Source organism: Shewanella kaireitica, assembly GCF_023284045.1.
GTDB classification, from domain to species: Bacteria; Pseudomonadota; Gammaproteobacteria; order Enterobacterales; family Shewanellaceae; genus Shewanella; species Shewanella kaireitica.
The window spans coordinates 115,343-173,013 of sequence record NZ_JAKIKQ010000002.1 but is presented as its reverse complement, the minus strand read 5'-3'; the positions used below and the strand labels follow the sequence as shown (position 1 = coordinate 173,013).

54 protein-coding genes (2 of these 54 running past the window's edge) are annotated in these 57,671 nt (G+C 43.5%); 32 read left to right on the top strand and 22 right to left on the bottom strand.

The features are described from left to right. From L2730_RS03360 to L2730_RS03305, 12 genes are all read left to right on the top strand, one after another. Window positions 1-194, top strand: the 3' portion of a protein-coding gene (locus L2730_RS03360) for an MAPEG family protein (protein WP_248973302.1). The gene continues 190 nt to the left of window position 1, outside the view; only the last 194 of its 384 coding nucleotides appear in the window; its start codon lies off the left edge, out of view; its stop codon occupies window positions 192-194. 288 nt (window positions 195-482) lie between these two features. After that, window positions 483-1,745 (top strand): efflux RND transporter periplasmic adaptor subunit, encoded by a 1,263-nt coding sequence (locus L2730_RS03355; protein WP_248973301.1) that lies wholly within the window; start codon window positions 483-485, stop codon window positions 1,743-1,745. A 29-nt stretch (window positions 1,746-1,774) separates the two neighbouring features. After that, window positions 1,775-2,020, top strand: a complete 246-nt coding sequence (locus L2730_RS03350) for a hypothetical protein (RefSeq protein WP_248973300.1) — start codon at window positions 1,775-1,777, stop codon at window positions 2,018-2,020. A gap of 55 nt (window positions 2,021-2,075) precedes the next feature. Continuing rightward, window positions 2,076-2,837, top strand: coding sequence for an ABC transporter ATP-binding protein (locus L2730_RS03345; protein ID WP_248973299.1), 762 nt, complete (start codon window positions 2,076-2,078; stop codon window positions 2,835-2,837). Between the two features lie 18 nt (window positions 2,838-2,855). Then, window positions 2,856-4,157, top strand: a complete 1,302-nt coding sequence (locus L2730_RS03340) for an ABC transporter permease (protein ID WP_248973298.1) — start codon at window positions 2,856-2,858, stop codon at window positions 4,155-4,157. Window positions 4,158-4,173: 16 nt separating this feature from the next. Continuing rightward, the gene (locus L2730_RS03335; protein ID WP_248973297.1) at window positions 4,174-5,385 is read left to right on the top strand and encodes an ABC transporter permease; all 1,212 of its coding nucleotides are present in this window, start codon (window positions 4,174-4,176) and stop codon (window positions 5,383-5,385) included. Between the two features lie 159 nt (window positions 5,386-5,544). After that, complete coding sequence (locus L2730_RS03330) at window positions 5,545-6,957, top strand: sigma-54-dependent transcriptional regulator (protein WP_248973296.1); 1,413 nt, start codon at window positions 5,545-5,547, stop codon at window positions 6,955-6,957. Then, the gene (locus L2730_RS03325) at window positions 6,941-8,341 is read left to right on the top strand and encodes a sensor histidine kinase (RefSeq protein ID WP_248973295.1); all 1,401 of its coding nucleotides are present in this window, start codon (window positions 6,941-6,943) and stop codon (window positions 8,339-8,341) included. The genes L2730_RS03330 and L2730_RS03325 overlap by 17 nt, the downstream gene beginning before the upstream one ends. 248 nt (window positions 8,342-8,589) lie before the next feature. Further along, window positions 8,590-9,816: an efflux RND transporter periplasmic adaptor subunit gene (locus L2730_RS03320; RefSeq protein WP_248973294.1), complete on the top strand. Its 1,227-nt coding sequence runs from the start codon at window positions 8,590-8,592 to the stop codon at window positions 9,814-9,816. Beyond that, window positions 9,816-12,950: an efflux RND transporter permease subunit gene (locus tag L2730_RS03315; RefSeq protein WP_248973293.1), complete on the top strand. Its 3,135-nt coding sequence runs from the start codon at window positions 9,816-9,818 to the stop codon at window positions 12,948-12,950. The genes L2730_RS03320 and L2730_RS03315 overlap by 1 nt, the downstream gene beginning before the upstream one ends. A gap of 82 nt (window positions 12,951-13,032) precedes the next feature. After that, on the top strand, window positions 13,033-14,442 hold the full coding sequence (locus L2730_RS03310; RefSeq protein ID WP_248973589.1) for an efflux transporter outer membrane subunit: 1,410 nt from the start codon (window positions 13,033-13,035) through the stop codon (window positions 14,440-14,442). 71 nt (window positions 14,443-14,513) lie between these two features. Beyond that, window positions 14,514-14,744: a hypothetical protein gene (locus tag L2730_RS03305; RefSeq protein ID WP_346347808.1), complete on the top strand. Its 231-nt coding sequence runs from the start codon at window positions 14,514-14,516 to the stop codon at window positions 14,742-14,744. 424 nt (window positions 14,745-15,168) lie between these two features. Here the strand turns inward: L2730_RS03305 and L2730_RS03300 are convergent, their stop codons facing one another. The 3 genes from L2730_RS03300 to L2730_RS03290 all read right to left on the bottom strand — a co-directional run bounded on the left by L2730_RS03300 (window position 15,169) and on the right by L2730_RS03290 (window position 17,526). Continuing rightward, window positions 15,169-15,381, bottom strand: a complete 213-nt coding sequence (locus L2730_RS03300; RefSeq protein WP_248973587.1) for a DUF1272 domain-containing protein — start codon at window positions 15,379-15,381, stop codon at window positions 15,169-15,171. A gap of 123 nt (window positions 15,382-15,504) precedes the next feature. Further along, on the bottom strand, window positions 15,505-16,077 hold the full coding sequence (locus tag L2730_RS03295) for a TetR/AcrR family transcriptional regulator (RefSeq protein ID WP_248973292.1): 573 nt from the start codon (window positions 16,075-16,077) through the stop codon (window positions 15,505-15,507). A 21-nt stretch (window positions 16,078-16,098) separates the two neighbouring features. Beyond that, the gene (locus tag L2730_RS03290) at window positions 16,099-17,526 is read right to left on the bottom strand and encodes a coniferyl aldehyde dehydrogenase (protein WP_248973291.1); all 1,428 of its coding nucleotides are present in this window, start codon (window positions 17,524-17,526) and stop codon (window positions 16,099-16,101) included. A gap of 171 nt (window positions 17,527-17,697) precedes the next feature. Here L2730_RS03290 and L2730_RS03285 point away from each other — a divergent pair, with 171 nt between their 5' ends. The 3 genes from L2730_RS03285 to L2730_RS03275 all read left to right on the top strand — a co-directional run bounded on the left by L2730_RS03285 (window position 17,698) and on the right by L2730_RS03275 (window position 19,201). Further along, window positions 17,698-18,078, top strand: a complete 381-nt coding sequence (locus L2730_RS03285; protein WP_248973290.1) for a SpoIIAA family protein — start codon at window positions 17,698-17,700, stop codon at window positions 18,076-18,078. Between the two features lie 197 nt (window positions 18,079-18,275). Beyond that, window positions 18,276-18,707: a universal stress protein gene (locus tag L2730_RS03280; RefSeq protein ID WP_220736067.1), complete on the top strand. Its 432-nt coding sequence runs from the start codon at window positions 18,276-18,278 to the stop codon at window positions 18,705-18,707. Between the two features lie 50 nt (window positions 18,708-18,757). Beyond that, window positions 18,758-19,201, top strand: coding sequence for a universal stress protein (locus tag L2730_RS03275; RefSeq protein ID WP_248973289.1), 444 nt, complete (start codon window positions 18,758-18,760; stop codon window positions 19,199-19,201). Window positions 19,202-19,248: 47 nt separating this feature from the next. On the opposite strand, the gene L2730_RS03270 is transcribed toward L2730_RS03275, so the two are convergent. The 3 genes from L2730_RS03270 to L2730_RS03260 are packed head-to-tail and all read right to left on the bottom strand — an operon-like array spanning window position 19,249 to window position 22,158. Continuing rightward, window positions 19,249-19,815, bottom strand: a complete 567-nt coding sequence (locus tag L2730_RS03270) for a DUF924 family protein (protein WP_248973288.1) — start codon at window positions 19,813-19,815, stop codon at window positions 19,249-19,251. 2 nt (window positions 19,816-19,817) lie between these two features. Beyond that, complete coding sequence (locus L2730_RS03265) at window positions 19,818-21,323, bottom strand: PH domain-containing protein (RefSeq protein WP_248973287.1); 1,506 nt, start codon at window positions 21,321-21,323, stop codon at window positions 19,818-19,820. Further along, on the bottom strand, window positions 21,313-22,158 hold the full coding sequence (locus tag L2730_RS03260) for a PH domain-containing protein (protein ID WP_248973286.1): 846 nt from the start codon (window positions 22,156-22,158) through the stop codon (window positions 21,313-21,315). Before L2730_RS03260 ends, L2730_RS03265 begins: the two co-directional genes overlap by 11 nt. A 161-nt stretch (window positions 22,159-22,319) precedes the next feature. On the opposite strand from L2730_RS03260, the gene L2730_RS03255 reads away from it, so the two are divergent. Further along, entirely contained in the window at window positions 22,320-22,616 is a 297-nt protein-coding gene (locus tag L2730_RS03255) for a winged helix-turn-helix domain-containing protein (protein ID WP_248973285.1), read from the top strand. A gap of 161 nt (window positions 22,617-22,777) precedes the next feature. On the opposite strand, the gene L2730_RS03250 is transcribed toward L2730_RS03255, so the two are convergent. Next, complete coding sequence (locus L2730_RS03250) at window positions 22,778-23,569, bottom strand: MBL fold metallo-hydrolase (protein WP_248973284.1); 792 nt, start codon at window positions 23,567-23,569, stop codon at window positions 22,778-22,780. Between the two features lie 110 nt (window positions 23,570-23,679). Here L2730_RS03250 and L2730_RS03245 point away from each other — a divergent pair, with 110 nt between their 5' ends. The 4 genes from L2730_RS03245 to torR all read left to right on the top strand — a co-directional run bounded on the left by L2730_RS03245 (window position 23,680) and on the right by torR (window position 27,470). Continuing rightward, window positions 23,680-24,639: a GlxA family transcriptional regulator gene (locus L2730_RS03245; RefSeq protein WP_248973283.1), complete on the top strand. Its 960-nt coding sequence runs from the start codon at window positions 23,680-23,682 to the stop codon at window positions 24,637-24,639. 130 nt (window positions 24,640-24,769) lie between these two features. Next, a complete protein-coding gene (locus tag L2730_RS03240) occupies window positions 24,770-25,603 on the top strand; it encodes an ion transporter (protein ID WP_248973282.1) in 834 nt (277 codons plus the stop codon). A gap of 116 nt (window positions 25,604-25,719) precedes the next feature. Continuing rightward, the gene (locus L2730_RS03235) at window positions 25,720-26,466 is read left to right on the top strand and encodes a TorF family putative porin (protein ID WP_428848428.1); all 747 of its coding nucleotides are present in this window, start codon (window positions 25,720-25,722) and stop codon (window positions 26,464-26,466) included. Window positions 26,467-26,759: 293 nt separating this feature from the next. After that, a complete protein-coding gene (gene torR, locus L2730_RS03230; protein WP_248973281.1) occupies window positions 26,760-27,470 on the top strand; it encodes a two-component system response regulator TorR in 711 nt (236 codons plus the stop codon). A gap of 36 nt (window positions 27,471-27,506) precedes the next feature. On the opposite strand, the gene torT is transcribed toward torR, so the two are convergent. After that, the gene (torT, locus tag L2730_RS03225) at window positions 27,507-28,571 is read right to left on the bottom strand and encodes a TMAO reductase system periplasmic protein TorT (protein WP_248973280.1); all 1,065 of its coding nucleotides are present in this window, start codon (window positions 28,569-28,571) and stop codon (window positions 27,507-27,509) included. Window positions 28,572-28,718: 147 nt separating this feature from the next. Here torT and torS point away from each other — a divergent pair, with 147 nt between their 5' ends. Beyond that, complete coding sequence (gene torS / locus L2730_RS03220; RefSeq protein ID WP_248973279.1) at window positions 28,719-31,733, top strand: TMAO reductase system sensor histidine kinase/response regulator TorS; 3,015 nt, start codon at window positions 28,719-28,721, stop codon at window positions 31,731-31,733. A 100-nt stretch (window positions 31,734-31,833) separates the two neighbouring features. On the opposite strand, the gene L2730_RS22030 is transcribed toward torS, so the two are convergent. Beyond that, entirely contained in the window at window positions 31,834-32,034 is a 201-nt protein-coding gene (locus L2730_RS22030; protein WP_346347809.1) for a VOC family protein, read from the bottom strand. A 1,215-nt stretch (window positions 32,035-33,249) separates the two neighbouring features. Between L2730_RS22030 and cspE the strand changes: the two genes are divergently transcribed. From cspE to norW, 3 genes are all read left to right on the top strand, one after another. Further along, entirely contained in the window at window positions 33,250-33,462 is a 213-nt protein-coding gene (cspE, locus tag L2730_RS03215) for a transcription antiterminator/RNA stability regulator CspE (RefSeq protein ID WP_020911253.1), read from the top strand. 354 nt (window positions 33,463-33,816) lie between these two features. Continuing rightward, window positions 33,817-35,304, top strand: a complete 1,488-nt coding sequence (gene norV, locus L2730_RS03210) for an anaerobic nitric oxide reductase flavorubredoxin (protein WP_248973278.1) — start codon at window positions 33,817-33,819, stop codon at window positions 35,302-35,304. A 38-nt stretch (window positions 35,305-35,342) separates the two neighbouring features. Further along, window positions 35,343-36,521, top strand: a complete 1,179-nt coding sequence (norW, locus tag L2730_RS03205) for an NADH:flavorubredoxin reductase NorW (protein WP_248973277.1) — start codon at window positions 35,343-35,345, stop codon at window positions 36,519-36,521. 64 nt (window positions 36,522-36,585) lie between these two features. Here norW and L2730_RS03200 read toward each other — a convergent pair whose 3' ends face one another. The 3 genes from L2730_RS03200 to gloA all read right to left on the bottom strand — a co-directional run bounded on the left by L2730_RS03200 (window position 36,586) and on the right by gloA (window position 39,048). Then, a complete protein-coding gene (locus tag L2730_RS03200; protein WP_248973276.1) occupies window positions 36,586-37,446 on the bottom strand; it encodes a DMT family transporter in 861 nt (286 codons plus the stop codon). Window positions 37,447-37,562: 116 nt separating this feature from the next. Next, complete coding sequence (locus L2730_RS03195; RefSeq protein WP_248973275.1) at window positions 37,563-38,657, bottom strand: alkene reductase; 1,095 nt, start codon at window positions 38,655-38,657, stop codon at window positions 37,563-37,565. 4 nt (window positions 38,658-38,661) lie between these two features. Further along, window positions 38,662-39,048 carry a lactoylglutathione lyase gene (gene gloA, locus L2730_RS03190; protein ID WP_248973274.1) on the bottom strand — a complete coding sequence of 129 codons (387 nt, stop codon included), beginning with the start codon at window positions 39,046-39,048 and terminating at the stop codon, window positions 38,662-38,664. A 281-nt stretch (window positions 39,049-39,329) separates the two neighbouring features. On the opposite strand from gloA, the gene L2730_RS03185 reads away from it, so the two are divergent. After that, window positions 39,330-40,133, top strand: coding sequence for an SDR family NAD(P)-dependent oxidoreductase (locus L2730_RS03185; RefSeq protein WP_248973585.1), 804 nt, complete (start codon window positions 39,330-39,332; stop codon window positions 40,131-40,133). A 333-nt stretch (window positions 40,134-40,466) separates the two neighbouring features. On the opposite strand, the gene L2730_RS03180 is transcribed toward L2730_RS03185, so the two are convergent. Next, entirely contained in the window at window positions 40,467-40,655 is a 189-nt protein-coding gene (locus L2730_RS03180) for a hypothetical protein (RefSeq protein WP_248973273.1), read from the bottom strand. A gap of 433 nt (window positions 40,656-41,088) precedes the next feature. Here L2730_RS03180 and L2730_RS03175 point away from each other — a divergent pair, with 433 nt between their 5' ends. After that, the gene (locus L2730_RS03175) at window positions 41,089-41,325 is read left to right on the top strand and encodes a hypothetical protein (RefSeq protein ID WP_248973272.1); all 237 of its coding nucleotides are present in this window, start codon (window positions 41,089-41,091) and stop codon (window positions 41,323-41,325) included. Between the two features lie 63 nt (window positions 41,326-41,388). Here the strand turns inward: L2730_RS03175 and yghU are convergent, their stop codons facing one another. Then, complete coding sequence (yghU, locus tag L2730_RS03170) at window positions 41,389-42,246, bottom strand: glutathione-dependent disulfide-bond oxidoreductase (protein ID WP_248973271.1); 858 nt, start codon at window positions 42,244-42,246, stop codon at window positions 41,389-41,391. 213 nt (window positions 42,247-42,459) lie between these two features. Further along, window positions 42,460-43,470 carry an HAD family hydrolase gene (locus tag L2730_RS03165; protein ID WP_248973270.1) on the bottom strand — a complete coding sequence of 337 codons (1,011 nt, stop codon included), beginning with the start codon at window positions 43,468-43,470 and terminating at the stop codon, window positions 42,460-42,462. Between the two features lie 264 nt (window positions 43,471-43,734). Here L2730_RS03165 and L2730_RS03160 point away from each other — a divergent pair, with 264 nt between their 5' ends. Beyond that, a complete protein-coding gene (locus L2730_RS03160; protein ID WP_248973269.1) occupies window positions 43,735-43,983 on the top strand; it encodes a hypothetical protein in 249 nt (82 codons plus the stop codon). A 90-nt stretch (window positions 43,984-44,073) separates the two neighbouring features. Here L2730_RS03160 and L2730_RS03155 read toward each other — a convergent pair whose 3' ends face one another. The 6 genes from L2730_RS03155 to L2730_RS03130 form a co-directional block, all read right to left on the bottom strand. After that, complete coding sequence (locus L2730_RS03155) at window positions 44,074-46,143, bottom strand: M13 family metallopeptidase (protein WP_248973268.1); 2,070 nt, start codon at window positions 46,141-46,143, stop codon at window positions 44,074-44,076. Between the two features lie 225 nt (window positions 46,144-46,368). Continuing rightward, on the bottom strand, window positions 46,369-47,433 hold the full coding sequence (locus L2730_RS03150) for a PepSY-associated TM helix domain-containing protein (protein WP_248973267.1): 1,065 nt from the start codon (window positions 47,431-47,433) through the stop codon (window positions 46,369-46,371). A 371-nt stretch (window positions 47,434-47,804) separates the two neighbouring features. After that, the gene (locus L2730_RS03145) at window positions 47,805-48,461 is read right to left on the bottom strand and encodes a nitroreductase family protein (RefSeq protein WP_248973266.1); all 657 of its coding nucleotides are present in this window, start codon (window positions 48,459-48,461) and stop codon (window positions 47,805-47,807) included. Window positions 48,462-48,528: 67 nt separating this feature from the next. Further along, complete coding sequence (locus L2730_RS03140) at window positions 48,529-48,819, bottom strand: putative quinol monooxygenase (protein WP_248973265.1); 291 nt, start codon at window positions 48,817-48,819, stop codon at window positions 48,529-48,531. Window positions 48,820-49,440: 621 nt separating this feature from the next. Next, window positions 49,441-50,331, bottom strand: coding sequence for a prohibitin family protein (locus L2730_RS03135; RefSeq protein WP_248973264.1), 891 nt, complete (start codon window positions 50,329-50,331; stop codon window positions 49,441-49,443). Window positions 50,332-50,515: 184 nt separating this feature from the next. Beyond that, window positions 50,516-50,755 carry an HP1242/YdcH family protein gene (locus tag L2730_RS03130; RefSeq protein WP_248973263.1) on the bottom strand — a complete coding sequence of 80 codons (240 nt, stop codon included), beginning with the start codon at window positions 50,753-50,755 and terminating at the stop codon, window positions 50,516-50,518. A 220-nt stretch (window positions 50,756-50,975) separates the two neighbouring features. Here L2730_RS03130 and L2730_RS03125 point away from each other — a divergent pair, with 220 nt between their 5' ends. From L2730_RS03125 to L2730_RS03110, 4 genes are all read left to right on the top strand, one after another. Then, a complete protein-coding gene (locus L2730_RS03125; RefSeq protein WP_248973262.1) occupies window positions 50,976-51,881 on the top strand; it encodes an AraC family transcriptional regulator in 906 nt (301 codons plus the stop codon). A gap of 95 nt (window positions 51,882-51,976) precedes the next feature. Then, window positions 51,977-52,840 (top strand): nuclear transport factor 2 family protein, encoded by an 864-nt coding sequence (locus L2730_RS03120; protein WP_248973261.1) that lies wholly within the window; start codon window positions 51,977-51,979, stop codon window positions 52,838-52,840. A 314-nt stretch (window positions 52,841-53,154) separates the two neighbouring features. After that, on the top strand, window positions 53,155-54,345 hold the full coding sequence (locus tag L2730_RS03115; RefSeq protein ID WP_248973260.1) for an alginate export family protein: 1,191 nt from the start codon (window positions 53,155-53,157) through the stop codon (window positions 54,343-54,345). A gap of 229 nt (window positions 54,346-54,574) precedes the next feature. After that, on the top strand, window positions 54,575-55,615 hold the full coding sequence (locus L2730_RS03110; protein WP_248973259.1) for a hypothetical protein: 1,041 nt from the start codon (window positions 54,575-54,577) through the stop codon (window positions 55,613-55,615). 19 nt (window positions 55,616-55,634) lie between these two features. Here the strand turns inward: L2730_RS03110 and L2730_RS03105 are convergent, their stop codons facing one another. Next, window positions 55,635-56,045, bottom strand: a complete 411-nt coding sequence (locus tag L2730_RS03105) for a hypothetical protein (protein ID WP_248973258.1) — start codon at window positions 56,043-56,045, stop codon at window positions 55,635-55,637. Window positions 56,046-56,631: 586 nt separating this feature from the next. Between L2730_RS03105 and L2730_RS03100 the strand changes: the two genes are divergently transcribed. Then, a protein-coding gene (locus tag L2730_RS03100) for a carbon starvation CstA family protein (RefSeq protein ID WP_248973257.1) crosses the window boundary here: on the top strand, window positions 56,632-57,671 show its 5' portion. The gene runs 430 nt beyond the window's last position; only the first 1,040 of its 1,470 coding nucleotides appear in the window; it begins with the start codon at window positions 56,632-56,634; its stop codon lies off the right edge, out of view.

The following is a 57,671-nucleotide window of genomic DNA, read 5'->3' as shown; positions in this document are numbered from 1 at the left end:
TTTTCGGTATCGCTGCGCTTACTGTGCTGGCAACTAATAATGTCAATGTGGTGGTTGAGGTAGCAGCTATTGTTCATGTTGCTGCTCGAGTGGCTTATCAGATCCTTTATTTGAAAGATAAAGGAACATTACGGAGTTTATCTTGGTTTATTGCCATCATTGCAAGCTTTACTATTTTTTGCCAAGCGTTTTAAATACAGGCGTTAGGAAACACAGGGGGATCTAGGTTCTAAAACCTAGTCCCTAAAGCTCCTATCATTTCGACATCAGTGACCAGACACGGACACTTTCCTTATATCGGACAATCAAATTGATGAGCGGACACTTTTAGTGGCTGTCCGCGGACACTTCTGACAGTCTATGAATCAATGATTTGATTTTTATTATTGTTTTTATTGCATTTTTTATTGTTGGCACGTTGATTGTATTAATAAGACCATTGGAACAGGTTTTACAGTCAGCGGACACAGTAGGGATTGCAGATGATTCAGGACACCAGCGCACAAGACACCATAAAGCAAGTTAGCAAAGCAAGTAAGGCTAAACGCCCTTTGATGCTAGGTATTGCAGCGTTATTGGTTTCTGGCCTAGTTTGGTCAAGCATAGGTAGCGATTCCGTTGCCACTTCAATTAAACGCTCTGAGCTGCGTTTCGCCACATTAGAGCGCGGTACGCTTATTCGTGATATTCCCACTACAGGTAAGATTGTTGCGGCAAACGCGCCGGTTCTTTATAGCCCGGAGCAGGGCAGCGTCACTTTAATTGCAAATCCTGGTGATCGTGTTGAGCAAGGTGATGTCGTTGCGACGATTGAGAGTCATAAATTGACCAATAGCCTAAAGCAGCAAGAGGCAGTGTTTGAGGGGATGAAAAGCTCTCTTGAGCGTGCTCGTCTTGATGCTCGCAGACAGCAACTTAAAGCGCAGCAAACCTTGGATATGGCAAAAGTAGACTTAGAAGCCGCCGACCGCGAAAGCCGTCGTGGTGACCAACTCATCCAATCGAAGTTAATTAGCAAGATAGATTTTGAAAAGAGTAAGGATGACTTACACAAGGCTAAACTGCTATTTGCCCACGCAGGGCAAGAAGCTCAGCTGATGAAAGATACCTTAACTTTTGAGCTAAAAAACACTGCGCTAGAGGTTGATCGTCAAGCGTTAGTCGTTAAAGAGCTTGAGCGCCAAGTGGCCGCGCTTAATATTATCGCGCCAGTGGGCGGGATTATCGGTAACTGGTTAACAGAGCAAAAAGCGCGGATCGGCCAGAGCCAACCTATTTTAACTGTGGTGGATTTAAGTGCTTTTGAAGCGGAATTAGCAGTGCCTGAATCTTACGCCGATGAATTAGGTCTGGGTATGGCGGTTGAGTTGAGTTTTGGTTCAATCACCTTGATGGGAGAGCTTTCCTCAATCTCACCAGAGGTACGTAACCGTGAAGTGACCGCAAGGGTACGATTCGAACAGAGTGATAGCTTGCACCTACGTCAAAATCAGCGCTTATCAGCCAGAGTATTACTCGAACATCGCCCTAACGTGCTGATGGTAAAACGCGGTGCATTTGTGACTAGTGGCGGTGGTCAAGAGGTGTATACCATGAACGGTGATATTGCCACTCAAACACCTATCCAATTAGGTGCTCGCAGCATGAGTCACATTGAAGTGATCCAAGGTGGCCAGGTTGGTGATGTCTGGGTGACCTCGAGTATAGAGCCCTTTAAGAAAGCTGAGCAAGTCCTTGTACGCTAGCCGTCAAAGCATCAGTAACGGAGAGTCAAATGAATAAATTCAAAAGCCCACAGCTAGTAACAGCGCTAGCGTTGTTTATGTTAGTGGTCGCTGTCCAAGTTTCAACAGATAGCGCAGGAGAGTGGATGTTTATCGGTCTTGATTTAATTGAACTGACCAATGACGCGACATTGAGCTTACCTAGTATTTCAGATGTTGCACTTGATATGAGTGACAATATCCAACAAATAGTGCTGACAATAATAAATCGTCTAGCTGAACAATTGCTTAAGTAACCTCTGGTTCACTACAGAGTTTAAGTCACCCCATTTAATTAAAGGAATAGTCGCCATGTTATCAATGAAGAACATCAACAAGGTATTTAAAACGGACTTAGTCGAAACGCACGCTTTACGTGATTTCAACTTGGATGTCGAGGAGGGCGAATTTGTCGCGGTTACCGGACCATCGGGTTCGGGAAAAACCACTTTTTTGAATATTGCAGGCTTACTTGAAGGCTTTACTCATGGGGACTTTTTCCTTGATGGTGTCAACATCTCAAACTTGAGTGACAATAAGAGCGCTGCAATTCGTAACGAGAAAATTGGTTTCATCTTTCAGGGATTTAACTTAATCCCTGATCTTAATCTAGCTGAGAATGTTGAAGTGCCTTTGCGTTATCGTGGTTTTAATGCCAAAGAGCGCAAAATACGTGTTGAGCGAGCGTTAGAGCAGGTTGGTTTAGCCGCAAGAATGAAGCATCTTCCGACACAACTTTCAGGTGGACAGCAGCAGCGCGTGGCCATTGCTAGAGCGCTGGCAGGTGAACCACGTTTCTTATTGGCGGATGAGCCAACTGGTAACTTGGACAGCTTGATGGCGCGCCAAGTGATGGAGTTGTTGGAAGACATAAATAAGGCTGGTACCACCATTATCATGGTGACTCACGATGCAGAGCTTGCCCGTCGAGCGCAGCGTAATATTCAAATTGTCGACGGTCAAGTCTGTGATTTCACCATGTACCAAGGCGAGCAAGGTAGCGTGGCACAAGGGCAATCGGTAGCAGACGTAGCGGCGGCAGAAGTTGTTACTGTTGCTTCATCAGTTGCATAACAGTAGGAGAAAATAACTATGTTTTTTTACTACTTAGATCTTGCATGGCGCAGCATTAAGAAAACGCCATTTCTGTCGCTGTTGATGGTACTGGCAATCTCCATTGGAATTGGGATCACCATTACCACCCTTAATATCTATAAAATGGCTTCAGTAAATCCTGCTGGTGAACGCTCATCATCGCTATTTGCTGTGCAGTTGATGAGTCAAGATCCTGATACATGGGAAAATCTGAGTAAGCAGATCACCTATCAAGATGCGTTTAACTTACTCGATAGTGAGGTGCCTGTGCGACAAGCGGCTATGTTTCGCACTGGTCTTGCGGTGCAAACCGACGATGTGAATTTTTCCCCTATTTTGGAAGGCGTACGTGTCACTGGTGGGGATTTCTTTGGTTTGTTTAAGGTACCTTTTCTTTACGGTGGGCCTTGGAGTAAACAAGTTGATAAAGAGGGCGGCTACAAGGTCGTTATCAATGAAGATATTAATAACAAAGCCTTTGGTGGCGGTAATAATGTCGGTAAGACCCTGCTGCTTAACCGCAAACCTTATCAAGTGGTCGGGATCACAAAAACTTGGCATCCTAGCCCCAAATATTACGATGTAAATAACGGTGCTTTTAATGATTCAGAGCAGATTTACGTTCCTTTCTCATTAGCGCCAATTGAAGAGTTTGAAAGCTGGGGCAATAACAATAGTTGGCGCCATGAAGACATTAGGACTTATCAAGATCGCCTCAACTCTGAAATGCACTGGGTTCACTACTGGGCCGAGCTCACTAATCCTGCCATGCAGCAAGAGTATAAAGAGTGGTTAGTTCGATATGTTGAGCAGCAAAAAGCACTTGGACGATTTAAGCGTCCAGATGCAAAGGGAGAAGTATCCGATGTAGCGACTTGGCTGGCTTACAACAAAGTGGTGCCAGAGGACAACAAAGTCTTGGTTGGACTGAGTGTTTTGTTCCTTATTGTCTGTCTAGTGAATATGTTAGGGCTGTTGCTGGCCAAGTTTCTCAAACGTGCACCTGAGGTCGGTGTCAGGCGAGCCATTGGCGCGAGTCGTCTGCAAATATTTTCTCAGCATTTGGTTGAGGTTGGCTTAATTGGCTTTTGTGGTGGCGCGTTAGGTTTATTGTGGGCATGGGGAGCATTATCTTTACTCTCGAGCCGTTTCGACCTTGAAGGTTCACTTTCACAGCTTGACTCAAGCATGTGGTTTATTGCGCCAATCATTGCTGTTTCAGCGGCCATTATCGCCGGGATTTATCCTGCATGGCGGATTTGCAGCACAAATCCAAGTATTTACCTGAAGAGCCAGTAGGGAAAAGGAATTAATCATGTTTCAAGTTAAACCTATAATCAGCATGTTGATGCGTAATAAAAGTGGCCCTTTATTGCTGTTAATTCAAATTATTTTATCAGTGGCTATTGTGGCAAACGCCAGTTTCATCATTAGTGAACGCATTGGCATGATGAGCCGAGAATCGGGCATTGTTGAAGCTGAAGTTTTTGATTTTACTATCTATAACTTTGATGAAAATATCGAAGCGGAGACGCAACCGTTGCAAGATCTCGACATCATTCGACAACTCGATGGTGTAAAGGGCGCGACGCTAACCAGTATGACGCCGCTGAGTGGCGGTGGTTGGTCATCTAATTTTTCTTATGGCAGCAGTGAGGAGGATAGCAAGAGTGCTCCAAACGCAGCAATTTATTATAGTGATGAACAGTTTATCCCAACTCTAGGGCTGAATTTAATCGAAGGGCGTAATTTTTACCCTGACGAGATTAATGCAGGCGGACCTGAACTCGCAAGCCTAGCCATTGTGTCAGCGCAATTTGCTAAAGATACTTTTGGTGATGAATCAGCATTGGGTAGGGTGATGTATCGAGGCAATATTGGTCAACAACCGATGACAATTATTGGTGTCGTTGAAAAGCTGCAAAGCGCCTGGGTTGATAATGATAATTTAGAGCTCAGCATTATTCTCAATGTAAAGCTAACTTCATCTTTTAACCGCCTTTTAGTTCGAGCCGATGAAAACGCGATAGTGGGTCTTAAAGAGGCTATTCCTGCCGCACTGCACAAAGAAAACCCTAACCGTGTAGTTCGAGGTTTTACTACCATCAGTGAGCATCGTACCAGCATTTATCGTAACCATGAACTGATGGCGTCAGTGCTGTCGCTGATGGTGGTATTGTTGCTACTTATTACTTCGCTTGGTCTTGCTGGAATGGTGATGTTTAATATTGAGCGCCGCACTAAACAGATAGGCACCCGTCGAGCATTAGGGGCTAAAAAGCGCGATATTGTGAGTTTCTTCTTAGTTGAAAACTACCTGTTATGTCTAATTGGCGGTGGTTTAGGTGGCCTTATTGCTGTGCAGCTTGGCCAACAGTTGATGACGCTTTATAGTTTGCCAAAACTTGAGCTTATCTATCCCATTATTACGGTTGCCGGTCTTCTAGTGCTCACGACCGTCGCGGTGATTTTACCGGCTCGTAAAGCGGCTAAAATCTCACCGGCAATTGCAACCAGAAGTGTATAGTAATTAACAGTAAAAGCGGCTTGCAAGCGAATTGTAAGCCGTTCTATATAGCCTAGTGGAACACGATAAACTATTGATTAAAAAGTTAATCGCTTTATCTCTGTTTCGCTTTGCGTTAGTTTTAGGCAAGCCTTATAAACAGATTATAAAAAAGAGACTATGGAAACAATTCTCATCGTTGATGATAACCAAGCAGTGTGCAGTGCTCTATCGCTGATGCTGGAGTTGCATGGCTATCAAACACTGACTTGCTTGTCACCAGAAGTGGCAGTGGAGTTAGTGCAACTGCATGATATTGCACTTGTTGTACAAGATATGAATTTCACCCAAGATACGACTTCGGGTGAGGAGGGCGTATCGCTGTTCTATGCCTTAAGAGCGCAGCAACCTCAGCTCCCGATTGTTTTGCTAACGGCTTGGACTCAACTAGAGGTGGCTGTTGAGCTAGTTAAAGAGGGCGCTGCCGATTATATGGGCAAGCCTTGGGATGATGCCAAGCTACTTACCAGCATAGGTAATTTGATCTCAATTCATACCTTAACCAAGGCCAACGCAAAACTTGCACGAGTCGATAACCAGCGAATGGCTGCGATAAAAGATGCTGATCTTTGTGGCATTGTATTTAACAGCGGTGCCATGCAGCGTTGTGTTGATTTAGCACTGCAGATAGCCCGCAGTGACGTATCGGTGCTGGTTACCGGCCCCAATGGTGCAGGCAAAGATAAGTTGGCTGATATCATTCACGCTAACTCCAATCTAAAACATAAGCCATTTATTAAGGTCAATATTGGCGCCTTGCCGATGGAGTTATTAGAGGCTGAATTATTTGGCGCCGAGGCGGGAGCCTTCACAGGCGCGGCCAAGACCCGTATTGGCCGCTTTGAGGCCGCAGATGGCGGCACGCTATTTTTAGATGAAATTGGCAACCTGCCACTATCTGGTCAAGTTAAGTTACTGCGGGTATTGCAAACGGGTGAATTTGAGCGTCTTGGTAGCCATCAAACTCGTAAGGTAAATGTTAGGGTAATTAGTGCAACTAACGCTGATTTGATTCATGAAATTCAAGCAAGCCGCTTTCGAGAAGATCTGTTTTATCGGCTCAATGTGATTGAACTGGCGCTGCCTGCGCTTAGTGAGCGAAAAGATGATGTTATCCCGCTGGTGAACCACTTTGTCGGTACCGAATTCTCATTGAGTAAACATACACAGCAATCACTAGAGGCGCATCACTGGCCAGGTAATGTACGCGAGCTTGAAAACGCCTGTAAACGTGCGGTGATTCTAGCCCAGAGTCATAACTTGATTGCTGATGATTTTGGCCTGATTGACTTAGACGTTACAGCGAGTCTACAAACGGATGTTCAGACTAGTTCCGCGCAAGCGATAAGCAAGTTCCAACCCACACCGGTAGAGGCAAGCTATCAAGATGCTAACTCATCGATTGATGAGAAAGCCAATATTCAAGCAGCGTTAGATAACCATAAAGGGGTGATTGCACGAGTAGCAAAATCACTGGGCTTAAGCAGACAAGCACTCTATCGACGCATGGAAAAATATGGCATTGAAAAATAAACCAAGTAGCCGCATAAGTGGTATTTCTCTACGTACTAAGTTGGTTATTGGTAGTGGGTTGGCAACGGCGGTTGGGGTTATGCTATCGCTGAGTTTATTATTATGGTTTGCAGAACCGGCAGTATCACAAACGATTGTTAAACAATTTAGTTTGCTGTTGCTAATTATTTTTGGTCTATCTATCTGTATTGCTATTGCAGTGAGTTACTTATTTACTCGCCATTTAGCCACAAGTTTAATGGCACTTGAAGTTGGCTTGTTGAATTTTAAAGATAATGACTTTAGCGTTAGCTTACCTGTAGGAGGAGATAAACAGTTACAAGCGTTAGCCGTACTGTTTAATGAGTCAGCTGAAGCATTGAGGAAAGAGCGCCAATATATTTATCAACGTGAGCTGCTGCTGGATAAAGTCATTCAAAGTTCACCCAATGTGATGTTGCTGCTAGATGATGAGCAACGGGTTATTTACGCCAACGATGCTGCAAGGCACCTGTTTAACCAAGGGCTTAGAATTGAAGGTATTGAGCTAAACGAACTTATTGCACAGGTTGCTGATGAGTTAAGCGCTGCACTTGCAAACCCTAAAGATGGTTTGTTCTCGTTAAGTGCCAAGGACTGTGATTCAAACGGCGATGGAGAGCCTGAAACATGGCACCTTTCCCGGGGGCAATTCCTGTTAAATGGTCAGTTCCATCACCTTATTTTACTTAAGCAGATGACACGGGAGCTCAACCGTCAAGAAGTGGCGGTGTGGAAGAAGGTGATCCGCATTATTAGCCACGAGCTGAACAATTCAGTGGCGCCAATCGCATCGATGGTGAACTCAGGGCGAATGCTCACCAAAGATCTTGATGATCCTAAGTTAAAGCTTATTTTTGATACTATCGAAGATAGAACCAGTCACTTAAGTCAGTTTATCTTTGATTACGCACGCTTCGCCAAGCTACCCGTGCCCAAAAAGAGTCAGGTCGATTGGCATAAATTAACTGAACAACTGCAGCAACACTACAGATTCTTCCTTGAAAATGAGTTGCCAAGTTCCACGATAGAGTTCGACTTGATCCAGATGGAGCAGGTGTTACTGAACCTGTTAAAAAATGCCCATGAATCAGGCGCTGCAGCTGACAGCATTAGCTTGTCGATTGTTGATTCCAGTTTGTCGGATGGTACTGAAGGCGTTTACATTGAAGTTAACGATAAAGGTTCAGGTATGCCCGCTGAAGTCCTTAGGCAAGCATTGCTGCCCTTTTACTCTACCAAACAGTCTGGAACAGGACTTGGTTTGCCTTTATGCCGTGAGATTATAGAGGCGCATGACGGACACATCAGTTTGCAAAACCGCGATGAACGAGGGCTATGTGTGAGACTTTGGTTACCTAAGTAATCGATGCTGTTTCTATATTAGTGTTTATGATTAGCGCTGTTTTCTAGCATTAGTGGATTAATGCTGCACCCATAGCGAATATACTTTTTACCTGCTAAAGCTATTAAAATCGCCTTAGCTATTGCTGTTGCCTACTCATAGAACCTACACTGAAGCCACATATAAAAAAAATAACTGTTTCAAATTCAGTTACATTTCATTGAGTTTGCAAGCATCTAAGCGCGAGCAACAGATTCCGGGATGAACCTATGCCAAACTACCTTAACTGCACCGCATTTAAATTCGCACTGTTGTTTTCATCTGTGGCACTTATTACTGCTTGCGAAAAAGAGCCAGTTAAAATCACTCCTAAATTGGTCGTTGTTGAAAAGGTCGCTACTGCAACTGTGCCCTTGTATGGCAACTATGTTGGCGTCACTAAAGCCTCATTGGATGTTGAGGTGAGAGCCCGGGTAGACGGTTTTGTTGAAAACAAGAGCTTTATTGAAGGTAGCGCCGTTAAAGCGGGTGCGCTGTTGTATCGTATCGATAACCGTCCCTATGTAGCGGTGGTTAATCGCTTAAGCGCTAATGTTGAGTCCCAGCAATCGGCACTTGAAAAAGCACAGCGAGATGTCGAGCGTTTAAAGCCATTGTATGAGCAGGATGCGGCCAGTCAGTTAGATTTCGATAATGCGCTGTCTATTCTTTCCCAAGCTAAATCGAGTGTCGCAGCCAGCAAAGCACAGCTTGAAGAGGCAGAGCTTGAACTTAGTTATACCGAGATTAAGTCACCAATTAGTGGCTTAGTGAGTCGCTCTGAAGTGGATATCGGCGCGCTTGTGGGCAGCAGTGGTCAATCACTATTAACCCGAGTTAAGCAAGTTGACCCGATCTACGTCACTTTCAACATGTCGGCGCTGGACTACCTTAATGCTCGTCGCCGTATGACCAGTTATAAAGAGCAGCAAGCTGCAGAATCAGAGGGCAAAGCGGTAGAAGGCTTCGTTACCATCACTTTACCCGATAATAGTGAATATCGATATTTGGGTGATGTTGGCTTTACTGATCCATCGGTAAATCCTGAAACGGGAACCTTTCAGGTAAGGGCGGAACTCCCTAACCCAGATAAAGAGCTACTTCCTGGTCAATATACCAATGTAAGGATTAAACTCAGTGAAGTTGATGATGCGATAGTGATCCCTAACAAAGCCACTCAAGTCGAGCAGGGTGGGGTTTATGTAATGGTGGTACTGCCTAACAATAAAGTTGAGCGTCGCTTTATTGTGGTTAAACACCAAATTGAGATGGGCGTGGTGGTTCAAAGCGGATTAAAAGCTGGCGAGCAAGTGATTGTTGAAGGTATGCATCGTGTGCGCCATGGGCAGCTTGCTGAGCCATTAACTGCAGAGCAGTACTATCAAAAAGAGGATCTGAAACAAAAAGAGCAAGCATTGAAACAGCAAGAGCTTGAGCAGGAACAGGAGGACAACTAATGGCACAGTATTTTGTTAATCGTCCGGTTTTTGCCAGTGTCATCTCGATAGTCATTGTTCTGTTAGGGCTGATCGCCATGTTTCAATTGCCCATTGATCAATACCCCTATATCACCCCGCCGCAGGTAAAAATATCTGCATCTTACCCTGGGGCTACATCAACAACTGCAGCTGAATCAGTCGCTACACCATTAGAGCAGGAGCTTAATGGACTGCCAAATATGATCTACATGAGCTCAAAAAGCACTAACTCAGGTAGCTCCAATATCACCATTACTTTTGATGTTGGGACGAATCCTGATCTTGCTGCGGTAGATGCTCAAAACTCTACCCAACAGGCAACGGGCAGTTTACCTATTGATGTGCAAACCGAAGGAGTGTCAGTTTCTAAAGAGGCCTCGGTTGAGCTACTAAAGTTGGCACTCACTTCTGAAGATGAGCGCTATGATGAAATTTACTTAAGTAACTATGCCACCATCAATATTGAATCGGCGTTAAAGCGTATTCCTGGGGTTGGCCGTGTCCGCAATACCGGCTCGCGCAGTTATTCCATGCGAGTGTGGCTTAACCCCGACACGATGACGGGTTATGGATTAACAACGACAGATGTTATTGATGCTATTAAGGCTCAAAATAAGGAGTCTCCCGCTGGCAGTATTGGTTCGCAGCCTAATGCAGATACACTAAGCATGACACTGCCTATCACGGCTGCAGGGCGGATGAGTAGTGTGCCGCAATTTAATGAAATTATTGTGCGAGCCAACTCCGATGGTTCAATCATACGACTGCGTGATATTGCCAATATTGAGCTGGGTTCATCAGCGTACACTTTGCAATCTCAGCTTAATGGCAATAATGCCACTATTTTGCAAGTGTACTTATTGCCTGGTGCCAACGCGCTAGAAGTAACCAAAAAAGTTAAAGCAGAGATGGCAAAGCTGTCACAAAAATTCCCCCAAGGAATGAATTGGGAAGTCTTTTTTGATGCCTCTGTGTTTATCGAAAACTCCATTGAAGAGGTCGTGAAAACGCTCATAGAAGCGTTGATACTGGTTATCTTAGTGGTGTTTTTGTTTCTGCAAAACCTTCGTGCCACCTTAATTCCAGCCATTGCTGTACCCGTTTCATTAATCGGTACGCTTGCAGCAATGCTTGCTTTTGGCTTTACCATTAACACCGTCAGTTTATTAGCATTGGTGTTAGCCATTGGTATCGTTGTTGATGATGCGATTGTGGTGGTAGAAAATGTTGAAAGGTTAATGCACGAAAAGGGCTTAAGCCCTGCTGAGGCAACTAAAGTGGCGATGAAAGAGCTTTCTGGCGCCCTTATTGCAACCAGTTTAGTGCTTGCGGCGGTATTTGTACCTGTCTCTTTCTTATCTGGCATCACCGGTATCATGTACCGAGAATTTGCTGTGGCTATTACTGTTGCAGTGCTCATCTCTACCGTTGTCGCTCTGACTCTTTCTCCGGCATTGTGCGCCTTATTGCTTAAGCCAGGCGACAAAGCGACCTCCGGGTTCTTTAAATGGATGAATGATCATTTAGATACTGCTACAGCCAAGTATGTTGGTTTGGTAGTGTTAACCAATAAGCATGCTAAGCGCAGTTACTTGATGTTTGCACTGATGGTGGGCGGCGTGTATCTGATAATGAGCTCTTTACCGTCGAGCTTTATGCCTGATGAAGATCAGGGCCGGTTCTTTATCGATATGTCATTGCCAAATGGCGCAACAGTGAATCGCTCGCAAGATGTACTCAAAAAAGCCGAGGCGATAGTGTTGGCTCACCCTGCCATTGAATATTCCTTTACACTCGCTGGCGAAAATAGACGTTCAGGCTCTAACCAAGCTAACGGACAATTTGAGGTTATTCTTAAACCTTGGTCTATGCGTGCAGACAGTGACGCTACAGTACAAAATGTGATGGATGATATTAGGCATGAGCTACATGATGTACTAGAGGCTGAGTTTAAAATCTACTTACCTTCAGCAGTGCCAGGTTTGGGTAATGGCTCTGGGGTGGAAATGGAACTGCAAGATACATCAGGCAGTAACTTTAAGGGCTTGATGGAAACGGCTGATGATCTGGTGGAGACACTGAAGCTACAACCTGAGATCGCTACCGCTGGACTGTCTTTACAGACCGCAATCCCACAACTGCATTTGAGCGTTGATGAAGCTAAAGCGATGGCAATTGGAGTTAAGGTGTCTGATATCTATGGCACGATCAAAACCTTTACTGATTCATCGACGGTGAATGATTTTAATCTCTTCGGTCGGGTCTACCGAGTAAAAGTACAAGCTGATGAGCAGTTCCGGCAATACCCTGATCAGATTGAGGACTACCACGTTCGCTCTGCATCGGGAGCCATGGTGCCTATTGGTGTGTTAGCTAAGTATGACTACTCCGTCGGGCCCGCTGCAGTGACTCATTATAATATGTTCACTAGTGCGTCGATTAATGCATCGCCAGCAAAAGGTTACGCTTCAGGTGATGTGATTAAAGCAATCGAGCGAGTTGCTAAACCTATGCTCCCTGATGAATTTAGTTACGAGTGGACGGGGATCACCTATCAAGAGGTGCAATCTGCTAACCAAACCGCGATAGCAGTGACACTGGCTATGCTGTTTGTATTTCTATTTTTGGCTGCGCTCTATGAGAGTTGGACTTTACCCATCGCAGTACTGCTGATTGCACCGATTGCGATGTTAGGTGCCTCATTGGGCACGCTTATCAGTGGTATGGAAAGTAATCTCTTTTTCCAAGTTGCCTTTATCGCACTTATCGGTATGGCGGCTAAGAACTCAATTTTGATTGTTGAGTTTGCCAACCAGTTACATCAAGAGGGTAAGAGCCGTTTGGACTCTGCGCTGGAAGCTGCCAATATGCGCTTTAGACCCATTTTAATGACCTCTTTGGCATTCATTTTGGGCGTATTGCCATTAGTGCTGTCGGTAGGCCCTGGCGCCGTAAGTCGGCAAAGTATCTCCATTCCAATTTTATGCGGGATGATCTTCGCAACCACCATTGGCATAGTGTTGGTGCCGCTATTTTTCGTGACGACGGCTGGCTGGGTTCGCAGTAAGATTAGCGGTAAATCTGCTACCGCGGAGGTGTCTACTCATGCCTAAACCAGTACATTCTCGGCAGAAAAAGGTTATCAACTCAGGCTCACATAGGTCTTACTTAAAAAACCTTAAGCTCAAATTTAGCATGGCATCAAGCATGTTATTGCTTTCTGCTTGCGCTATGGGGCCAGACTATCAAAGGCCTGAGCTGGATATACCGCAACAATATCTTGATGAGTTACAGCAAGCAGACGGGCAGAATGTCGGGCTTAAACACTGGCGTGAGTTTTACCTCGACCCAGAGTTACAGCGTCTAATTGAACATGCCCTTGATCAAAACCTTGATTTGGAGGGCGTTCGTTCAAGATTATTGGCTGCTAGGGCTGGAGTCACAGTCACTGATGCTGAGTTATATCCAGTGGTTGGACTAAACGCCAGTGGTGAGCGGGCACTTGATAGTGCATTAACCAGTACCGATCCTGTAGAAGAAGATACTTTTTATATTGCTGGTACGGTTTCATGGGAGCTGGATCTTTGGGGGGCGAATCGTCGCCGCAGTGAAGCTGAATTGGCTAATTTTATCTCATCTCAAGAGGCACTGAATCTAGCCACTATCAGTCTCATTAGTGATGTGGCTGGTCGTTACTATGAATGGCTTGATATTGAGCAGCGTTACCAAATTTCACTTAATACCGCTGCACTGCGTAAAAAGGAGCGAGATCTTGCCAGGTTGCGTAAGCAAAATGGCGTGATATCTGGCTTGCAAGTCAGACAAGCTGAAGTGGAGTATCAAAGTGCCAAAGTCACATTGCCCGATCTCGATTATGAGCGCAGTGAGAAGGCCAATCAATTACGGATCCTATTAGGGGAGTTTAAGTACCCACTAACGCCTAAAACAGAAGCGCAGTTAAAAGCTGAAGGCCCACTGTTCCCTGACTCATTTGCAGTTGGCATACCTTCGCAAATGCTATCGCAACGTCCTGATGTTAAAACCGCAGAGCAAGCTCTTATTACTGCCAACGCCAATGTTGGAGTCGCTAAGACCGCTTTTTTCCCAAAATTCACCATCAGTGGTAGCTATGGTTCAGAGTCTTCAAATCTGAGTGATATTTTTGATAGTGAAGGGGTAACGTGGTCACTACTCGGTGGTATAACTGCGCCAATATTCAACTCTGGTAAGATTTCGGCGCAATATGATATTGCGCAAGAGGAAGCAAAACAGGCGATGCTCAAATACAGGAGTACTGTGCTTGCGGCCTATTTTGAAGTTAACGATGCAATGAATAGTTTTAGGCGTTCAGAATTAGCCATTGAAGCACAGCAAGAGTTGGTTGAAGCATCAACAGAATATACGCGCTTAGCCATGCTGCGCTACCGCAATGGCGTGTCTAGTTCATTAGATTTGATGGATGCCCAGCGGAATTTGTTCAGTGCTGAGCTGACGTTAAGCCTGGTAAAACGTGACCGACTGCTGTCAATGATTACTCTGTACCGTGCATTAGGCGGTGGGGTGTTAACCAGTGAAGAGATGCAAACTGAACTTGAGAAAGAGTAACTATACTGCAAGATTTTAAAAGTGCTATTTTTAGTTAGTCGTTCTTTTTAGTGAACAATCTTCAAGGAGGAATGATGAGTTTGAGTGCAGGAAAATACGATATGGTTCGATTTGTGTTGCTGGTTGGCGTGCTCGGTTGGGGAGTTTCCACCGCAGTGATCGTGCAGTTAATTCAGATGATTATGGGAGACATGTCGTTTTTTGATGGGCTTATATCCTCATTGATCATTTTTCCTATAGCAGGGATTCTATTTGGATATAGCATGTGGCGAGTCAAGCTTGCTAAGTCTTTTGAAGGCTAAATATTTGTTTGCTTTATTGCGCCTATTGCCCTCTCTTGCGAGTAACTTTCAAGCTAAACAGGATTTAGACAGGAGCCTTTATGTTTTATCGTTCTCGATTATCGAAGCCCTTTTTATTGGTAATTTACATCACTTTTGCCACTGTGGGGATTTTTCAGGCAGGCTACCTTATCGGTTTGGCTGCGTACTCAGAGGATTTTAGTTTCAGTGCTATTAACTCAATACAGATTAGCCTACTTGGATTGGGAAGTTGGGGGATATTTGAATTGGTAAGAAGGCTAAAGAAGATGACTCTAGAACCTCAGTAAAAGTCGCAAGTAAATATGCTTTAGCCGATAACTCCCATGCTGATAAAATCCTCTTAAACACAATAAAGGCCAGCATTTGCTGACCTTTCATTATTTTACAGTTAAAAATTACTTAGCTAACTGAAAAGGGTATTTTTGAGCTCCGCTGCTGGGATCTTAAATGGCTCAATTAACCTAGGTGGCCTAAGTACTAACGCACCTTGGCAGTTGTTACAGGTGAAATGCATTTTTTCACTGCAGCTTTTGCAATAGGTGCACTCGAAAGAGCAGATATAAGCGACCTCTTTTCTCGCTAGCTTGGTCTTGCAGCACTCGCACTCTGTTTTCATTCTTAACATAAATTCACTCCCTTGAATAACTAAGCTACTTCTACTTCTACTTCTACATCTAAAATTAAAACACTGGTAACAAGGTTTTTCTCTTCCATGAGCTTGTTACTGTTATAGCCACAATTAGGCTTTCATTGCGTTCCAAAACATCGAAAAGCTTGCCTGCTTGTGTGTTTCATCTTGCCACTTATCTGGGTGGTCTAAGAAGTACCTTGTCGCGGCCAAATACTGACCGTGGCAACCTTCTAGCATCAATGATAGCGGATAATTTGCGAGAACGCCTGTTTTTTGACCAAGGGTGATCAGTTCGCCCATAAAGCTCAATATTCCTGTCATTGCTTGCTGCCTGACTTCTGCTGCAATTGAAGGTGACATTGAATATTGCTGAAAGAACTCCTGCTTTAACGGGTTGGCAATCGCCCAATCGATAGCAACATTCCACAGGTATTCAGCGTCTAACTGCAGATCTCCCCTGTTGCTCGGTTTCGATTGTATTTCAGTTGCAAGCTCTTGCTTTATATTGAGAAAGAGATAGTTCATCAATTCATTTTTTGAAGCGAAATGATGAAATAGCGTCCCTGTTGCCACTCCTGCAGTTTTGGCGATAGAGGCCGTTGATGTGGCATAAAAGCCCTGGCTGACAAAGAGTGTCAGCGCAGTGTCTAGTATGGCTTGTTTTTTATCTATTTTACTCATCAGTGAGATTATCCTAATGCTTTAGCGCAGGAAAAACTTTGTCAGCAATTGTTGCAACGCGCCGCCATAAGGAGGGTGGACTAGTTTTCCAGTATTAAAGAACTTGCCACGCTTGAGAATCGTTTTAGCATGACTGAAGGTCAAGAAGCCCTCTTTACCGTGGTAGTGTCCCATTCCTGATGGACCGATACCACCAAACGGTGCGTCATCCGCGGCAACATGAAATACGGTTTCATTAATACAAACGCCGCCAGAGTGAGTGTGGTTCATGACTTTCTGCTGAGTCGTCTTATCAAAGCTCATTAAGTAGAGTGCTAATGGACGCGGGCGTTGATTAACGTAATCGATGGCTTCATCTAAGTCGTCGTAAGGGATAACGGGCAGTAATGGACCAAATATCTCATCTTGCAGCAATAGCATATCGTCGGTGGCGCCAGTAATAACTTGGGTGGGGACTTTACGTTTTTCAGTATTAATCGCTTCGTCATTGGCACTCACTACAGTTGCGCCCTTTGCTTTAGCATCATCGAGAACTTGCATCACACGGTCAAACTGACGTTGGTTGATGATACTGCCATAGTCTTTGTTGTCACTGACTTGGCCATACATCTTGGTAAATTTTGTTTTGTAGGCTTGCACAAAATCATTAAGCTTTTCTTTAGGCACTAGCACGTAATCGGGTGCGACACATATTTGACCTGAGTTAAGACACTTACCGTAGATCATGCGCTCAACTGCAATATTCATATCAATATCATCGGCGACGATAACCGGTGATTTACCACCAAGCTCTAAGGTCACTGGGGTAAGGTTTTGCGCTGCACTGCGCATAACGTGACGACCAACGGTAGTGGAGCCGGTGAACAGCATATGGTCAAACGGTAGCGATGAGAATTCTGCAGCAACATCCGCTTCGCCTTCAACGCAGGCAACATGGTTTTGATCATAGATGCTTGCAAGCATGGCAATCAGGACTTTGTTGGTCTCCGGGGTAAATTCTGACAGCTTTATCATTGCTCGGTTACCGGCAGCTAATGCGGTGATCAGAGGGCCTACCGATAGCATGATAGGGAAGTTCCAAGGCACAATAATGCCGACAACGCCAAGCGGTTGGTATTGCACTTTAATGCTTGCCGGAGCGAGCAATAGGCCTGCATGCCGGCGACTTGGTTTCATCCACTTTTTCAAGTGTTTGAGACTGTAATTGATGTTGTTGATACACGGCATGATGTCAGAGATATTACTGTCATCAATTGAGCGGTTACCATAATCTCGGTTTAACGCCTGAACCAGTTGCTCTTGATGGGCTAATATCGATTTTTTAAGGCTCTTTAGGTGCTCAATTCTAGCCTCATAGGATGGAGCAGGCTGAGCGAGATACTGAGTACGCTGCGCGACTAGAATATCTGATAAAGGCTGTGTTGCTTGTTGTTGAATTGGCATGTTCATTTTCATCGCTCCAGAGAGTGCTTTTTAAATAACCGACTGATTAGTCGGTCTGATAGTAATCCACTTTTTTGTAAAGGTCAAATATCAGTTTGTTTTGTGAGCAAGATCAACTTCACTTAGCTAAACTGCACTAAAATGAAATGAGGTATTACATCAACAAAGGAGATAAAGATGAGTGATAAAACACATGGAATATCAGTGGGTATAGAGCGGTTTGATAACAAGTTCCACTTGAGCTTTACCGCGAAGGGCAAGCTGACTCATCAAGATTATCAATATATGGTGCCTATGATTGAGTCTGCTTTAGCTGGAGTCGAGCATCCAGAAATTAATGTTATTGCTGATGTCACTGAGCTTGATGGTTGGGAGTTAAGAGCTGCGTGGGATGATCTTAAACTTGGGTTAGCTCACGGGCGGGAGTTTAAAAAAATCGCGGTGGTCGGTAGTGGTAACTTTCAGGAGTGGATGACAAAAATTGCGGGTTGGTTTACCCCCTATGACGCTAAGTTCTTTGAAGATCGGGAGCAAGCATATAAGTGGTTAAAAGATTAAAGTTGAACGAGTTAAAAATTTTTTACTCAAACTATTAAGCTGTTAGTTTGTGGCTGTATAGGCTGCGATATATAAAGCCTTTATGCTAGCGATTCAGCTTTGATGTCTGCTTTAGCTTTAGATGAGTTAGAACGAATGACTAAAGTGATTTGCAGCCACAGCAAAGCCTAATTAAACAATGTTTGGAGGAATTCGATATGCGTAATCGACAAATATTATGCCCGACCGACTTTTCTGAAACCGCTTCGCATGCACTGAAATATGCGATAGAGATGGCTAACCTTTACCATGTAGGTTTACGATTGGTGCATGTTATTGATCAGCCTGTAGGACTTGAGAACTACCAAATACTCACCGTGACGCCAGAAGAGCTTGCCAAGAGCATGGAAGATAATGCTGCAGAGCAGATGCATGCCTTGTTAGCCGAGCTTAATAGTGAGTTGTCAGTAGAGAGCGTTATTCGCCATGGCGTTGCTTCGGAGCAGATCCTTAAAGAAGCGGAATGTTCAGAGGCGGGGATGATTGTTATTGCTAGCCACGGTCGTACGGGCTTATCTCATTTCTTGGCCACTAATGTTGCAGAAGCGGTGGCGAATCGGGCTAAGTGCCCTGTGTTAGTGGTGAAGTAGCAATAGCAAATCTTGATTACTAACATTATCAGTTAAAAAAAGGAGTCGCTATGCGTACTCGTCAGATCCTTTGTCCAACAGATTTCTCCATCACGGCGTCACATGCGCTCAGTTATGCGGTAGAGATGGCAAATTTGTATGGCGTCAGTTTAAGGTTGCTACATGTGATGAGCGAGCCATTTAATGAGCATCACTATGGCTTAGCGGTTGAAGCTGTGGCAGAGCTTGAGCAACAGATAACTTCGTTTGCGACTGAAAGTTTGCAAAAAATTCAGCTCGATATACAGGCGGAGCTCAATCATGGTCTCAATGTACAAACCGTGATCCGCAGTGGTGATGTGTTAACTGAGATTCTAGCTGAATCAGAGCAAGGGGAAGTCGGCATGATAGTGGTTGCTAGCCATGGTCGACAGGGCATTGCGCACCTACTTAATCCCAATATTGCCGAGGCATTAGCGAATAAAGCTAAAACCCCGGTGTTAGTGGTTAAATAAGCTTGCTTGAACAATTAGCAAGTCAGGGGCGTGTTAGTTTCCCCCCGCTAGAAGCTAGATCCAGGTTGCTGCAAAAATGCCAATTCTGCAGCAGTAGATGTGCGGCCTAAAATCGCATTTCGATGTGGGTAACGGCCGAACTGTTCGATAATCGCTTTGTGCCTGAGCTCAAACTCAAGGTTACCTTGAGCGGCTTCTCGGCTAAATAATCGCACTGCGACTTCGTGGACGGCAAGCGATTCACTGTGCATATAGGGCATGAATAAAAATGCTACTTGCTTGGCTTTAAGTTCGCTATCACTGTTAAGTGCAACGGCTTCTTGTGCTAGCACTAAAGCGACCGGATCGGCAGCAAAAGATTGCGGCGTATCACGATAGATATTACGTGAGAATTGATCTAGCACGATTATTTCCGCTAAGCGTCCCTCTGGCGTTGCACGCCAATGGTAAAGCTCTCCTGCAACGGCTTGTTTTAGCAGGGCTTCAAAACGATTCTTTATCAGCGCATCAAACTCGGTATCTTTTATCCACCACTGTTTCGCTTCTATCTCGTTAAACCAAAAATGCAAAATAGTATCGGGAGTTACTGGGGTGTTTTCTGCTATTTGATCCATGGTTAAATCCAATTCCTGTGGTCATTATGAACAAGCGATAGAGATCGCTCAGCGATATAACGGGCATCGATTACTGATATATAGGGTAGCTTAATACTGCCGCTAGCAAGTCCAATTTCAAGATTAGCTAATTGACTGCGTTTTTGACTCGGGGTTTGGCTCATTGCAACATGCTGAACTTTACTCAATGCGACAAGTTGCCAAGAGTGGCCGAGTAAGCCTGAGTGAAACCACAGGTTATCCCCGTCAATCACATAACCATATTGGCGATATCTTAGGTAGATCCCAATACAAAATAGGCTAGCAGCAATCCAAAGGATCTCTGTAAATATATCTAAACCATGAAAGTAAGTATTAATTGCAGGAACCAGTAATGGCAGTAGGCCACGCCGCCAAAACCAGCCTAGGTGGATATGTTGGTAGGCTTTAGGCTGCGTGGTGGAGGTTGCCTCAATACCTTTTAGCTTTGGTAGTAGCTTGGCAATATCTCTACGAGACATCGTCGGTACCAGCATGTTACTGCTGCCACGCTGCTCAATTTCATGACCTTTTACTTGCTGGAAATACACCGTCCAGCGTTGAAAGAGTCGGCCTACTAACGGTTGATATAACTTAACGACTTGAATGCGTTTTATTGCTAAAGCATCGTTTTGTTTGGCGATAATCCCGCCCGTGCGATGTAAGGTATTTCCACTACGACTTAAGCGATAGGGAAAGTATTTCAGCACCGCTGATGTCATCGAGAGAATCGAAAACAGTAGATAGAATAAAGTTAAAGCCAATAATGCAAAGGCAGCCTGTAAAATAAAGCTGATAGCGATATTAACATCGTACCAAGCCCAGAACGCTTGCACGGATTGCAGGTTCTCCATTGACTCCCAATCGACCTGACCAAATAGTGGCCCCAAGATAACGGCTAACCAAATTGCATTGTTCTGATACAAGCCAAATAGAACCAGCTCTTTAAAGCTTTTTCGTACGACAGTATTGTGTTGAATCTCTGCCGTGCTCGCGCCAACGTCATTACTACTGGTTGGGCTATGCTGCTCTTGCTCTGTCATCAAACGCTTTTTAAGTGCTAACGCTTCTTTGTAATCAAGGGCTGACAGTTCTGCTTCATTGCCTTTAGAGCCGGCAGTTTCAACCACAATGCTATAAAGACCCATAGGCCGGAAATAGAGAGGTTGCTGTAAGCGAACATTCTGGATTTTATTGAAGGGGATCTCGTCGACTTTCTTGAAAATGATACCGTGTTTAATATTAAGCTTGTGAGCATCAATCTTGAATCGAAATTTGAGCCATTGCAGCACGCTGAAGCTAAGAATTAATAGCACGCTTAATAGCGCGACAAGAATTACCCAAGGGCTACTAAAACCCTGCTTCCAGCCAGTGTAAACCAAAGGGATTAGCGCATAACCGTTGCTCAATAGCAGCTTTATAGCGAACAAGGTAAAGCTAATAATAGACCAGGCAGATAGCGATGACCATTCTGCAAATTTATTGCTCATGGCGCGCCTCAGGCTCTTTTATTGCAGATGGCTTAGTTGCGAGCTCATCGGTGCTATCAGGAACTTCAGTTTGGGTAACATTATGCTCTATATCAGTCTGCTGTAGATCGACTTCGTTGGTTGCTGATAGCTCAGTCATGAGTCCATCAGCGCTATTAAGGGCTTCAGTTTGGTCATCGCTTAACTCTGCTTGCTGCGGATCGGTTAAGTGAGCTTTGGCTGCTTGTGCGAGTAAGTGTTGGCGTAAATGCTCTGCGGTTTGTTGCTCTATACCGGGAAGCTCTATTTCTGCACTGCCGCTACCTGCACTAAAACACTTTAAGGTAAATAGATTAAAGTGCCGCTCTAGTGGCCCCTGAGACAGGCTCACATGCTGCAATCTAGAGTAGGGCAGTGAAGTGCGTTTATGCCACCACAGGCCCTTTTCCATCAAGAATTCATGTTCACATACACCATAACCGAGCTTTTGTGCTTGCCTATGCCTAAGATAACCAATGGTAAACATTAACAGCAGAACCGCAGTTATGACGAGGATGACATAGGTAACGCTCAGTGCACCGGGTAAAATGGTGGCGAGAGAGGCGATAATAAAGCCAATTAGTGCAATGAACAAACTTTCATAGAGCACTTGGGTGTAGTAGCGCTCATCAACCTTTTGCAGCTCAACCTCTTCAAAGCCTTGCCATTGCGCCTGAGCGACTAATTGATGTGTCGTATTAGCCGCATGTTCAACTGCTTGCTGAGTACTGGCAGTGTTATCGGGTTGTTCAGCTCTGTTTTGTGATTCTGCTGCAGTGGTATTTTCCAAGTGTGAATCATCCATTTCATTACTCATTTAGCACGCCTTAACTTCAGCGACTATATCAGTATCTGGCAATTCACTGCCAGCGTGAGACATATTTGGCAACATTTTGGTTCACTAAAGGAACCTAATAACTTGTTATTTACTATGGATAACGTAATTTAGCGGCTATAACTTTTTGAAGATAAAACTAAATGAACCCTCATAAAGCCGTATCGAAGCAGCAAAAAGCATTTTATAGAAAGCTGTTTATCGCACATCAAATCGAAACTGAAAGCCATAATCTACTGTCTTTGCATAAACTCACAGGTATGCCCCGCAGAACCTTGCAAGATTCAATTGCCGCGTTTAGTGACTTAGGAATTGATTGTGAGTTCATTCAAGATGAGGGACGTAATAATTCAGGCAGCTATAAAATTGCTGATTGGGGGCCAATTAATGCTACTTGGGTTAGCCAAAATTTAGCGCAAATAGAACAGTTGCTGAATTAAGCAAACCTTATATTAAAGCAGGTCAATTGGATTGATGCAGGGCATTGTCATGCCCTGTGTGTTTACTTAAAGTCTAAAATGCCTATTAACGGATAAAAGCATACCTTTACTTTTAATTTCATCCTAAGACTATGATAAGTATTGGTATTACCTGTATTGTTTTATACGGATAAGGTTTCTCCGTCTTCAGGGATAAATACCTTATCTGCTAGTTTATTCTCCTCCAATACACGTTTGAAAGTCTTACGATCAGTAGGGCAATGATTTAACGCTTCCATATGGTTGGCTATCACCTTGTTAGGTGAAAGTGCCACAAATTCCAATATCTCACTGGTTGACATCAATAATGGTTGGCCTACATCCATCTGTGCTTCACCGGCAGCAACAACGGTAATATCGGGTTGTAGCTCTGTTAGCGCGCGTCTGACATCAGCGGTTAGCACTGTATCACCGCTAATATAAATACTGGGTTCATTGGGTAACTCAACAAAGAAGCCACTGCCGTTAGCCATCACTTTATGGATCCAACCATGGCCATGCTGCGCCGGCACCGCGGTGATCTTACCGCCTAAAAAATCAATGGTCTGCCAGTCATCTACACCGTTAGCGACCGTTATGCCGTACTTTTCTAGATATGCTTTGTCTTTGGCTGGCGTAGTGACCGGAATGCTTCGGCTGACCAAAAACTGCTCGCCAGCGGGATCTAAATGGTCTGCATGCTGTAAAGGCTTAAAACCGAAGGTTTGGCTATGAGTTAAAATAGTATGAGTGACTTTGTTTAATAGATTGTCCGCATTTGTAGGCAAGTCTACCGTCGGATTTTTCTGCGCTTTAAACCGTAGAACAGAGAAGGGCGGGATGGTGCCTTTAGCTCCAAGCATCGGGTCTACTAGAATGAAGTTTTCGCCAGATTCAATGATGAAAGTAGCGCTGCGTAGGTGGTGAATTTTCATAATATAACCTGTTTAAAAAAGTGGTGACCAGATAGGCGTCATTATAGGAAAGTGGATATGTGTGTAATACTGTCCTAAAGGTCACCCTTCGCTCAAATTGGGACAGTGGGATGGATAAAAAGCGATTCAAGGTTATGGTATTGGCATTCGATGGGATCAGTGCGTTCCATCTATCTGTGCCATGTTTGGTTTTTGAAGAGGTCTTTATAGGCGATTATCAACCCTTCGAACTCACCCTGTTTAGTATGACTGAGAAGGCGTTGAAGAATAGCCATGGTTTTTCATTGGCCGTTGAAGCACAGCTGGAGGCGTTAGTAGAGGCTGATATTGTGATAATACCCAGTTGGCCAAGCTCAATGCCATCAGCTCCAGCATCGCTAATAGAGGCTTTGCAGTTGGCGCACAGCAACGGGGCATTGTTAGTTGGCCTGTGTCTTGGCGCGTTTGTTATTGCTGAAACTGGCTTGTTAAATGGGCTTGCTGCGACCACGCACTGGGCGTTTAGCGATAGGTTTAAAGCGCAATTTCCACAAGTGATATTTGATAGTGAACCGCTGTTTATAGAGCATGAACAGTTACTCACTTCGGCGGGTGTCGCGGCCGCATTAGATTGTTGTTTGCACCTTGTTAGGCGTTTATTGGGCACTGAAGTGGCAGCCAACCTTGCAAGAGCAATGGTGACGGCGCCGTTTCGCTTGGGTGGACAACAACAGTACATACCCATACCTATCCCTAAAATGCCAGAAAGCCAAACGAGTCTGACGTTAGTTATGGAATCGATAAGCTCCCAGATAACGCAAGCACACAATATTGACGATGTGGCTCTGCGTTGTGCGATGAGTCGGCGCACTTTTACCCGGCATTTTAGGGCTATTTATGGCTGTAGCTTTAATGAGTGGCTGCTAAATCAGCGACTGGAACTAAGCCAAACCTTACTTGAAACCACAAGCAATTCAATCGCTCTAGTCGCTGAATTGTCCGGTTTTGGTTCCGAAAGTGTTTATCGAAAACATTTTAAACAAGCTTTCAAGGTTTCACCATCACAGTGGCGTCACACATTTTATGGTTAATCTTAGCTATTCCCATAGCCAAATTAACCCAAAATTAAGTGTTACTAATTAAACTACGTGATCCTTGAATATTCAGGGATAATAATCGCTCTTTTTAAAGTGCTTTCAAGTGAGTTTGAGGATTTAGTCCGTGCTAGCCAATGTTTCTGCTTTACAGTCAAAGTTAAAATTAATTGATAACAGCAAAGCTTTTCAAGGCTTTGTCATTTTTGTCATCATTGTCTCCGCTTTATCGATAGGAGCGCATACCTACCACCTGCCTACCTGGATGGAAAAAAGTCTGGTGCTGCTTGATCTTGGCATCACAGTATTTTTTGCTATTGAAATTGTGATTCGATTTCTAGCAAGTGATGGTCCGAAACGCTTCTTTAGTAATGGTTGGAATATTTTTGACACCATCATTGTGATTGGTAGCTTAATCCCCGCGGGTGGCTCGGCAATCTTGCTGGCAAGACTCCTACGTATTTTCAGAGTATTGCGTCTAGTATCGATGATCCCAGAGCTAAGAATGCTGGTGAATGCTCTGTTAAAAGCGATACCAAGAATGGGATATATCGCGCTGTTAATGTTTGTGATTTTCTATATCTACGGCGCTATTGGTAGCATGCTGTTTGCCGATATTAATGATTTTCTATGGGGCGATGTCTCCGTGGCAATGTTAACGCTGTTTAGGGTATCGACCTTTGAGTCATGGACCTCGGTGATGTACGAAACTATGGCGGTATACCCATTGAGCTGGCTCTATTATTTGAGCTTTATTTTTCTGACCGCTTTTGTATTTTTAAACATGATGGTAGGTGCTGTGCTTGACGTAATGACTCAAGAAACCGCAGCAATGCGTGCTGAAGATGAAGCCAATGCTGATTTCCCTGTAAGTGATAAACCTGCGAGTGCAGCCGATGTCGCAGAGTTGAAACAGCAGATAGAAGAGCTAAAAGGTTTGCTGCTGCAAAAGGCAGGATAATAGCAATGCTATAAACACCATTCATATTTTTTCATATTGTTGGTTTATTGGTTCATATCTACTGCCAAAGTTATTAATAACTTGGGAGTAACATTTGTCTCAAATAACACAATGGGATGATGATTATGAAAACTGCACACGCTTTGATGTTTGCAAGCCTAACGGCGACTTCGATGGGCACTGCAATTGCGGCCGATAACAATGAGCTATTTGGTGGCCAGCTAAGCGGTAACGTTAAGTTTGCTACTGACTACGTTTTTCGTGGTGAGTCTGAAACAATGGATGGCGATGTTCCCGTTGTACAGGGCACGTTGGGTTGGGGTAACGATGATGGATGGTACACCGGCGTTTTTGCATCAAACATTAAGTTTGCAGATCCTAACCTCGAAATAGTCACGGCGCCTTATATTGGCAAAGCTGGTAGCTTTGGTGATAGTGGTGTTACGTACGATGTTATGGTGTTTTCATATCTTTATCCGGGCGCTTCTTACTCAAACTACACTGAATTATGGGTCAAGGTTGGTAAGCAGTTTGGTCAGGCGAATGTCACCTTAGAAGTGACTCCAACTATTGACGACTGGTTTGGCGTAGAGGGTTGGCAAGGTGTTAACTATGCAGTTCATCCAAGCTATGATTTTAACAACGGTATTAAGGTTTCAGGCTCATTCGGTTACCAAGATCTTGATGGTGAAGGCGCTGAAGGTTGGACTCACTGGAACCTAGGTGTTGCAGCGAGCTATGTGGGTTTAGATTTTGACTTGCGTTACCATGGCAGTTCAGTTGATGAGTCTCACCTAGTGTATGGCACGCAAACAGAGATCTTTGATGATCGTGTGGTCTTTGGTTTAAGTAAGAGTTTTTAATCTATACCCTCATATAACAGCCGACTTAATAGAGTCGGCTTTTTGTTATCGCGGGTAACCTAAGCTGAAGGTAACGCTGGAGTATTAATCTGTAGTGGGTCAGATTGAGGACTCTCGACGTGTGTTAGCGGCTAAATTATGTATAATTGCACGGGGATTTAAGCCTTGTCTAAATCACTTTTAATTGCCTCTGAAAACAGGCATCTTGAGGTCGAACAGGTATATAATGTGGCGTTAATACAGTGATGCAAAATACCTAAACAGTTTTTGGAAGCAATAGGTAGAGGTGATATATGGGCTATAGGGTGCTGGTTGTTGATGACGAAGCCGTCATTAGAGCTAGATTAAAAGGCTATTTTGAGAAAGAGGGCTATCAAGTCGTCGAAGCTCAAGATGGTGAGCAGATGTGGCATGAGTTTGAGCGGCAACACATCGATTTGGTCATGCTCGATATTAACCTACCAGGCACAGACGGCTTAAGTCTTGCTCGCGAACTGCGCAGCCGTGGTGATGTGGGGATCATCTTAGTGACTGGCCGCGATGAGACCATCGATAAAATCGTAGGCTTGGAGATGGGCGCAGATGATTATGTCACTAAACCATTCGAGTTAAGAGAGCTGTTAGTCAGAGTTAAAAATCTACTTTGGCGCATATCTTTAGTGCAAAAAGCGAAAGATGAAAGCGCTGCTCAAGCAGACCCAAATGACAACATCATTGCCTTTAATGACTACATATTAGAACTGAATAGCCGCCAATTAAGCTGTAATGCAGAGGTTATTAAGCTGACTAAAGCTGAGTTTGAACTGCTCACCGCTTTTGCACTGCATCCGCAACAAGTGTTGTCACGAGACAGACTGATGCAGCAAACTAGCCACCGTAATCAAGACGTTAATGACAGAACCATCGATGTCATCATCAGACGATTGCGCAATAAATTATCTGCTGAGCTATTTGTTACTGTACATGGTGAAGGCTATCTATTTGCCGCCAAGGTTAAAGATTAGAGCTAGAGTTTGGATGACCGAAAATAGTAAAGCTAATTAGTCGACCCCGTTAACGCGATAAATGGGGTAATAGTCAGCCGGCGCTAAGCTGGTTTTTAGTACTTGCTTATTAATATTACCGATACTCTGGCTCTGAATTTTTGGGCCAATATCACCAAAGATTGCTGCGCCTTGAAGCTCTTTTACTGCCACATCAATGGCGAGCATACCTTGTATAACGACTAAGTCATCATTACTAAATTCAACCCTATCCCGATAGATCCCACGAAGAATCGCCGGTGAGAGGTAACTGCTAACCAGTTTGATATCATCTTCAAGTTGCAGCTGCCTTAAAATAGCGACAGCAGCTTCAATGGCTACTGCACTGCCTAGAATATATTGTGGTGTTTGGCTGCTTAGGAGGCTCTCAATTTCATCGCGATACAAATTACGATTGTTGTCAGCGTGACGCACTGCTGAAATAGTCACTTGGCTGTTGATCAGCGCTGCGGTTAACCCTTGTTCAACTAAGCCACTGCCGCCTTGTTTATCGGGGCCAGCTAACAGTGCAACTTGGGTTGGTTGAATGGTTTGACTACGTATATATTGACCCGCTTGAAAGCCCATTTGATACCAGTTTACTCCGATCCGGGTGCTAACTTGTTTGCTGTCTAAACGATTGACTAAGGCGATAATGGGTTTGTTGAGAGGCGGTTGATAGAACTCGAGTATGTCTGGGCGGACTGCGCCAAGCAAGATCGCATCGTAGCTGTGCTTCATGCAGTTGTCGAGCTGACTTAACTGTTTGTCCAGCGCGTAATATCCACCGGCTTCAAACACTGCTAGATGTAGGTTCAGTTTTTTAGCTTGCTCTACTAAACCATAGTTAATACCAGTCCAGTAGCTATCTTTTAAATGCGGCATCAACACGCAAATCCGCCAGTCCTTTTTGGCTTGAGCAAGTGGAGTATATTGTATTGATGTTGTTTGCTGAATGGTTTGATCAAAGGGCTCTCGCTGCTCAAGCGACCATGTAGGCACGGTAACTGCTGCATTGACTAATGGACTGACGAGTGAAAGCGCAAGTAGTAGACTTTTCCATTGCAGTAAAGCTTTCGCCATAGTTAACATCCCTTTGTTTCGTGCTAATGTTAGATACTAATGTTAGATATTGTAACAGCATAGCGTAGAAGAGTGAGTCCTTTGTCATTATCCTTATTGCCGCGCCCCAGATTATCTTTATCAAGAAAGAGCCTAATAGGTCGCTTAATGCTGGCCTTCAGTTTATTAGCGCTGTTGTTACTGCTATTGGTCTCTCTTGGAAGCTTAAGTCTGCACTGGGTGCAGCAGGCTGACAAATATCTTTACGACAGAGCGCTGCCTGCATCTGAGGCTGCTCGTCAATTGGTGTTATCAAGTAACGCCCTCGCCGAAAATGCTAAGCGACTTGGGCAGTCTGAGCAAGAGTCGCAACGGCAGTTAATTGGGCGAAAATTGTCAATTAACAGCGCGGCTATGCTAAATGCGATTAAAGTACTTAAAGCCCTCGATGTGAACTTTGATCTAGGCCTTGAGCAAAGCGCATCGGACATCATTGGCGATCTGTCCTTGCTTGGGGAACAAGTTGGTCAGCGCATTTTGGCTGGTTACCAATTGCAGTTACAGGGTAAAGCGCTGGTGGAGGCCTCAAATCAAAGTACTGAGTTATTGTTAGCGGAGCTTGCGATTGTCGATTCGGGGATTTTGTCTAAACTCAGTTTAGCTTACCCGCAAGCTGTGGGTACAGAGCAAACGTCTAAGTTACTTGATAGCTTGATAGAGCAAGATGTTGATATTCAAGAGCGACTGAATCGAGCACTGAAGATCGTGCATAATATAGCGCTGATGGGACAGGTGTTTCAGTCACCAGAGTTAGACAGTACAGTGTTTAATTCATTAGCTAAAAATGACAGCCAGTTAGCACAACTAGGGGTATCACTTTCTGGTCTTAATGATCCTAGCTCTGACGCCGGTGTCCGCTATTTTGCTTCTTTAACCAGTTTATCTAACTTTATACGCGACCCCGTACGGGCAAAAGCATTTGCAAAACAGGTCACTATTTTGCAAGCCTTGCCGCAAAGTATCTTGCTGCAAAAACATCATACTCAACTAAACCAAATCCAAGAGTTACAACTGCAGGCACTTACCGACAAACTCGACGCGCTAAATGGCGCTGTCGATAGCGCCATGCGTACACAACGTATAGAGGCCGATAATGCCAGAAGCGATTACCTAAGCCAACTGAGCTGGTCGAAGGTGAGCCTGTTATTTACAGGGTTACTTATGTTGTTAGTGATAGCGTTCGTTATTTATAAGGTGATCTATCAGGGCATAGCGCTCAAGCTTAATGCCGCCACCAACGCATTAGCGCAGTTAAGTCTAGGTAACACTGCAGTGACTATTGATACCCAAGGCGATGATGAACTTGCTGCGATGGCGAGTGCAATTAAAGCGTTTAAGCAAAAGACTGAACACAATCTTAAATTGCAAGCAGAGCTGCGTGATACTGCAGAAGAGTTATATGAGCATAAGCAAGCCTTGGAAGCGAAAGTCGAGGCGCGAACATTAGAGTTGGCAGAGGCTAATGTGCAGTTAGACAAAGAAGCAAAAGGTCATGTGTTAGCCAGGGACATGGCAGAGCAAGCTAACCAAGCTAAATCACTGTTTTTAGCCACTATGAGTCATGAGATTAGAACACCGCTGAATGGGCTCCTGGGTACATTAACATTACTTGGGCACTCTAATTTACCACCTGCACAAAGGCAAATGCTGGCTTTGTCGCAGTATAGCGGTACGCTGTTACAAACGGTGCTTAACGATATTTTAGATTTCTCTCGGCTAGAGCAGAGTAAGTTAGCTAATGAGCCCAGAGCTGTAGATTTAGCGCAGTTGTTGGATGAGGTCACGGCAATTATGTTAGCGGGAGCCAGTTTGGCGGGGCTCACTTTAGTGGCGAACTATAAAAGTTTACCGAAATGGGTCTACGTCGATGGGCCAAAATTACGACAGGTATTGTTTAACCTATTGGGAAATGCCATCAAGTTTACCCCTGAAGGAAATGTTGAGTTAAGTGTAACTGTAGTGCGCGATGAGCTGGTATTTAAAGTACAAGATAGCGGTGTCGGAATTGATGCGAACGCGATGAAGCAACTCTTTAAAGCTTACAGTAGTGAGGTCAGTGAAGGTCGCGATCGAGGCACAGGGCTTGGCCTTGCTATCAGTAAACAATTGGTTGAGTTAATGAGTTCAGCCCCTAGAAGCACAAAAGCGTTGTGGGTAAAAAGCGAAGTCGGGCAGGGAAGTTGCTTTGGTTTTTCATTACCGTTAACAGTCTGCGAAGGACCCGATATAACACTGCAACAACAGGCTAAACGAGTAAGTTCGAAGCACGTTTTAGTCGTAGAAGATAACAAGATTAATGCGATGGTGGCTCAGGGGTTTCTCGCACACCTGGGTCATGACTCTAAATTGGCCACTAGCTGCGAAGCTGCGCGGAAGCTCTATACCCTGCAAACAGCCACCCAATATGATGCCATCATGCTTGATATTCAACTGGGAGATGGTTCGGGAGTCAGTTTATTGGAAGAGCTGCAACAGATTAATGCGCAAGCAAGTCACACATTGCCAATCGCAGCTTTTACTGCTCAATTGCAAGCTGAAGATATGGAAAACTATCAAGCTACGGGGTTTGATCAAGTGTTGATGAAGCCATTGGATATGCAGGCTTTGTCAGTTTGGCTTGGCTGCGCGAAAGAGCCCGATACCACCGATAATGATTGCTGTGTCACCGATTGGCAAATAGGCGTAGTCAATACAGAAGGTGATATAGAGCGTCAGATTGAGATAGGTGCGAGTACAAAGATGGAACAAGATAGTGTCGCTAAGAGTAAGGCTAAACTAGAGCCTTTACTTGATGATGGGCAGCTGACCCAAGATATGGGCTATTTGGGTAAAGAGGCCGTGGTGGAGTTATTTAGCCTTTATCAAGATTCTAGCCAAGCTCATATGGCGATACTTGCCAAAGCGCCTGAAGATTTTGAACGAGTGCTACATGCCTTAAAGGGCAGTAGTGCCAGCATGGGATTATCGCAACTTGCTGCAAAATGTCGTGATATCGAACAGCTCAAAATTAGTGCTGCTGCTTATCAATTAGAGCAACACCCAGCACTGTTTGAGCTGTGGCAGCGCTCATTAGATGAATTATCTAAATGGCTTGATGGCCAGAAAAACGCAGAGCAGACATAGTCGGCTAAAGCATAACCCATAGCGTTTTTATGGCAGTGGTTTGACAGCGCTTTACTGAATGTCATTGATTGCGTTTTACAACAATGCAAAACACTGCCGACTAATCGTAAGGCTCAAAAATCTCATGCACTATACCTGATGGGTCTTTAAAGGCTGCATATCGACCCCAGTCATTTGCATTGGGTGTTTGATGAATAAACTCCACGTTGTGACATTTTAGCTCTTTGATCTTTTCATCAAGATTTTTTACGCTAAAAACCAGTGTCGAACTGGTATTGTAACCGTGTTCATATTGACTTATACCAATTGCATTTAGTATTTGAGCAGTTCAGAGCCCCTTAGTCTTTTCAATTCAAAGCGCATTGGTAAAGAAATGGTTATTCCCTTTTAAGCCAATGCAAAGCAGAAGTGGAAAGACTGAGGGGCTCACGTAGTGCGGCTGAGGTTAAACAAATTGGCAAAACGCGAATGGTCAAACTTTTAATGCAATTGGTAATACTGGTAACGTTCCTTGAAACATCAATACACTGTGGTTTCCTGCGACCAGCTTAAGGCAGGTCGCAGTTTCAGATATCAACTCAAGTCCTAGTATGTCTAAGTAAAAGGTTTAGATTGCTGTAGGTTTTGCACGATGAGTAACGTTGCAGGAATATCCATATGAACAAGTTCTCGTATCTAGAGCCGATCAAAAATGAGTTTGGTTAGTGATGTATCCCGCTGCCGTAGAACGATTTGGTACAGGTTTTACAATATAGTTTCACCGGAAATGGTTGAATACCCATTAAAGTCAGTAAACATAGGCCTAATGGGTATGACAGTAGGTTGGGGATAAATGAAAACGTTATACCTACATCCTCAGAGTTACAGTGTTTGCACTTACAAAACAGCTGGTTTTCGTGCTTTCTTCTATACATACTTATCCCTAGTGGTCTTTATTCCATTGTTAATTGGTACCGTATTACTTGAAAATATTAGCGCTATCGGCAGCAGTAAAACCTTTTCTTAGATAGTTTTCCGATCCAAATCACTGACTGTAGGTGATGGCAGCATGACCCAGTATCAAATGCTACTGCTATAATGCCGCTCAAAACCGTGCTCCGAAAAGCGGTTAGCTGTTCAACTTATCAGCATGAGTCTATCTGAAATATGTTTGAATGTTGTATTAGATTAAAAATATCAACTAGAGCATAATGTGGTTGTTCGTTTTTTAAACGATTAATTGTAAGGTAGATTCTTTTACCCGACGCTGTAAGCATCAGCGAAAAAGCGCCGCTGTGATCTCTTTTTACATAAATTAAACCTTTACAATATCCCTGACTGCTGTAAAGTACGCCTTGCTCTGGCATTCAGAGTTATTAGTGAACCATCAAGTAAAAGTAAGCCTCTGATTACTGCGTTATCGTTGTTATCCATAGTGTTTCCCTTAGCTTCATCGTCACATTTAATAATTCAAGCTCTCAGCACATCGCAATTTCGCGATAGATTTATTAATTTTTAATTATATAAGGGACAAAAAATGTCTAATTCAACTACTGGTATCGTAAAATGGTTTAACGAAGACAAAGGTTTTGGCTTCATCACTCAAGACAATGGCGGCGCTGACGTATTCGTACATTTCCGTGCAATCGCTTCAGACGGTTTCAAAACTCTTGCTGAAGGCCAAAAAGTTTCTTTCGACCTAGAGCAAGGCCAAAAAGGCCCACAAGCAGCTAACGTAGTTGCTATCTAAGTTGAAAGTCGACTCAAACAGTCTTAAGACTAATTGAGTCACTTGAGATAATTAAGTTAGGTTTACCTTACTTGATTATTTGAAAAGCGAGCCGAAAGGTTCGCTTTTTGCGTTTTAGCGCAGTCTGATATTATTGTTCTTCCTTCTTCTTGTCATAAAGACTCTTACTAAGTATTGTCTTTAAGACACTACGGTTGTCTATTTGACAGTTCACGTTGCTGTTATAAAGACACTATTGTTATGTCTGTTTTTTATACATACCTAGCTCTTTCAATTGATTACATATCTGGCACGGTTAGTGCAATTACTCAACTTAGAAATTAAAAATTTATTTAATCTTTTAGGTAGTAGCTAATGACAATTCATGTAAAAAACAACATCCACTGGGTCGGCCAACGCGATTGGGAAGTACAAGACTTCCATGGCACAGAATATAAAATGACCCGCGGTACCAGTTATAACAGTTACCTCATCCGAGAGCAGAAGACAGTATTAATCGATACCGTTGATCATAGATTTAGTCATCAGTTTATTCAAAACCTTGAGATGGAAATTGACCTTAATACTATCGATTTCATTGTGATAAACCATGCTGAAGAAGACCATTCAGGCGCGTTAACTGCCTTGATGCAGAAAATACCAGGCACGCCGATCTATTGTACTGAAGCGGCAGTGGACTCTATTGTCGGTCATCACCATCACCCTGAGTGGAACTTCAAGATCGTTAAAACCGGTGATAGTGTTGATATCGGTAATGGTAAACAACTTATCTTTATTGAAGCGCCAATGCTGCATTGGCCTGATAGCATGATGACCTACATGACAGAAGATGCAGTCCTGTTTAGTAATGATGCCTTTGGCCAGCATTACTGCGATGAGCATTTGTTTAATGATGAGGTTGATCAAAATGAGCTTAAAGAGCAGTGCCTGCGTTATTACGCCAACATTCTTACCCCTTTCAGCAGCCTAGTTACCGCCAAAATTCATGAAGTGTTGAGCTTTAACGTGCCAGTGGACATGATTGCAACTGCTCACGGTATTGTTTGGCGCGATAACCCGACTCAGATTATTCATCAGTATCTCGAATGGGCAGACAGCTACCAAGAAGACAAGATCACTATTTTCTATGATTCAATGTCGAATAACACCCGTATGATGGCAGATGCTATTGCCCAAGGTATTCATGATGTTGACCCTGGTGTCGCGGTAAAAGTGTTTAATGTTTCTAAACACGATAAGAATGAAATTCTATCGCACACTTTCCGCTCTAAAGGTGTGCTTGTCGGTTCATCAACCATGAACAATGTCATGATGCCAAAAATAGCTGGCATGTTAGAAGAGATCACAGGCCTTAGGTTCAGAGGTAAAAAAGCGGCTGCATTTGGCAGTTATGGCTGGAATGGTGGCGCTGTCGATCGGATCAACACTCGCTTAATGGATGCTGGCTTTGAAACTGCATTGGGTCTTAAAACCAAATGGCGACCTGATGGCAAAGCGATGCGTGAATGTCGTGAACATGGCCGTCAAATTGCGAAGCTGTGGGCACTACAACCGCTTACTACCGTTGCTAGTCTTGCTAATACAACGCTTAACACTGAGCCTAAATCTGCTGCTCAAACAGCTAAGCCTGTATCAGAAAATGCTGAAGAGGTGGCGCTTTCTGAGCACCCTACTGATTGCCAATGCATGATCTGCACAGTATGTAATTGGGTTTATGATCCCGCTAAAGGTGAACCAAACCAAGAGATTGAACCGGGGACCACTTGGGCTGACGTACCTGAATACTTTCTCTGCCCTGAGTGCAACTTGGGTAAAGATGTGTTTGTTGAGCATAACGGCTAGAGACGTATTATACCGAATGGTATTAAGGGGACTTAATCATGACTGCACCAGTTGTGATCATTGGTAGCGGCTTTGCCGCTTATCAATTGATAAAAAATATTCGCAGACAAGACAAAGAGCTGCCGATTCTAGTGATAACAGCCGATAACGGTGATGAATATAACAAGCCCGATTTAAGTCATGTCTTCTCAAAAGAGCAAGATGCCGATGCATTGATATTGCTATCTGCTGCGGACTTTTCGGCGCAGCAACAAGTCGAAATAGTGACTAATACCCGAGTCGATAGCATTGACACTAAAACGCAGAGTGTCAATGCTGCTGGTCAAACTTATCATTACGCTAAGTTAGTGTTTGCCACGGGCGCTAGCGCTTTTGTACCGCCTATTAAAGGTGAAGGCAAAGACAGTATTATTACCCTCAATAGTTTGTCTGAGTATCGTGGTTCGCAAGCGGTCTTAAGTCATGCTACTCGAATATTGCTAATGGGCGGAGGTTTGATTGGTACAGAGCTCGCGATGGATCTGCAAGCCAGCGGGAAAGAGGTGATAGTGGTTGAGCCAAACAGTCGATTGCTTGCGAATGTTGCCCCCGATTTTGTTGCGCTGAAACTTGAATGCACCTTGCTTGATGCTGGAATGACGCTTGCGCTAAATGATACAGTGAGCACAATTGACTTTTCTACTGCTAACTCACTAATCGAAAATGATGCGGAGTTGAAGAAACAAGAGCTGACTGTAACGACAAGTGCAGCTAGACGCTTTGAAGTCGATTGTGTGATATCAGCTGCTGGTTTACGGCCAAATACTCAGTTAGCGCAGCAAGCTGGGATTGCGGTTAATCAGGGGATTGTGGTCGATAGTCAATTAAAAACATCTGTCGAGCATGTCTATGCTTTAGGTGATTGCGCTGAGATCAATGGCAAAGTAATGGCATACTTACAACCTATTATTCTCAGTGCGAATGCGCTGGCAAAGCAACTGCTAGGTCAAATGTCGCAACTTACATTCCCACCTATGATGGTGAAAGTTAAAACGCCTTCATATCCTATTCAATTGGGTGGGCACTTTAGTGCAAACTCTTCATGGAAAGTTGGGTTTGATAAGCTAGGTGTCATCGCAGAAGCTTATGATGAGCTAAACAATATGACAGGTTTTGTGGTCACGGATGAAAATGCTAAGCAGGCATTTTCGCTGTTAAGAAAAGTCTCGGCGGTATAACGCGGGTCTCTAGGTTTAAAAGGTCGCACTCGCGACCTTTTTTATGGCTCGCTCTACATATTTTTCAACTATTAGAGCCCCTAATGTAGACAAATAACGACAATAAAATTACTCCTCCCCCCAGTAGTTTTTGTGGCTCAAGTACCTCTCCAAGTAACCCAATACTGAGGATAAGCGTCCAAATAGGTTCTAAGATCATAATTAGCGAAGCGGTTTCAATTTTCACAGAGAACTGCCCAGTAGTTTGCATTAGGTAGCGTAAAGAGGTCGCTATGACCGTTGATGCAATAAACCACATCAAGGTTTGACTGCTTACTTCAAATGCTTCTGGTTGGCTTAGCGCAAGTGAAAGTACTCCACCAAGACCGACTACAAATAGTTGTAGGCTTATTGAAGTGAGTGGCTTGATGCTTGCCGTTAGCCGTTTATTTAAAACAAAGTGTAGTGATAAAAGTGCTGATGCTAGCAAGAAATACCATTGGCTTTGTTCTACTTGCCAACCGTTGGTCAGTGTTAGCAGCATCATGCCTATTACCGCTATTGGTAGAGCCAACCAGAAAGCGCGATTTGGTCTTACTCGAAATAATAACCATGAGGTAAATGGCGCAATGATCATTGCCAAACTCATGATAAAAGCTCCCTCAGATAGCGTGCTAGAGATTGAAATCGCATACACCCATATTTGAGTACAAGCTGCCAATATCATACCGACTGCGGATATTGAAATGAGCTGTTTAGCGGTTAATTTAACAAGGTGATTAAAACAAAAAGGCAATAGGATGAGGCTAGCGAGTAAAAAGCGTGCGCTAATAAATACACTGCCTGGTACTTCGGAGATGATCTGCTTTGATGCAACCCAGCCGAAAGCGGCGAGAAGAGTTGCCAGCAGCAGTAACAGTTCGCCACGCAGTGCTAATTTGGTCATTGATAGGATTTCTTTATTAACGCTATGGCAGAAACCACTACGCTAAAGGACGTGAGGTTTGGCGGCTAGCAATCGTTGCCAAGTTTGTGACTTGGCAACGTGCTTAAACTTCAGTTTTAGCTGTACTCGGGGTAATCGGTAAGTCCAGCTTCTGCACCACCAAACAGAGTGTTTGGATCGTGGGGGGCTAATGGGTAGCCATGTTGAATACGTGAAGGCAGATCTGGGTTGGCAACAAACGGACGGCCAAAACCAATCATGTCTGCCACTCCATCATCGATCGCCATAGCACCTTTGTCACTATCATAGCGGCCGGCATAGATCAGCACACCTTGGTAAGCTTGGCGGACATCAGCTTTAAACGCTTTTGGTGTGTCTGGCGCGTCGTCCCAATCAACTTCAGCAATATGGATGTAAACCACGTTCAGTGAGTTTAGCAGCGCTGCTGCAGCTGTGTAGGTCTCTTCAGGAGTCGCATCTACAGTGCCATTTAGTGAAGTAAATGGCGCAAGGCGCACACCAACGCGATCAGCACCAATAGCCTCTGTCATAGCCGCAACCACTTCGCCCATAAAGCGCAGTCTATTTTCTATAGAACCACCATATTCATCGGTGCGGTTATTAGCTTCTGAGTCGATAAATTGGTTGATTAGGTATCCGTTTGCAGCATGGAGTTCAATGCCATCAAAACCAGCCTCAATCGCATTGAGTGCAGCTTGGCGGTATTGACCAATAACCAGCTCAATATCAGCTTTAGTCATCTCTCTTGGTTCAACGACATCGACAAAACCTGGCTCTTGGCTACCATTGTCGATAAATACCTTAACGTTCTCTGCATTTAAGGCTGACGATGAGATCGGTTGTTGGCCACCAATGTTATCTGGGTGGGTGACTCTGCCTACATGCCACAACTGAGCAAAGATAGTGCCGCCATTGTTGTGCACAGCATCAGTGACGAGCTTCCAGCCTTGAATCTGCTCAGAGGTATAGATCCCAGGTGTCCACGCGTAGCCTTGACCCATTGCTGATATTTGAGTGCCTTCAGCAACGATAAGTCCAGCAGATGCTCTTTGTGCATAGTACTTGGCCATCATCTGATTGGCTGTGTTACCCGGTTGGCTGGCACGAGAGCGAGTCATCGGGGGCATAACAATACGATTGTTTAGGGTTAGTTTACCAAGTTGTATTGGTTGAAATAGCGAGTCTGTCATCGTATTACTCTCCTAGCTGAATAAGTTCAATTTGGTAGCCGTCAGGGTCAGTGATAAAGGCGATATGAGTACAACCACCTTTTACAGGACCGGCCTCGCGGGTGATGTTGCCGCCAAGGTTTTTAATGTTGTCACAAGCAGCATAAATATCTTCCACACCGAGTGCTATATGGCCAAATGCATTACCCATTTCATACTCATCAGTATCCCAGTTGTAGGTCAGCTCAATAGTTGTACTGTCTGCCTGAGTACCAAAACCAACAAACACCAAAGTGTAGCGGTATTGCTGATTTTCAGTTCTCTCAAGCTCTTTCATGCCAAGTACATTGGTATAAAAAGCGATTGATTTCTCAAGGTCTTTAACCCTTAACATGGTGTGTAAAAACTTCATAAATGGCCCTTAGAAACGCATCACTGAACTTGAATATAAACAGAGTGAGTTGTGCGCTTGATGATCTGTATTCGATGAGGGAAATTTACAGGGAGTCGCATGAGATTTGAAATTATCATTTTTTATGTATTTAATAATTTTATGTAATGACTTGCGGGTGATGAATCTGTTTCAGACTTAATTCTCAATGCTAGGTTGAAGCTATGTACTCTTGTAGGCCGATTATCAATATCTGTAATTAGATGTAGACTTGTGGCTAGTGAAATAGAAAAGGGCGAATGATGACAAAGACAATTTTAATCACTGGCGCTACCGACGGTATTGGCCTTGAAACCGCAAAAGTCTTGGTATCTCAAGGGCATCATGTATTGCTCCATGGGCGTAGCGAGTCCAAGTTAGCAGCCGTAGCCGAGCAATTGGCGAATGGAAGCACTGAGTCTTATATTGCTGACCTATCTGTTATGAGCGACGTGACTGCACTTGCTGATAACATCAAGCAACGGCATCAGCATATTGATGTGATTATTAATAATGCTGGTGTATATGGCGGCTCTGGCGTGCTGACAAAAGACGGCTTTGATCTACGATTTGCAGTAAACACATTTGCGCCGTATTTGTTAACCCAAAAGCTGTTGCCATTACTCGGTAAGCACAGTCGCGTGGTGAATCTGTCATCTGCGGCTCAAGCGAGTATCGACTTAAAAGCGCTTGCTGGTGATAAGGTGTTATCTGATGGGCAGGCTTATGCGCAGAGTAAGTTAGCCATAACCATGTGGTCGCGGGCATTGGGGCTTGAGTTACAAACAACGGGCCCGATAGTTGTATCGGTTAATCCCGCTTCTATGCTTGGCAGTAAGATGGTTAAAGATGCCTTTGGTGTTGCGGGTGGAGACTTGAGTATTGGCGTTGATATTCTTTGCCGAGCAGCGTTATCTGATGAGTTTTCAGCTGCAGCAGGGCTGTATTTTGATAATGATACTGGGCGTTTTAGTAGCCCTCATAATGATGCGCTAGATGACACTAAAGTCATGTTACTGATGGATACGATGAAACAGATATTATCAAAGGTGAGTTACGCAAATTAACTCGCTGAGTACTTATACCAATCGGCATAAGTAGTTGGTCTACTCCGAGTGTTTTTTGGTGAACTAATTCAAGGCGGATCATTGACAGAATGGTTGTTCCCTTTTGCCTTTATCCAACACCGAAGTAGCAAGCCAAAAACACTCCTTATAGGCGAGTTTTAGCGGCTCTGATGCTGCGTTAATGAGCTTGAACCTAGAATAACTATGTACTTCACTCATTGCCTTGCCTCAAAACCGCTAAACTCTCGCTGAGCGACCAAATCTTTATAGCGATTGGTATTATATTGGAATGGGCCTTAGAGGCCCATTTTTATAGAATCTGCAGGGACTGGTTTAAATTAGGTTCGCGGCAATTTGGCTTAAATGTGATTCGAGCTCATCTTCTGTTGTTGGCAGAGACTCAAGCTCAAACGATAAAGGTTTGCTGCCATTGAGCATAAACACCGAGCTTTCCCCGTGATCATAGTGGAACCATTTTCCATTGACGCAAAGATCTGTATAGCAATTGGGTAGTAGCTCCATCGTGCACCTCTAAATTCTACATTTCATTTCATTTCTAGTAAGGCTTTAAATCACAACTTTTGTGAGTACTGCATCATTATCGATGCGCCTGTTTGTGATCTGGTTCACTATTATATGACCCGAAAAGGCGTAGGTGCTTATTGATCTACATCAACGCTGCTGTAATTAGCACTGATTGCGACAGTGATAAACCCTATTTATCGCTAATAGTGACGGATAATTAATATCAACATGGCTGAAAATACTACTTTATAGGCATACTGTGGTGGGTTTAACTTTTGGGAGCTGAGCGAAAAATTAGCGTGCTTAATGAGCTTTTACTACATTAACTTTTTCAGTTTGATCTGTATCAAGGCGTTGCGGACTAAATAGATTCAATATTGAATGATAAGGTCGATTAACTGAGCAGCATGATGACTAAAGGAGGCTGAGCGTGACAGATGCAAAATTGATTTTACTGCTAAAAACCTCTATTTCTATTGGTCTCTGTCTGATTCTGCTAGGGATCTATTTCCATAACTTTAGTGAGGCTGTGGAAGCCATGGGCGTAACAGGAATTATCATTAGCGCCATGTGTATCGCCCTTGGCATGGTTCTGTCGCTGCCAACCAAAATGTACCTTACCTTTATACTTGTGCGGCGTGAAGTAGAGCGTAATCAATCTGAATGACAACGCGCCCGGAGCGAGTAATACTTTCTCGACCCAAGCGCGCAGGTTTTACCACCATAAGCTTTAGGGTTGCTTCTTTAATACTTCATCAATGTCAGCTGCGCTATGACGCTCAGCTAATTGTTGCCACTCTTCACCCCAAGTGCAGTTGACTATTTTCCCGCGTTTTACTGCGGCACGTTCGCCGACTAATTTTGCCCAGCGTTGCACGTGGGTATAGCTTTCAACATCAAGAAACTCAGCCGCGTTATAAAGTTTACCTAACACTAAATTACCGTACCAAGGCCAAATCGCCATATCTGCGATAGTGTAGTCTTTACCTGCAATATATTCATTATTCGCTAATTGTTTGTCGAGTACGTCGAGTTGGCGTTTAGCTTCCATGGTAAAACGGTCAATTGGGTACTCGAACTTCTCAGGTGCATAAGCATAAAAATGACCAAATCCACCGCCTAAGTATGGCGCAGAGCCTTGTAGCCAAAATAACCAGTTCATGGTTTCAGTGCGAGCAGCTATCTCTGTCGGTATAAAGTGGCCAAATTTATCTGCAAGGTAAAGTAAAATGCTGCCTGATTCGAATACATTGATTGCGCTATTGCCTGAGTTATCAATCAGCGCTGGAATTTTAGAGTTGGGGTTGATCTCAACAAAGCCAGATGAGAATTGATCGCTGTCACCAATATTAATGAGGTATGCGTCGTATTCGGCGCCAGATACGCCTTTTGCAAGTAACTCTTCAAGCATGATTGTCACTTTCTGGCCGTTAGGTGTTGCTAGCGAGTGCAACTGTATCGGGTGTTTACCTACAGGAAGTGCTCTGTCATATCTCGCGCCAGAGTCTGGGCGATTAATGCTTGCCCACTCGCCACCATTTTCACTGTCCATGGTCCAAACTTTTGCTGGAGTGTATTGCTTGCTCATATCAATTCCTATGTGTTTAGCTGTCTTATTAATATGGGGCTATTTCATTCTTTTAAAAGCATTGAGGGTATAAAGATTCGTCATGAGAAAGTGCTACATAGTCTAAGGGTGGATGCAGCGTGTTTGTCACGTAAAAATGACGGCTTAGTATTTTAGAAAAGAAGGCTTTGAAGCCTTCTTTGGTTTGTTAGCTGTTACTGTAAATAGGGCTATTTACTCACCGCTAGTAACACCAAATACTGTACACCAGTCATTTTTCATATCAATTAAGTGCCAGTTGTCTTTTTGTTTAGCCTCATCGAGTGCTTTGTCTAAACGGCCAATGGATGAGTCGCGGTCATATTGCCACTCTCGTTCGCTGTCGGTGTGATGTACTATCATTGCCATACTTGGATTATTTTGGCTGGTACTCCATTGCATCATGGCATGATCGCCGTCTGAATTACCTACCGCTAGTATGGGTTTTTTGCCAATAATGCGCTGAATATTTTCAACTTTTACTTGTTTGTCATTGTTTGAAACTAACTCGCCATTTTTCACTATCACCGTATCATCGCCTACTTTTACTACATCGTACCCAAAGCTACTGCCAATAACATTCTCAGCGGGAATGCCATAAGCTTGCTCGGTCCAGGCGCGCATAAAGTCACTACCGCCACCGGAGACGATGTAGTTAGTAAAACCGTTGGCTTTTAGATAAGTCAGCATCTCTTTCATTGGCTGATAGGTCATGTCGATATAACTGCGGTTGAAGCGTTGATTTTTACTCTTAGTGACCCAGCTGTGCACTATCTGCTGAAATGCTTCCACAGTTAAACCTGAATGAGTGGCTTGCAGTAGCTCCAGTAAGGCATGGTGATCCGCCTTCATTAAAGATTCCATATCATCTTCTAGTACCCATTTAAAAGGGGCTTGGGTTTTCCACTGCGGATGCTTGCTCGCAAGTCCTTTAATCTGCTCTAAAGTGAAAACCAGTTGATAGTACATAGGTTGTTCTGACCAAAGCGTGCCATCATTATCAAATACTGCGATACGGTTTTTTTCGGCAACAAACTTAGGGCTATTGGGATTAGTGACCTCTTTGACAAACTCTTCAATTGCACTTCTGCGCTCACTGTTTGCCCATGATGGCAGTGCACTGGTATTGGAATGGCAAGTTACTGCCAGCGCTGAGGTTGACGATAGTGTAAGCATAAGGAGCAAAGACAGATATTTGAGCTTCATAAAAGGTCCTTTAAGTTTAGTGTCATCCCAGTTAAACAGATATAACTGCCCAAAAGAATAGGTAAAATTGCTAGTTTGTTGACAGTAACTAAAGCTGGAAATAGCTATTAAATCAAGTTGCTTTGCCGTATAAAAGTCAAACTTTTTCTGACTTACCATTAACTCAGTGCAAATTTAGTTATAGACGCGTTAAAATGGCGCCAATATGACAATTCTAACCAGGCTGCAGTATGCACAGTTTGGGCAAGGTGAAGAGAGAGTAATATGAGTGATGAACAAAGTGTGATTGATAGCTTAGATAAACTAGAAGCATTCCTACTATCAGTTGAAAATGGCGGTCTAGGACTCGTTGGGGTCGAAGGTGTTGGAATGGCAACTAACAACGCCGATGGGCGTCACTTTGTCGCCGTTTTTGATAATAACCATAAGTTATTACATGCCCGTTGGATCACTGATGAGATTTTTGTCACTGGTAAAGAGATGGTACGCCATGGCGTGAAAGGCAAGCATTAAGCTTTTAACTGCTTGTCCCGTCCTGAATAAAAAAGCCCCGCTTGCATAAGCGGGGCTTTTTATTCTCTTATACCAACATGTTCATATCATTTACCAAATACGTACACGTTCTTCTTCAGTTAAGTAAAGTGCATCACCTGGTTTAACATCAAAGGCTTTGTACCATGCATCGTGGTTACGTGGTGCTTGAGCACGGTAACGACCTGGAGCATGAGTGCCTGCACGAAGTTGATTCAGCATGCTTTGTTCGGTGCGTTTTTCTTTCCAAACCTGAGCCCAAGCAAGGAAGAAGCGTTGATCACCTGTGACACCATCAATGACGGGGGCTTCTTTGCCGTTAAGGCTTAGCTTGTATGCATGGTAAGCCATAGATAGGCCGCCTACGTCACCAATGTTCTCGCCAAGGCTGTTGCGGCCATTGACGAAGTTTTCTGGGATAGGTTCATACTTACTGTACTGAGCGGCTAATTGATCGGCCTTGGCTTCAAATGCAGCGCGATCGGCATCAGTCCACCAGTTGCGTTGAATGCCGTTGGCGTCAGACTTAGAACCTTGGTCATCAAAACCATGGCCCATTTCGTGACCAATAACAGCGCCAATACCGCCATAGTTTACCGCTGCGTCAGCATTTGGATCGAAAAATGGTGGTTGTAAGATAGCTGCTGGGAATACAATCTCGTTAAACGAGCTATTGTAGTAAGCGTTCACGCGTTGTGGCGTCATACCCCAGCGGTTACGATCCGTTTTCTTTAGCTCTTTTGCAACGCTATCAGCTTTAAAGTACTCACGTAGATTGTGAATGTTACCGACTAAATCTTTATTGGTCAGTTCTAATCCATCAAACTCTTGCCATACATCTGGGTAACCGATTTTAGGGTTGAAAGCGGCAAGTTTAGCATGAGCATTAACTTTAGTTTCATCACCCATCCAGTCAAGATCATCAATACGTTGACCCATTGCGGTGCGTAAGTTCTCAACTAGCTCTGACATCTGCTGCTTCGAAGATTCAGGGAAGTAGCGAGCAACGTACACTTTACCGATAGCAAACCCTAATGATTGTGTGCCTGACATCTCTGAAATGGCGCGTTTCCAACGAGGGCGAGGCTCTTGTTGGCCACTTAGCTCTTTGCCATAAAATGCAAAGTTAGCGGCGTAGATATCTTCAGAAAGCACATCTGAGTTGTTACTGATGGTATGGAAAGTCAGGTAATCTTGCCAAACCTTAAGCGACTCGCTGTTAACCAGTCCAATCATGGTTTTAACAGGATCAGGCTGAGAGATATTCAGCTGTGGGACTTTATAGCCGGTTTCAGCGAAGTACAAATCCCAATCAAAGCCTGGGTATCGCTTAGCAAGATCAGCACGCTTAACTTGGTTTAAGGTTAAGTCACGGTTACGACGCTTCTCTCGTGGCCATTGGCCTTCTGCCATCTTAGTTTCTAACGCGAGTATAGCTTGTGCGCGTGCTTCGCCATCTTTAACACCTGCAAATGCAAGCATTTGCGCAATGTGGCTAACATAAGCGCTGCGGATTTTAACGAAACGTTCGCTATCTTCAAGGTAGTATGAACGGTCGGGTAGACCTAAGCCGCCAGCACCAATCGACATTTCGTATTGATTAGGGTCTAGGCGGTTAAACCACATGCCACCAGAGATTGGAGAAGTTGCACCTGTCAGCCATGCTTGGCCAAAGACTTTAGTCAGATCGTCGGTATTCTTGATTGCAGAGATCTGATCAAGGGTGCCTTGAATCGGGGTGATACCAAGCTTATTGATGGTATCGGTATCCATGTATGATTTGTAGAAGTCAGCAATTAACTGCTCTTCAGCATTTAAATCACTGCGGCTAGCAATGTCATCGATGATCTCTTTAACTTGCTCTTCACTGCGCTCAGCAAGACCTGTAAATGCGCCATAGCGAGTCTTGTCTGCAGGCATGATGTAATGGTCGTACCATGTACCGCTGGCGTACATAAAGAAGTCATCGCCAGGTTTGACAGCTTCATTTCGTGCAGAAAGGTCAACCCCGAAGCTGCCTAGTTCTGCTTTAGTTGAAGTTGTCTTAGTGACTTCTGTTGTTGCTGTTTCGTTAACATCCGAAGTACCGCAGCCACCTAAAAAGGTAGTGGCTAAGGCAATAGCAATTAGTGATTTTTTCATTGTTCTATGCTCTTCCTTGCTGAAGTTATTATAGTTTTCTAACGCATCAATCTTCTATAATTGGCATAAAATGTCAACTGGGTAATTGTTAGTAAAGTTTTGCTACTAAGTTTTACAGTTAAAATTTATCGGAGGAGTTGGCTGTTGTAGGAGATAAATCACGGTGTGAAGTTTGCTAGCGTTAGTTGCAACGCTAGCAATTTGTCGTTGATATATTGATTGCAGTTACTTAGGCTTTTTCTTAAATATACGACGATAGAAGGTTAGCGCACTAAACATTAGGATTATGCAGCCAACCAATGACACCGCTGTGATAAAGACTACGTAACTAAAAGGCATGTTAAGCGCATCGTGCAGCGGTCTTACAAAACTTGCCACTCTGCCAGAAAGTGGCCTGTCACTGTGTTTCAAAGCAGATTGAATGGTGCCTTGAGCATGGTTTATGGTGATCCTGTCTGCATTACGTAACCATACATCGCTATGGCTATCGAATTGAATGTTGTAGCTAGGTGCTACCGCAGGCTCGCCAGCTTTTGGCTTTTTAGCGCGCGCTTCGCTCACTGCTACCAGCTGCGACTCTGGCCATAGTTTCTGCGCCGTTTGTAACTGGCTTTGCCAATCACTTGTCTGGCTTTTGGGGTAGCTGACTTCGATGTTGGAGGTTGATTGTAATGCACCGAACCACAAACCTTTATAAGTGATTAAAAAGCCACTTAAACACAAAACGAATAGAGGCACAGAGATAAACAATCCGAGTTGAATGTGGCTTTTTAACAAGCTACTTGAGCGAGTATCTTTTGGCAGGCTCTGCTTTAAACGAAAGCCTTTACGCACTCTCCACCATAGATAGATCCCTACTAAGGTGATGACCGCGCCAATCATTGATGCCCAAGCATTGAGGTACTTACCAAAATCCCCCATTAAGAAGTTTCTGTGTAACCAGAATACGGTGCTATACACCGGCGACTCTGAAAATTTATTTACCGATAGCTCATTAAGCTCACTGTCTAATGCGATAGTGGTTCCACGGGCACCCGCTTGAATATAGGGAGTGTGCTCGGTTGGAAAGCGAACCGTGCTTATTTCTGGGTATCGTTCAAATAGGGTCGTTGTCACCTCAGCTTTGCGTTCAACGGACAGTGGCGCGTATTGCTGCCCTTTGTCATCAAGGCGTTTAAGCATATCTGCGCCGCCAAGGTAAACCCCTGTTGTTAATACAAGTAACATGGTAATGCTAATAAAAAAACCAACCCAATTGTGGAACCATTTTAAAGCGGGAACGACATTCATTGTTAAGATCTCAAATCGGTCTTGGCAAAATATAAGCGCAAGACAACTACGGCTAATCGCTTACTGTTTATTGATTAAACATATTTTTTGACCAAGCCAATAAGCTTGGCGAGTAAGCATTGAAGCTGAGAATGGTAATGAGTCTCAATATTGAATTCAATTAAAGAAGTGTAAAGGAGCGTGACCTAGTTAGCAGTTTAAATGATTGCTAGCCGTTGCTGTTATTTGGCGGATAATATAGTGATTCTTTACGGTGGGCTAGGCCGTGTTAAACACAACATTGATTGCAAGAATAACTACAATCAATGTTGTGTTATAGAAGCTCTGTGCCTCTTAGTTCGGCAGCTTCAACTTCTATGGAGATGTGATGACTAGATAACCGTCATCACTGCTTCAGCGCTCAGGCGTGATTTTGGCAGTGCTGCATTGTAGTCTTCATCAGCATGGTGGTAACCAATAGCAAGTGCCACTTCACAAACATAACCGTCTAGCTCATCTTTAAAATTCTCACCGATAAGCTCACTGTCTACGCCTTCCATTGTGGTGGAGTCGATACCAAGGCGGGCTAATACGTGCAAAGTGTTACCCAAAGCTAAGTAAGTTTGAGATTTAGTCCAAGTTGCAGTGTTACCAGTCTCATCAGTATTGATTTCTGCAAAAGCAAAGCCACCAAAAGCTTGCTCTCGCTCTTCCGGTTTAGTGCGGCCATCTTCAATACCTTTATCGACCACTTTAGCGTAATCATCGCGAGTGTAATGTGGGTTGTGAGCAAACAAAATAATGTGCGATGCAGATTTCACGTGCGGCTGATTAAACTGGAATTTATTAGCAAATGTGTCGTGCATACGTTGCTTAGCTGCATCGCTCTCAATCACAATGAACTTCCAAGGCTGAGAGTTAATTGATGAAGCGGATAAACGCATAGCCTCATAAATTACATCAAGTTCGGCCTGAGGAACGCGTTTTGATGAGTCATATCTCTTTGCTGTGTAACGGTTTTCTAAGTCAGTAATAATTGGGTGTGTCATGTTTGTGTCCTTTATGATACTAGGGAGCTAGCACCACTAAAAATTGGGGGAATTAGGCTAAAGTGTATTAGGCTATGTGTGTCATTTCATTGATCGTAAACAGTTCCACTCGACCTTCGGTGGCTGCAACGTAATCTGCTATATGGCTATTAGCCAGATGAGTCTGAAGGTGTTCACGACTTTGCCAGTTTTCATAAAATACGAAGTGAGCTGGATTTTCATTATCTTGGTGCAGGTCATAGTTAATGCAACCCGCTTCTGCACGAGTCACCTCAATAAGCTTGATTAACTCTGCTTTGACGAAATCAATACTGTCCTCATTGGCTATTATATTAGCTACAACGGTGAGCTTGGTCATGCTGAACTCCTGTGATTCAAATCTAATCTCGGCATCGAATTTGTTACGTGTTCGACTATGGGGGCATATTAGCGCTAAGCATTCAAAACAAAAACAGTTTAACTTTTGAATTATTATCAATTAAAAATTGATAATGGTAAGTGGCAGTGATGTTAGTTATTACTGTAAAAGGTTAATCGCAATAATATTGCAGTCGTCATTCGCATCAATCACGGTATGACCAAAATGATAGCGTTTTGCTATAGCTTTAAGAGTCTATTTACCAGGTAAATAAGCTTAGTCCGATCTATTGAAATTTGCTCTATAGCTTATAGCATTCTCAGCAGCGTCCAGCGCTATAGTTATTTGTGAAGCATAATGGGCACAGGGGTCTTTTGAGCTTGTTAATATTGCCGCTACCCTCCTTAAAATTGCAAAAGCTTATCTGCAATAAAACCACTAGCCCAACGAACGGTGTTAGAGACGATTATCGGTGCAGCCTCACTTTTTAAAAAATTGCTGTGAAACGAAGCAGGCTGCTAGCGGGTCTAATGGACTGGTTTGGAATTGATCGCATATTCGAAATAAAAACGGGGCCATAAGGCCCCGTTGTACGATAAGCAGAGTTGATACTGAATAGTTTTATTTACTATCGCCTCTTATATCCATTATTGGCATCACACCGTCACCCATCATGGTGCTCGGCAGCTTGCCATCCCATGCCTGTGCTTCAGTAAGTTTTACAATTAGCGGGTTACTTTTTAGTGCTTTGGCTTTAGCTTCAATCGCTTGTGCCTCAGCTTTACCTTTTAGCAATATTGACTGTGCTTCAGCCTCTGCAATTTTTAGTATCCCTTTAGCTTCTGCATCGGCTGTGTTTACCGCTCGAAGCGCTTCTAGGCGTTGACGCTCAAGCTTGTGTTCTTCTGCGGCGGCCAAGTTCTTCTCTGTTTGCTTTATTTCAATGGAGTTGATGTACTTTTGCGGTAAAACTATATTTTCAATCTGGATATTATCAACCACCACCGGGAAGCCTTCCATCTCTTCAGCCAGACGGCGTTCAATGCCTTGAATTGCACTAGCTCGGTCTTGAATGAGCTGCTCTGCTTCAAATTGAGGGATGGTGTCTTTAGTTGCTGAGCGAAAACGTGGGTCAAGAATGCGTTGCTCAAACTGAGTTAAACCACCATAACGCTTAAACAGATCAAGCGCGGCTTCTTTGTTGACGGTCCAGTTAACAGAAACCTCAATAGTCACTGGCATCTGCTCTTTAGTGCTTGATGCCATTTTCTCGGCATTCTTGCGGGTACGTACTTCGATTAACTCGACAGTTTCGATAAATGGGATTTTAAAGTGTAAACCTGGATTTTGTTGGCCTTTGGCTTCACCAAAGCGCTTTACCACACCGACATGACCCTCGATAACAATAAAGTAAGAGTTAAATAAGGCGATGATAATCAGCAGTATTGGCAGAATTTTTGCTATTGAAATTGATTTTAAAAATGAAAGTGGTGATGATTTTTGCAGCGACATGTTTGGTATCCTTTCTAAATATGCGCGGCAAAGATAGCAGGTTATTTAATGGGGTGAAACAATTGTATTTATTTAGTTGTGGAAGTGTTGATTACTTGGCTTTTTTACCATGATAAAAGGCTAATCATTTGCAGTTTAGCCTTTATCATCAAGTTTGATTAGTAAGCTTGTTATAGGTTAAGTCTCACTGGTTCGATAATCGCTTATACAGCGAATCCTTTAACTCTGCGCGATCATGTTTGAGCTGATGCATCGCGTCGTCATCTATTGGTGCGCCGTTGAGCTCTAGTTCTCGGATCTCTTTATCTAATGCATCGTAATGTTTCGCATCTTTGGTAAATGCACTATCACTTTGACAAAGCTTGGTAATGACTGCTTGGTACTCAGGAAACTCATGGAGCAGAGAATGATCTTCGCCTAACATAAAAACCCCTTAAATTAGATATTAATGAATATGATTTAACGGGTTAATTAAAGCTAAAAGCCAGATGAATTTCAAGATATTGCATTGTGCTTTATCGCTGTTTTTAATTAGCGTATTACCCGCTTAAGTTCCAACAGCGCTTTGGGTGTTTTTATGTGGCATGCTTTATTCTGTGCGCGTAATTTTAGGGTATTAAAGCAAAACTCTTTCGGTATACTGCATGTTGCAGAGCAATGTGGGTGAGATAGATATGGATAGCCAGGTTCCTGAAATTAGCTTTAGAGACACTAAACTGCCCAATGTCGGCTTTGAGGTTGTAGAACTTGCAACCTTGTACGGCAAAGTTGCAGCAGGAGAGGTTAGCTTTATTAGTAAGCCGCATCGTATCGATTTTCACAATCTGATCTTTTTTACGGGTTCTGCAGGTGAACATTTCGTTGATTTCAATTCCATTGCTGTAGAAAAAGGTAGCGTTGTGCTCGTTAATAAAGGGCAAGTTCATGCTTTTGATACGACTAACCAACCTGAAGGAAAGGTGGTTATCTTTACTGATGAGTACTTAGATCGAGTCGCTACAGCGATAGATGTTAAAATATTTGCCCCCACTCATCTGGTGACTTCTTACTTGCAGCATTTCAGCTTATCTGTCGCGCAAGAAAACGCACTAATGAGTTTGATGACGCTTATTATTAGTGAATATGAGCTATGTGAGCCAAATGTTAGTTATCTGCAAGTATTGTTTGCCGCTCTACTGACCAAAGTGAGTGAATCCAGGCCAGATATTTATCACCACCATATGACACCGTCTCAAATACAATGTTTTGAGCGCTTTACTCTTGCTCTTAGTATTGCCTATACCCAAACTCGTGACGCTAACGCATTGGCGCTGCAGATAGGTACAACCTATAAGACACTGAACAAAGTTTGTAAGATGGCGACTAACCGCACTGCTAAGCAGTTAATAGATGCTTTTACCATATTAGAAGCTAAGAGACGATTGTCGATTGAACATATGCAGGTTCAGCAACTTTCTGATCATTTGGGTTTTGATGAGCCAACTAATTTTATTAAGTACTTTAAGAAGCATACCCTCATGACGCCGAATCAATTTAAAAATACTGCCTAAGGTTCGATATTTACCTCTTTTCTGCTTGGTTTTACCTGCTTTGGTTACAGAGGTTTCCTTACAATGGCTCCGAATTCAATTGTTAGGGATACAAGATGAACAAACCATTACTTGTCTCACTGTTGCTTGGCACAAGCTTATTAAGCGGCTGTGCAAATTTTTCTACTGAATCGGAGTCTAAGATGAATATTTCAAATAAAGCGAAAGCTGTAGCGCTGCTAAATGCAATCGAAACCGGTGACAATAAAGCAATCTCCTACGTTAATGCCAGCAGTTATACCCAGCACAACTTAGCCGTCGCCGATGGCCTAGCTGGTTTTGGTGAGGTGTTACAAGCTCTGCCTAAAGGGAGTGCTAAAGTCAGTGTGATAAGGGCGTTTGAGGATGGCGACTATGTCTTTACCCATACCGATTATAATTTCTTTGGTCCGAAAGTGGGCTTTGATCTGTTCCGGTTTGATAATGGCCAAATTGTCGAGCATTGGGATAACTTAGCCGAAAAGGCCGCAACAGCCAACCCGAGTGATAGAACTCAGCTGGACGGTACAACAGAGGTGGTCGATCTTGAAAAAACAGAGCAAAACAAAGACTTGGTTGCCGATTTTGTGCAGACTATCCTAGTCAATGCAGAGTATGACAAGCTGGCACAGTACTTCGATGGCGATAACTACCTGCAACATAATAGCGCTATTGCTGATGGTTTATCGGGATTGGGCAATGCCATTGAGGCGATGGCGCAACATGGGATCGCTATGGAGTACTATAAGACCTACAAGATTTTGGGCGAGGGTAATTTTGTGCTAGCAATCAGCGAAGGTAAATTTGCAGGCGAACCGACCTCTTATTACGACCTATTTCGTATCGAGAATGGCAAAATAGCTGAGCATTGGGATGTGATGGAAACGATCTTACCCAAAGAGCAGTGGAAGAATAATAATGGGAAGTTTGGTAATTTATAGTTGGTTGTAATGTAATAAATAAGCGGGAAGTGTGTCGGAGTTATCTTCACTTTTATGTACTTTCTGCTGTATTTTTAACGCGAAACCATTTTTTACCTGCTTTATATTTATCTGAATTAGAAATATAAATTTAAGAAAAATGAAATAGATACCTATTTGTAGGTACTCCTAAATTAGTAGGTGTTAATGATCTTGCTCACAGTTATGGATACAAGGTTGTAATCATTTGGTAACATTGTTCTAGATCAAGTTTTCAAACCGTTTTCAGCTTTATAACCTTTTGTGAGAATGATGAAACAAAAGGATTACAATAAATGAAAGTCCATGCCCTAACGTTAGCCGTACTTGCAAGTTTAGCTTCTAGCGCTGTCGCTGCCGACACCGTTGATCCGCTTAAAAAAGCGTTTATAGATGACTCAAAAGTTAAAGTCCAATTCCGTCTTCGCTATGAAGATGTCGATGTTGCCAATGTTGATCAAGAGAACCAAACGACTCTACGCACCCGTTTAAATTACCAAACTGGTGATATCTATAATTTGTTCGCAGTAGCGGAAATTGATGACGTTCGCTCAACAGAAAATGAGCCGCTAATTGCAGATTACGCGTACACCCAAATTAACCAAGGTTTTATTGGTTATAAAGGTCCTGCTGAAACATTAGCTAAATTTGGTCGTCAACGCATTTTGCTCGATAACCAACGTTTTGTTGGTGGTGTAGGATTCCGTCAGAATGAACAAACTTATGATGCGTTTTCGGTAAAGAATACCGCCATCGAAGGGTTAACGGCTTACTATGCGTATGTCGCTGAGGTTAACCGTATCTTCCCTGAAGGCTCAGGTAAAGAAGAGCATGAAAACGAAACGAACCTAGTTAACATTAACTATTCAGGTTTAGATTTCGCCAAGATTACCGGTTATGGCTATTTAATTGATAATTTAGATGTCGCCGCATTTTCTACCAATACATACGGTGTTCGTGCAACGGGTGATATCAAACTAGATGCACTTAAATTGAGCTACGAAGCTGAGTTTGCACAGCAATCTGAAGCGGGTGATAACCCTGTTAGCTACAGTGCAAGTTACTACAAGTTAGGCGCAGGTATTAATCTTGATGCCTTTGGCTTCAAAGCGGGTTACGAAGTGCTAGGTTCTGACGATGGTAAAGCTGGCTTTATCACTCCGCTAGCCACACTGCACGCTTTTAACGGTTGGACAGATAAGTTCCTATTTGGCGGTAAAGGTAACTGGGAAAATGGTCTTGTTGACGCTCATGTTATTTTGACTGCTAAAGTCGCGGGCTTAAAGTTACTGGCTAAATATCACAAGTTCGATTCTGATTTTGGCGATATCGATATGGGTAAAGAGTGGGGCGTTGCAGCCACTTATCCATTTGCGAAGCACTACAGCTTAGGCGTTAAATACGCAAGCTTTAGTGGTGCAGATGAAGGTTACAGCTTCTCAAATGATACCGATAAGCTTTGGTTAACCTTCCAAGCAAAATACTAAGCACTTCTAGTTAATGCGGCAACGAGTGTAAGCGGTGCAATTACCCCCAACTCGTTTGCTGCAAACGCTCCCTTCTAAGCAGGAAAATTATTTTATTCCTGCTTTTTTTCGTTTTAAAAACACGGGTCGAAGCTGTGTCGCTACAAACTTTGTTTTTAGTTAAATCACTGTAGCCTAAATGTGGCTAGTGTTACTATTGGGCAACACCCTTTATCAGTGAGCGAATTGCTTGTCGTCTCCATCCCAAACCGTTGTCGCAGTTCTTATTGTTAGCTTATTGGCATTGGTACCAGTATTCGCCGCAGAACAGTCGTCTGAGCGACAAAAGGCATCAACACAGCCCTCTGATGAGCAGACTGAGGTAGTAGGTACTAAACAGCCAACTGCAAGCCCTCAAGTAGAGGTGGAAGATGATGACCCCTGTCATAGTATCTCGCAACAACACCAGGCAATTGATCGAGCATTTGATTACCTTAATACCAAATTTTGCCAGCCCGCGATTTGGTTCGATAGCTTCTTTGTTGACGATCGTATAGAAGAGGATGCGCGAGCTGGCACAGTCATTCGTTGGTACAATGACTTTTCGTTTTATGAGAAAGAAAGTTTTAAATACAGAGCTAACTTCAAGGCTCGCCTAAATCTTCCAGGTGTTAATAAACGTCTTAAACTTATTTTAGGTTCGACGGAGGAGGATGATCTCTTTGCGGCATCGAAAGCGCCAAATACAGATCGAGAACGCGAAGTTGGTTTGCGTTATGACTGGTATGCCAAAGGGCGAAGCAGTTTTAATATTCAAGCCAATTTAAAGCCAAAGGTTGAAGCTAGGTGGCGTTACGCCTATCCGTTTTCAGATAATACCATTGCCCGCTTTACCCAAAAACTCTATCAAGAAAAAAAGGTTACAGGACAGTCTAGTGGCTTGGATGTCGAGCACTCATTTAATGAGACTTTCCTGCTGCGCTGGAGTGGGGCTGCGCAATACGAGAACCGCGGAAATGGTTGGGAGTTGGGATCAAGCGTGCAGCTTTATCAATATATTAGTAACACTCAGGCGATTAGTTACCAAGGGGCAATACACAGTGTCGATGAGCCTTACTACTACATTCAAAATGCGAGTGTAGGTTTTACTTATCGACAGAACTTTGCCCGAGATTGGTTATTTTACTCAGTGACCCCTGAATATAACTGGAGCAAAGAAGATGCTGTCTCTGAGCGTATTCACCAAGTCATTATTACATTTACACTAGAGTTCTTATTTCAGAACGTTTAACACCTAATCTCAATTCGGGTTAATCAACGACAATCACCTCGTCAGAAATAATCATAGGCTCTTCTGTAGGGAATGTTTCAGTTTCAGACGCTACCTGTTCAGCCAAAATAACTAAGCTATCTGTGTAGGAAAACCCGTAACCGTAGCCGCCCTCGGTGGTGACTCCACTGCCCAATAGATGTGGATCGCTTAAGTGGTCGCTAAAGTGGAAGTCGCCAGAGGTGATGGGGGTGATTTGCACCACTTTGAAACCTTGTGCGTTAAGAGACTCAATAGCTTGCTGCAGATCGTCATTAAGCCTTTGTGAATCCACTTTGCAGCTAGAATATTCCCACTCAGTGGTCTTGGGTTTTGCTTCCCACATCTGCTGCCGCTTATCAGTTTCAATTTTAGCAAAGTAGCTTTTTACTAATATGCTCTTTTGTTTCATCTGTTTATACATTCTCTATTACGATGGATACAACTCAATCTATCCTATTTTTATGGATAGCGAAATGCCTTATTGAGACGAGGTATGATGAAAGCGATATAGTCTTCGCTCAATTGCAGAGCTAGCCCTGATGGCTGTGTTCATTGAGGGAATTGTCTCAACCTATAGGGCCTATTCAATGAGCTTGAGTTATGTTGAATTTATAATAGAGGTTGCTACATAAATGCTACTCGTTAGCGTAGGGAAGTGAGCCTGATTGTTAAATAGTAATCTCAGCTGTTTTTTTGTTCGATTATTTTTCTAACGATAACATCGTTGATTCAATCCATATCATTGGCATAACTAAATCATTATCGAAGCGGCTGGAAAGGAGTTGAACACATACTAACTCTTCGTTTTTGCAGGATTTGTTAATTAGACGTCGGTAATATTCTCCGCTTGTAGCCAAGCTGTAAAATCTCTCTACTTTAAAAAAGCAATGATGCGAACCCTACCTTGGTATAACACTTTGTTACTTGACCGAAGGATCGATGTGGCTGACACTTGGATAACAATAATTACCCTACAAAATACGGATTAACAAAACATGCTTATTTTCTTTATTTGCATCGGATTATTATTGCTCGCTTATAAGTTCTACAGCCCTTTTGTAGAGAAACAAGCTGGCATTGATCCTAAAGCAAAAACCCCTCAAACACGTTTTGATGATGGTGTGGACTATGTGAAAGTTCATCCGGTTAAAGCTTATCTCATTCAGTTTCTTAATGTTGCTGGTGTTGGGCCAATCTTTGGTCCTATCTTAGGTGCACTATATGGCCCAATAGCGTTAGTTTGGATTGTATTGGGTAACATTATTGGTGGCGCAGTACACGATTACTTCTCTGGTGTATTGAGCATTAAAGAGGATGGTAAGAGCCTGCCAGAAATTGCAGGGCACTATTTCAATATCTACTTCAAAGGCGTCATGCTGATTTTCACTGCGATGTTGCTGTTTTTTGTCGGGGTGGTATTTATTATGAGCCCTGCTGGACTGCTAAGTAGCTTGGATTACTTTGAAGGAACGATTCTCGCCAATAATACCTTCTGGGTATTGGTTATCCTTGGTTACTACTTTTTTGCGACCATGCTTCCTATTGACAAAATCATCACTAAACTGTATCCGTTGTTTGGTTTATTGATGATTGTTATGACAGTCTCTATCGCTATTGGACTGTTATTCAGCGCTCCACAGCTGCCTGAAGTAGGGGATATCTTCGCTTATTTCGATCACAGCCATTATAACAATGACCTATTAGCGCCAAATCCTGATGGTTTACCTGTATGGCCGCTACTATTTGTGACCATTACATGTGGTGCGATCAGTGGTTTCCACTCTACTCAAGCACCAATTATGGCGCGTTGTTTAACTAACGAGAAATACGTTCGCCCGGTTTATTATGGTGCGATGATGTCTGAAGGCATCGTAGCGTGTGTATGGGCTTTGGCTGGTATCGCAGCATTCCCGGGCGGCTATGTAGAGCTTAAGAGCATTCTTGATGCGGGCGGCCCAGGTTTAGTTGTAAACCAAGTTGCCACAACTTACCTTGGGGTTGCTGGTGGTATCATGGCGATTATCGCAGTGGCGAT

Bases quoted from the DNA above. Each gene is read 5' to 3' on its own strand.
- L2730_RS03355 (WP_248973301.1), top strand. From the start codon at position 483: ATGATTCAGGACACCAGCGCACAAGACACCATAAAGCAAGTTAGCAAA.
- L2730_RS03350 (WP_248973300.1), top strand. From the start codon at position 1,775: ATGAATAAATTCAAAAGCCCACAGCTAGTAACAGCGCTAGCGTTGTTT.
- L2730_RS03345 (WP_248973299.1), top strand. From the start codon at position 2,076: ATGTTATCAATGAAGAACATCAACAAGGTATTTAAAACGGACTTAGTC.
- L2730_RS03340 (WP_248973298.1), top strand. From the start codon at position 2,856: ATGTTTTTTTACTACTTAGATCTTGCATGGCGCAGCATTAAGAAAACG.
- L2730_RS03335 (WP_248973297.1), top strand. From the start codon at position 4,174: ATGTTTCAAGTTAAACCTATAATCAGCATGTTGATGCGTAATAAAAGT.
- L2730_RS03330 (WP_248973296.1), top strand. From the start codon at position 5,545: ATGGAAACAATTCTCATCGTTGATGATAACCAAGCAGTGTGCAGTGCT.
- L2730_RS03325 (WP_248973295.1), top strand. From the start codon at position 6,941: ATGGCATTGAAAAATAAACCAAGTAGCCGCATAAGTGGTATTTCTCTA.
- L2730_RS03320 (WP_248973294.1), top strand. From the start codon at position 8,590: ATGCCAAACTACCTTAACTGCACCGCATTTAAATTCGCACTGTTGTTT.
- L2730_RS03315 (WP_248973293.1), top strand. From the start codon at position 9,816: ATGGCACAGTATTTTGTTAATCGTCCGGTTTTTGCCAGTGTCATCTCG.
- L2730_RS03310 (WP_248973589.1), top strand. From the start codon at position 13,033: ATGGCATCAAGCATGTTATTGCTTTCTGCTTGCGCTATGGGGCCAGAC.
- L2730_RS03305 (WP_346347808.1), top strand. From the start codon at position 14,514: ATGATGAGTTTGAGTGCAGGAAAATACGATATGGTTCGATTTGTGTTG.
- L2730_RS03300 (WP_248973587.1), bottom strand. From the start codon at position 15,381: ATGAAAACAGAGTGCGAGTGCTGCAAGACCAAGCTAGCGAGAAAAGAG.
- L2730_RS03295 (WP_248973292.1), bottom strand. From the start codon at position 16,077: ATGAGTAAAATAGATAAAAAACAAGCCATACTAGACACTGCGCTGACA.
- L2730_RS03290 (WP_248973291.1), bottom strand. From the start codon at position 17,526: ATGAACATGCCAATTCAACAACAAGCAACACAGCCTTTATCAGATATT.
- L2730_RS03285 (WP_248973290.1), top strand. From the start codon at position 17,698: ATGAGTGATAAAACACATGGAATATCAGTGGGTATAGAGCGGTTTGAT.
- L2730_RS03280 (WP_220736067.1), top strand. From the start codon at position 18,276: ATGCGTAATCGACAAATATTATGCCCGACCGACTTTTCTGAAACCGCT.
- L2730_RS03275 (WP_248973289.1), top strand. From the start codon at position 18,758: ATGCGTACTCGTCAGATCCTTTGTCCAACAGATTTCTCCATCACGGCG.
- L2730_RS03270 (WP_248973288.1), bottom strand. From the start codon at position 19,815: ATGGATCAAATAGCAGAAAACACCCCAGTAACTCCCGATACTATTTTG.
- L2730_RS03265 (WP_248973287.1), bottom strand. From the start codon at position 21,323: ATGAGCAATAAATTTGCAGAATGGTCATCGCTATCTGCCTGGTCTATT.
- L2730_RS03260 (WP_248973286.1), bottom strand. From the start codon at position 22,158: ATGAGTAATGAAATGGATGATTCACACTTGGAAAATACCACTGCAGCA.
- L2730_RS03255 (WP_248973285.1), top strand. From the start codon at position 22,320: ATGAACCCTCATAAAGCCGTATCGAAGCAGCAAAAAGCATTTTATAGA.
- L2730_RS03250 (WP_248973284.1), bottom strand. From the start codon at position 23,569: ATGAAAATTCACCACCTACGCAGCGCTACTTTCATCATTGAATCTGGC.
- L2730_RS03245 (WP_248973283.1), top strand. From the start codon at position 23,680: ATGGATAAAAAGCGATTCAAGGTTATGGTATTGGCATTCGATGGGATC.
- L2730_RS03235 (WP_428848428.1), top strand. From the start codon at position 25,720: ATGATGATTATGAAAACTGCACACGCTTTGATGTTTGCAAGCCTAACG.
- torR (WP_248973281.1), top strand. From the start codon at position 26,760: ATGGGCTATAGGGTGCTGGTTGTTGATGACGAAGCCGTCATTAGAGCT.
- torT (WP_248973280.1), bottom strand. From the start codon at position 28,571: ATGGCGAAAGCTTTACTGCAATGGAAAAGTCTACTACTTGCGCTTTCA.
- torS (WP_248973279.1), top strand. From the start codon at position 28,719: ATGCTGGCCTTCAGTTTATTAGCGCTGTTGTTACTGCTATTGGTCTCT.
- cspE (WP_020911253.1), top strand. From the start codon at position 33,250: ATGTCTAATTCAACTACTGGTATCGTAAAATGGTTTAACGAAGACAAA.
- norV (WP_248973278.1), top strand. From the start codon at position 33,817: ATGACAATTCATGTAAAAAACAACATCCACTGGGTCGGCCAACGCGAT.
- norW (WP_248973277.1), top strand. From the start codon at position 35,343: ATGACTGCACCAGTTGTGATCATTGGTAGCGGCTTTGCCGCTTATCAA.
- L2730_RS03200 (WP_248973276.1), bottom strand. From the start codon at position 37,446: ATGACCAAATTAGCACTGCGTGGCGAACTGTTACTGCTGCTGGCAACT.
- L2730_RS03195 (WP_248973275.1), bottom strand. From the start codon at position 38,657: ATGACAGACTCGCTATTTCAACCAATACAACTTGGTAAACTAACCCTA.
- gloA (WP_248973274.1), bottom strand. From the start codon at position 39,048: ATGAAGTTTTTACACACCATGTTAAGGGTTAAAGACCTTGAGAAATCA.
- L2730_RS03185 (WP_248973585.1), top strand. From the start codon at position 39,330: ATGACAAAGACAATTTTAATCACTGGCGCTACCGACGGTATTGGCCTT.
- L2730_RS03180 (WP_248973273.1), bottom strand. From the start codon at position 40,655: ATGGAGCTACTACCCAATTGCTATACAGATCTTTGCGTCAATGGAAAA.
- yghU (WP_248973271.1), bottom strand. From the start codon at position 42,246: ATGAGCAAGCAATACACTCCAGCAAAAGTTTGGACCATGGACAGTGAA.
- L2730_RS03165 (WP_248973270.1), bottom strand. From the start codon at position 43,470: ATGAAGCTCAAATATCTGTCTTTGCTCCTTATGCTTACACTATCGTCA.
- L2730_RS03160 (WP_248973269.1), top strand. From the start codon at position 43,735: ATGAGTGATGAACAAAGTGTGATTGATAGCTTAGATAAACTAGAAGCA.
- L2730_RS03155 (WP_248973268.1), bottom strand. From the start codon at position 46,143: ATGAAAAAATCACTAATTGCTATTGCCTTAGCCACTACCTTTTTAGGT.
- L2730_RS03150 (WP_248973267.1), bottom strand. From the start codon at position 47,433: ATGAATGTCGTTCCCGCTTTAAAATGGTTCCACAATTGGGTTGGTTTT.
- L2730_RS03145 (WP_248973266.1), bottom strand. From the start codon at position 48,461: ATGACACACCCAATTATTACTGACTTAGAAAACCGTTACACAGCAAAG.
- L2730_RS03140 (WP_248973265.1), bottom strand. From the start codon at position 48,819: ATGACCAAGCTCACCGTTGTAGCTAATATAATAGCCAATGAGGACAGT.
- L2730_RS03135 (WP_248973264.1), bottom strand. From the start codon at position 50,331: ATGTCGCTGCAAAAATCATCACCACTTTCATTTTTAAAATCAATTTCA.
- L2730_RS03130 (WP_248973263.1), bottom strand. From the start codon at position 50,755: ATGTTAGGCGAAGATCATTCTCTGCTCCATGAGTTTCCTGAGTACCAA.
- L2730_RS03125 (WP_248973262.1), top strand. From the start codon at position 50,976: ATGTTGCAGAGCAATGTGGGTGAGATAGATATGGATAGCCAGGTTCCT.
- L2730_RS03120 (WP_248973261.1), top strand. From the start codon at position 51,977: ATGAACAAACCATTACTTGTCTCACTGTTGCTTGGCACAAGCTTATTA.
- L2730_RS03115 (WP_248973260.1), top strand. From the start codon at position 53,155: ATGAAAGTCCATGCCCTAACGTTAGCCGTACTTGCAAGTTTAGCTTCT.
- L2730_RS03105 (WP_248973258.1), bottom strand. From the start codon at position 56,045: ATGAAACAAAAGAGCATATTAGTAAAAAGCTACTTTGCTAAAATTGAA.